General features: G+C 70.6%; 52 protein-coding genes. 8 read left to right on the top strand and 44 right to left on the bottom strand.

Annotated elements, in window-relative coordinates:
• Positions 1-95 precede the first annotated feature (95 nt).
• The 3 genes from NCG93_RS09470 to tyrS all read right to left on the bottom strand — a co-directional run bounded on the left by NCG93_RS09470 (position 96) and on the right by tyrS (position 2,967).
• The gene (locus NCG93_RS09470; RefSeq protein WP_194413836.1) at positions 96-737 is read right to left on the bottom strand and encodes a UdgX family uracil-DNA binding protein; all 642 of its coding nucleotides are present in this window, start codon (positions 735-737) and stop codon (positions 96-98) included.
• Positions 738-813: 76 nt separating this feature from the next.
• The gene (locus NCG93_RS09475; protein ID WP_194413837.1) at positions 814-1,638 is read right to left on the bottom strand and encodes a DUF4184 family protein; all 825 of its coding nucleotides are present in this window, start codon (positions 1,636-1,638) and stop codon (positions 814-816) included.
• Positions 1,639-1,680: 42 nt separating this feature from the next.
• Positions 1,681-2,967, bottom strand: coding sequence for a tyrosine--tRNA ligase (gene tyrS / locus NCG93_RS09480; protein WP_194414892.1), 1,287 nt, complete (start codon positions 2,965-2,967; stop codon positions 1,681-1,683).
• 278 nt (positions 2,968-3,245) lie between these two features.
• Here tyrS and NCG93_RS09485 point away from each other — a divergent pair, with 278 nt between their 5' ends.
• Together NCG93_RS09485 and NCG93_RS09490 are read left to right on the top strand one after the other, a co-directional pair.
• Complete coding sequence (locus NCG93_RS09485) at positions 3,246-3,863, top strand: DNA-binding protein (RefSeq protein WP_194413838.1); 618 nt, start codon at positions 3,246-3,248, stop codon at positions 3,861-3,863.
• Positions 3,864-3,942: 79 nt separating this feature from the next.
• The gene (locus NCG93_RS09490; protein WP_194413839.1) at positions 3,943-4,545 is read left to right on the top strand and encodes a hypothetical protein; all 603 of its coding nucleotides are present in this window, start codon (positions 3,943-3,945) and stop codon (positions 4,543-4,545) included.
• A gap of 21 nt (positions 4,546-4,566) precedes the next feature.
• Here NCG93_RS09490 and argH read toward each other — a convergent pair whose 3' ends face one another.
• The 18 genes from argH to infC form a co-directional block, all read right to left on the bottom strand.
• On the bottom strand, positions 4,567-5,997 hold the full coding sequence (argH, locus tag NCG93_RS09495) for an argininosuccinate lyase (protein ID WP_194413840.1): 1,431 nt from the start codon (positions 5,995-5,997) through the stop codon (positions 4,567-4,569).
• A 72-nt stretch (positions 5,998-6,069) separates the two neighbouring features.
• Positions 6,070-7,236 (bottom strand): heparan-alpha-glucosaminide N-acetyltransferase domain-containing protein, encoded by a 1,167-nt coding sequence (locus NCG93_RS09500; RefSeq protein ID WP_194413841.1) that lies wholly within the window; start codon positions 7,234-7,236, stop codon positions 6,070-6,072.
• 27 nt (positions 7,237-7,263) lie between these two features.
• Positions 7,264-8,187 carry an ornithine carbamoyltransferase gene (gene argF, locus NCG93_RS09505; RefSeq protein ID WP_194413842.1) on the bottom strand — a complete coding sequence of 308 codons (924 nt, stop codon included), beginning with the start codon at positions 8,185-8,187 and terminating at the stop codon, positions 7,264-7,266.
• Positions 8,184-9,416, bottom strand: a complete 1,233-nt coding sequence (locus NCG93_RS09510) for an acetylornithine transaminase (RefSeq protein ID WP_194413843.1) — start codon at positions 9,414-9,416, stop codon at positions 8,184-8,186. The genes argF and NCG93_RS09510 overlap by 4 nt, the downstream gene beginning before the upstream one ends.
• Entirely contained in the window at positions 9,413-10,312 is a 900-nt protein-coding gene (gene argB, locus NCG93_RS09515) for an acetylglutamate kinase (RefSeq protein WP_194413844.1), read from the bottom strand. Before argB ends, NCG93_RS09510 begins: the two co-directional genes overlap by 4 nt.
• Positions 10,309-11,466, bottom strand: coding sequence for a bifunctional glutamate N-acetyltransferase/amino-acid acetyltransferase ArgJ (gene argJ / locus NCG93_RS09520; RefSeq protein WP_194413845.1), 1,158 nt, complete (start codon positions 11,464-11,466; stop codon positions 10,309-10,311). The genes argB and argJ overlap by 4 nt, the downstream gene beginning before the upstream one ends.
• Positions 11,463-12,545 (bottom strand): N-acetyl-gamma-glutamyl-phosphate reductase, encoded by a 1,083-nt coding sequence (gene argC / locus NCG93_RS09525; RefSeq protein ID WP_194413846.1) that lies wholly within the window; start codon positions 12,543-12,545, stop codon positions 11,463-11,465. Before argC ends, argJ begins: the two co-directional genes overlap by 4 nt.
• A 315-nt stretch (positions 12,546-12,860) precedes the next feature.
• Entirely contained in the window at positions 12,861-13,850 is a 990-nt protein-coding gene (locus NCG93_RS09530) for an NAD-dependent epimerase/dehydratase family protein (protein ID WP_194413847.1), read from the bottom strand.
• A 164-nt stretch (positions 13,851-14,014) separates the two neighbouring features.
• A complete protein-coding gene (gene pheT, locus NCG93_RS09535; protein WP_194413848.1) occupies positions 14,015-16,570 on the bottom strand; it encodes a phenylalanine--tRNA ligase subunit beta in 2,556 nt (851 codons plus the stop codon).
• Positions 16,570-17,619: a phenylalanine--tRNA ligase subunit alpha gene (pheS, locus tag NCG93_RS09540; RefSeq protein ID WP_194413849.1), complete on the bottom strand. Its 1,050-nt coding sequence runs from the start codon at positions 17,617-17,619 to the stop codon at positions 16,570-16,572. The genes pheT and pheS overlap by 1 nt, the downstream gene beginning before the upstream one ends.
• Before the next feature lie 64 nt (positions 17,620-17,683).
• Positions 17,684-18,592, bottom strand: coding sequence for an amino acid ABC transporter permease (locus tag NCG93_RS09545; RefSeq protein WP_194413850.1), 909 nt, complete (start codon positions 18,590-18,592; stop codon positions 17,684-17,686).
• Entirely contained in the window at positions 18,589-19,236 is a 648-nt protein-coding gene (locus NCG93_RS09550) for an amino acid ABC transporter permease (RefSeq protein WP_194413851.1), read from the bottom strand. The genes NCG93_RS09545 and NCG93_RS09550 overlap by 4 nt, the downstream gene beginning before the upstream one ends.
• Positions 19,237-19,309: 73 nt before the next feature.
• Positions 19,310-20,227 (bottom strand): glutamate ABC transporter substrate-binding protein, encoded by a 918-nt coding sequence (locus NCG93_RS09555; RefSeq protein WP_194413852.1) that lies wholly within the window; start codon positions 20,225-20,227, stop codon positions 19,310-19,312.
• Between the two features lie 93 nt (positions 20,228-20,320).
• Positions 20,321-21,136, bottom strand: a complete 816-nt coding sequence (locus NCG93_RS09560) for an amino acid ABC transporter ATP-binding protein (protein WP_206687595.1) — start codon at positions 21,134-21,136, stop codon at positions 20,321-20,323.
• 89 nt (positions 21,137-21,225) lie between these two features.
• A complete protein-coding gene (locus NCG93_RS09565; protein ID WP_194413853.1) occupies positions 21,226-22,026 on the bottom strand; it encodes a TrmH family RNA methyltransferase in 801 nt (266 codons plus the stop codon).
• A gap of 127 nt (positions 22,027-22,153) precedes the next feature.
• Positions 22,154-22,537, bottom strand: coding sequence for a 50S ribosomal protein L20 (gene rplT / locus NCG93_RS09570; protein WP_109211834.1), 384 nt, complete (start codon positions 22,535-22,537; stop codon positions 22,154-22,156).
• Positions 22,538-22,567: 30 nt separating this feature from the next.
• Positions 22,568-22,762: a 50S ribosomal protein L35 gene (rpmI, locus tag NCG93_RS09575; RefSeq protein WP_194413854.1), complete on the bottom strand. Its 195-nt coding sequence runs from the start codon at positions 22,760-22,762 to the stop codon at positions 22,568-22,570.
• A gap of 70 nt (positions 22,763-22,832) precedes the next feature.
• Positions 22,833-23,501 carry a translation initiation factor IF-3 gene (infC, locus tag NCG93_RS09580; protein WP_194414894.1) on the bottom strand — a complete coding sequence of 223 codons (669 nt, stop codon included), beginning with the start codon at positions 23,499-23,501 and terminating at the stop codon, positions 22,833-22,835.
• Positions 23,502-23,850: 349 nt separating this feature from the next.
• Between infC and NCG93_RS09585 the strand changes: the two genes are divergently transcribed.
• Positions 23,851-24,219, top strand: coding sequence for a DUF1844 domain-containing protein (locus NCG93_RS09585; RefSeq protein ID WP_163620451.1), 369 nt, complete (start codon positions 23,851-23,853; stop codon positions 24,217-24,219).
• A 47-nt stretch (positions 24,220-24,266) separates the two neighbouring features.
• Here NCG93_RS09585 and NCG93_RS09590 read toward each other — a convergent pair whose 3' ends face one another.
• The 7 genes from NCG93_RS09590 to NCG93_RS09620 all read right to left on the bottom strand — a co-directional run bounded on the left by NCG93_RS09590 (position 24,267) and on the right by NCG93_RS09620 (position 30,254).
• A complete protein-coding gene (locus NCG93_RS09590) occupies positions 24,267-25,658 on the bottom strand; it encodes a pyridoxal phosphate-dependent decarboxylase family protein (RefSeq protein ID WP_194413855.1) in 1,392 nt (463 codons plus the stop codon).
• Between the two features lie 180 nt (positions 25,659-25,838).
• Complete coding sequence (locus NCG93_RS09595) at positions 25,839-26,627, bottom strand: SseB family protein (protein WP_194413856.1); 789 nt, start codon at positions 26,625-26,627, stop codon at positions 25,839-25,841.
• The gene (gene priA / locus NCG93_RS09600) at positions 26,611-27,357 is read right to left on the bottom strand and encodes a bifunctional 1-(5-phosphoribosyl)-5-((5-phosphoribosylamino)methylideneamino)imidazole-4-carboxamide isomerase/phosphoribosylanthranilate isomerase PriA (protein WP_194413857.1); all 747 of its coding nucleotides are present in this window, start codon (positions 27,355-27,357) and stop codon (positions 26,611-26,613) included. The genes NCG93_RS09595 and priA overlap by 17 nt, the downstream gene beginning before the upstream one ends.
• A 73-nt stretch (positions 27,358-27,430) precedes the next feature.
• The gene (gene hisH, locus NCG93_RS09605; protein ID WP_194413858.1) at positions 27,431-28,102 is read right to left on the bottom strand and encodes an imidazole glycerol phosphate synthase subunit HisH; all 672 of its coding nucleotides are present in this window, start codon (positions 28,100-28,102) and stop codon (positions 27,431-27,433) included.
• Positions 28,099-28,707, bottom strand: a complete 609-nt coding sequence (gene hisB / locus NCG93_RS09610; RefSeq protein WP_194413859.1) for an imidazoleglycerol-phosphate dehydratase HisB — start codon at positions 28,705-28,707, stop codon at positions 28,099-28,101. The genes hisH and hisB overlap by 4 nt, the downstream gene beginning before the upstream one ends.
• Positions 28,704-29,798: a histidinol-phosphate transaminase gene (locus NCG93_RS09615; RefSeq protein ID WP_194413860.1), complete on the bottom strand. Its 1,095-nt coding sequence runs from the start codon at positions 29,796-29,798 to the stop codon at positions 28,704-28,706. Before NCG93_RS09615 ends, hisB begins: the two co-directional genes overlap by 4 nt.
• Positions 29,799-29,867: 69 nt before the next feature.
• Entirely contained in the window at positions 29,868-30,254 is a 387-nt protein-coding gene (locus tag NCG93_RS09620; RefSeq protein ID WP_194414895.1) for a LysM peptidoglycan-binding domain-containing protein, read from the bottom strand.
• A 376-nt stretch (positions 30,255-30,630) separates the two neighbouring features.
• Here NCG93_RS09620 and lexA point away from each other — a divergent pair, with 376 nt between their 5' ends.
• Complete coding sequence (lexA, locus tag NCG93_RS09625; protein ID WP_194413861.1) at positions 30,631-31,311, top strand: transcriptional repressor LexA; 681 nt, start codon at positions 30,631-30,633, stop codon at positions 31,309-31,311.
• 104 nt (positions 31,312-31,415) lie between these two features.
• Positions 31,416-32,936, top strand: a complete 1,521-nt coding sequence (locus tag NCG93_RS09630; RefSeq protein ID WP_194413862.1) for a hypothetical protein — start codon at positions 31,416-31,418, stop codon at positions 32,934-32,936.
• Here the strand turns inward: NCG93_RS09630 and metE are convergent.
• Both metE and NCG93_RS09640 read right to left on the bottom strand, forming a co-directional pair.
• A complete protein-coding gene (metE, locus tag NCG93_RS09635) occupies positions 32,933-35,266 on the bottom strand; it encodes a 5-methyltetrahydropteroyltriglutamate--homocysteine S-methyltransferase (protein WP_372495969.1) in 2,334 nt (777 codons plus the stop codon). The genes NCG93_RS09630 and metE overlap by 4 nt on opposite strands.
• Before the next feature lie 89 nt (positions 35,267-35,355).
• Complete coding sequence (locus NCG93_RS09640; protein WP_194413863.1) at positions 35,356-36,318, bottom strand: methylenetetrahydrofolate reductase; 963 nt, start codon at positions 36,316-36,318, stop codon at positions 35,356-35,358.
• Between the two features lie 292 nt (positions 36,319-36,610).
• Here NCG93_RS09640 and NCG93_RS09645 point away from each other — a divergent pair, with 292 nt between their 5' ends.
• A complete protein-coding gene (locus tag NCG93_RS09645; RefSeq protein ID WP_194413864.1) occupies positions 36,611-38,566 on the top strand; it encodes a S9 family peptidase in 1,956 nt (651 codons plus the stop codon).
• Positions 38,567-38,706: 140 nt separating this feature from the next.
• Here NCG93_RS09645 and hflX read toward each other — a convergent pair whose 3' ends face one another.
• Positions 38,707-40,224, bottom strand: coding sequence for a GTPase HflX (hflX, locus tag NCG93_RS09650; protein ID WP_194413865.1), 1,518 nt, complete (start codon positions 40,222-40,224; stop codon positions 38,707-38,709).
• A 104-nt stretch (positions 40,225-40,328) separates the two neighbouring features.
• Here hflX and NCG93_RS09655 point away from each other — a divergent pair, with 104 nt between their 5' ends.
• The gene (locus tag NCG93_RS09655) at positions 40,329-40,988 is read left to right on the top strand and encodes a class I SAM-dependent methyltransferase (protein WP_194413866.1); all 660 of its coding nucleotides are present in this window, start codon (positions 40,329-40,331) and stop codon (positions 40,986-40,988) included.
• Here the strand turns inward: NCG93_RS09655 and dapF are convergent.
• Positions 40,985-41,872 carry a diaminopimelate epimerase gene (gene dapF / locus NCG93_RS09660; protein WP_194413867.1) on the bottom strand — a complete coding sequence of 296 codons (888 nt, stop codon included), beginning with the start codon at positions 41,870-41,872 and terminating at the stop codon, positions 40,985-40,987. The genes NCG93_RS09655 and dapF overlap by 4 nt on opposite strands.
• Positions 41,873-41,982: 110 nt before the next feature.
• Between dapF and qcrB the strand changes: the two genes are divergently transcribed.
• Entirely contained in the window at positions 41,983-43,638 is a 1,656-nt protein-coding gene (gene qcrB / locus NCG93_RS09665; protein WP_194413868.1) for a cytochrome bc1 complex cytochrome b subunit, read from the top strand.
• Here the strand turns inward: qcrB and NCG93_RS09670 are convergent.
• The 12 genes from NCG93_RS09670 to NCG93_RS09725 all read right to left on the bottom strand — a co-directional run bounded on the left by NCG93_RS09670 (position 43,625) and on the right by NCG93_RS09725 (position 55,893).
• A complete protein-coding gene (locus tag NCG93_RS09670; protein ID WP_194413869.1) occupies positions 43,625-44,047 on the bottom strand; it encodes a GNAT family acetyltransferase in 423 nt (140 codons plus the stop codon). The two genes, qcrB and NCG93_RS09670, sit on opposite strands and share 14 nt — an antisense overlap.
• The gene (gene miaA, locus NCG93_RS09675; RefSeq protein WP_194414897.1) at positions 44,044-45,000 is read right to left on the bottom strand and encodes a tRNA (adenosine(37)-N6)-dimethylallyltransferase MiaA; all 957 of its coding nucleotides are present in this window, start codon (positions 44,998-45,000) and stop codon (positions 44,044-44,046) included. Before miaA ends, NCG93_RS09670 begins: the two co-directional genes overlap by 4 nt.
• Before the next feature lies 1 nt (position 45,001).
• On the bottom strand, positions 45,002-46,552 hold the full coding sequence (gene miaB / locus NCG93_RS09680; protein ID WP_194413870.1) for a tRNA (N6-isopentenyl adenosine(37)-C2)-methylthiotransferase MiaB: 1,551 nt from the start codon (positions 46,550-46,552) through the stop codon (positions 45,002-45,004).
• Positions 46,553-46,714: 162 nt separating this feature from the next.
• Entirely contained in the window at positions 46,715-47,512 is a 798-nt protein-coding gene (locus NCG93_RS09685) for a regulatory protein RecX (protein ID WP_252787500.1), read from the bottom strand.
• A 17-nt stretch (positions 47,513-47,529) separates the two neighbouring features.
• The gene (recA, locus tag NCG93_RS09690) at positions 47,530-48,585 is read right to left on the bottom strand and encodes a recombinase RecA (protein WP_194413871.1); all 1,056 of its coding nucleotides are present in this window, start codon (positions 48,583-48,585) and stop codon (positions 47,530-47,532) included.
• 280 nt (positions 48,586-48,865) lie between these two features.
• Positions 48,866-49,090, bottom strand: a complete 225-nt coding sequence (locus NCG93_RS09695) for a DUF3046 domain-containing protein (protein ID WP_194413872.1) — start codon at positions 49,088-49,090, stop codon at positions 48,866-48,868.
• Between the two features lie 41 nt (positions 49,091-49,131).
• Complete coding sequence (locus NCG93_RS09700) at positions 49,132-49,440, bottom strand: helix-turn-helix domain-containing protein (RefSeq protein ID WP_163620678.1); 309 nt, start codon at positions 49,438-49,440, stop codon at positions 49,132-49,134.
• Positions 49,441-49,607: 167 nt separating this feature from the next.
• Positions 49,608-50,090, bottom strand: a complete 483-nt coding sequence (locus NCG93_RS09705) for a CinA family protein (protein ID WP_194413873.1) — start codon at positions 50,088-50,090, stop codon at positions 49,608-49,610.
• Entirely contained in the window at positions 50,087-50,659 is a 573-nt protein-coding gene (gene pgsA / locus NCG93_RS09710; protein ID WP_194413874.1) for a CDP-diacylglycerol--glycerol-3-phosphate 3-phosphatidyltransferase, read from the bottom strand. The genes NCG93_RS09705 and pgsA overlap by 4 nt, the downstream gene beginning before the upstream one ends.
• 42 nt (positions 50,660-50,701) lie before the next feature.
• The gene (locus NCG93_RS09715; RefSeq protein ID WP_194413875.1) at positions 50,702-53,455 is read right to left on the bottom strand and encodes an FtsK/SpoIIIE family DNA translocase; all 2,754 of its coding nucleotides are present in this window, start codon (positions 53,453-53,455) and stop codon (positions 50,702-50,704) included.
• An 88-nt stretch (positions 53,456-53,543) separates the two neighbouring features.
• Complete coding sequence (locus NCG93_RS09720) at positions 53,544-54,038, bottom strand: GNAT family N-acetyltransferase (protein ID WP_194413876.1); 495 nt, start codon at positions 54,036-54,038, stop codon at positions 53,544-53,546.
• Positions 54,039-54,216: 178 nt separating this feature from the next.
• Entirely contained in the window at positions 54,217-55,893 is a 1,677-nt protein-coding gene (locus tag NCG93_RS09725; protein WP_194413877.1) for a ribonuclease J, read from the bottom strand.
• Positions 55,894-55,952 lie beyond the last annotated feature (59 nt).

Raw genomic sequence — 55,952 nt, forward strand, 5'->3', positions numbered from 1 at the left:
CCTTTGGGGCGAACAAGTAATACTTTACGTGCGACCCGCCCACCCGTCGAATCCAACCCGCACCCCGGGCGTGTCGCACCCCCACAACCGCGGAATCACGCGGATTTCGCGAGTCGAGCAGCCTCCGCGGCGAAGCGCAGATCGGCGGTCAGTCCCGCGACCGCCTCGCTCCGCTCCCGCGAATCGCGCAGACGCAGCACAGCCGAGGGGTGGATGGTCACCACCACCGTGCGTCCGCCGCTCTGGAGGGGCGTGCCGCGCTCGGCTCCGATCTTGACCACGCGGCCGAGCACCGCACGGGCGGCCGTGGCGCCGAGGCAGACCACGACGTCCGGATCCACCGCGGCGACCTCGGCCTCGAGCCACGGCCGGCACGCCGTGATGTGTCCCACATCGGGGCGACGGTGGATCCGGCGCTTGCCCCGCTCCTCGAAGCGGAAGTGCTTGACCGCGTTGGTGACGTACACATCCTCGCGATCGATGCCGGCGGCCTCGAGCGCCTCCGCCAGTACGCGACCGGCCGGGCCGACGAACGGCTCGCCCTCCCGGTCCTCCCGGTCTCCCGGCTGCTCCCCCACCAGCATGAGCCGCGCGGCCGGGGCGCCTTCGCCGAACACGGCCTGCGTCGCCGCCCGCCACAGCTCGCAGCCGCGGCATCCCTGCACCGCCTCTCGCATGCGGTCGAGGTCGGGATCCTCCGGCACCCACTGCTGCGCACCCGGTCGTTCCACGTGCATTCCGGAACGCTACGACGCGGGCGAGGCACCAGGCAGCCCCTGGCCCGGCCATGCGGTGGGGGGTATCGTCCGCCCGTCAGGTCGGTCGGGCCTGCGCGGCGGACTGCGCGCGCAGGACCTGGATCACGATGCAGACCACCACCGTCGCCGCACCCCACACCGCGCACGCCGGGGGCAGCACCCGGTAGGCGAGGTGCGCGGACGTGAACTCGGCGTCGAGCGGACCGTGCACCGCGAGGCCCCACACCCAGGCCACCGCAAGCACGACCGGGAGCGAGGCCCACCACACCCAGCGCAGCGCGTCGGTCAGGACGCGCGGAACGGATGCCGCAGCCTGCCGTCGCCGCAGCCACACGAGCATCCACACTCCGATGATCGCGAGACCGATCGCACTCGACCCATGCTGCAGCCACTTGTAGCCGGGCAGCGGTCCCCACTCCGCCCCCAGCGCGGGGATGACGACCGAGCCCCAGCGGCCTTCGTGCGTGAACAGATCCCACACGATGTGGGTCACGACGCCGATGAGCAGCGAGAGGACGAGCAGCAGCATCCCGGTCCACGGTGCGCGCCGTGCGTGCGCCGGGGGGATCGAGAACGTCTCGCGCCAGGCGGCGCCGGCGCCGGCATCCCACTCCCCTGGCAGACGGACGGCCAGCCACCGCGGTGACAGCTCACGCGCGGCGGGGCGCAGCACGCACCGCCAGGCGAGCAACAGGACGAGAGCCAGCAGCACCGTTGCCGGCAGCCACCCGAAAGCGTGCGTGCGTCCGTAGTGGAGCGGGAGTCCTCGGACGAAGAGGGGCAGATCCGGCGTCATCGCGCCGATCGCGATCGCGGCGGGCACCAGCGGCGTACGGACGAACGGCAGCGCGACGACGGCATGGCTGGGGGTGAACGGCATCCGTCACCCCACCGCCGGCGTCGCGCTGCTCACCGCGCCGCGTCAGCCGACGAAGACGCCCGCGAGCGTCTTCTTGCCCCGCCGCAGCACGGAGACACCGCCGGGAAGCGCACCCGACACCGTCGCAGCATCGTCCTCGATCTTTGCGCCGTCGAGCGAGACGCCGCCCTGAGCGATCGCGCGGCGGCCCTCCGACAGGCTCGCGACCAGTCCGGTGTCGACAAGCGCCTGCAGCACCGGAGTGCCGGCCGCGACCGTGGCGTTCGGCAGTTCCTCGAGCGCCTGACGCAGCGTGGTCGCGTCGAGCGCGGCGAGGTCGCCCTGGCCGAAGAGGGCCTCGGATGCCGCGATCACGGCGGCCGTGGCATCCGTCCCGTGCACGATTCCGGTCGCCTCCAGCGCCAGGCGCTTCTGCGCGGCGCGACGGAACGGCTCCTCGGCGACGAGCCGCTCGTAGTCCTCGATCTCGGCCCTGGTCAGGAACGTGAAGATCTTGAGGCGCTGGATCACGTCGGCGTCGTCGGTGTTGAGCCAGAACTGGTACATGCGGTACGGGCTGCACATCGCCGCGTCGAGCCAGATCGCGTTGCCCTCGCTCTTGCCGAACTTGGTGCCGTCGCTGTTCGTGATCAGCGGCGTGCCGATCGCGTGCACCGAGACGCCCTCGACGCGGTGGATGAGGTCGGTGCCACTGGTGAGGTTGCCCCACTGGTCGCTGCCGCCGGTCTGCAGAACACAGTCGAACTGACGGTACAACTCCAGGTAGTCCATGCCCTGCAGGATCTGGTAGCTGAACTCGGTGTAGCTGATCCCCGCGTCGGAGTTCAGGCGCGCCGCAACCGCGTCCTTCTTGAGCATCGTGCCGACGCGGTAGTGCTTGCCGATATCGCGCAGGAAGTCGATGGCGCTCATCGGCGCCGTCCAGTCGAGGTTGTTGACGATGCGTGCCGCGTTGTCACCCTCGAAGCTCAGGAAGCGCTCGACCTGCGACTGCAGGTACCCGACCCACTCGGTCACCGTCTCCTTGGTGTTGAGGGTGCGCTCGGCCGAGGGACGCGGATCGCCGATGAGGCCGGTCGATCCGCCCACGAGTCCCAGCGGCTTGTGGCCCGCGAGCTGGAGGCGGCGCATCGTCATAAGCTGCACGAGGTTACCGAGATGCAGACTCGGCGCGGTCGGGTCGAACCCGCAGTAGTACGTGATCGGGTCCCCGGCGAGAAGGGCGCGCAGCGCCTCCTGATCGGTGGACACTTGCACGAGTCCACGCCACACGATCTCGTCCCAGACGTTCTCGAACGTCGGGTCGATCGCAGGCGCCGTCACGCTCACGAGGGTTTCAGACACGCGAGCCAGGCTATCAGCGCGATCGCAGGCCCCTGCGCGCGCGGCGGGTGACGGCGGGTGGACGGATGCCTCGCCTCGACGACGACGCCGAGTCGAGGCATCCGCATCGCACCGCCGCATCCCGTCGCCGATGTGCGGGCCGGTATAGCCCTCCCAGCTATAGCCGTGAGGCTGAAGTGGCTATCGCTTTAGCCTGTCGACTGTCGCAATGAAGCTTCACTGCTAAACTGACGCCTACTTCAACTCCTGGACTAAAGGAAGCGATGTACGTCCTCACCGCCGACCAGCGCGCCAGTCGCGTCAACGCCGACGCCGTGCCCTCCGCCCTCGCCGTCGTGGCCCGGCACGGCAACGACAGGCTCGCACTGCCGCCGGAGCGCACGGCCGGCGACGAACTGCAGGTCGCGGTCGCCGACGCCTCGGCAGTGCTGTCGATCGTGCTCGAGCTGACGAGGTCCGGCGAATGGAGCGTCGGGCTGGGAGTGGGCGACGTCGAGTCGCCGCTCCCGCAGAGCGTCCGCGCGGCACGCGGCGAAGCCTTCATCAACGCCAGGGACGCCGTCGACCGCGCCAAGAAGACACCGACTCGAATCGCCGTCACCGCACCGGCGGGCGGAGAGGATGCCGAAGCCCTGGTCCGCCTGCTGGTCGAACTGCGCGACCGCCGGACGCCGGAGGGCTGGGAGGTCTACGACCTGCTCGCCGACGGGCTCACCCAACGTGACGCCGCTGCGCGCCTGGGTGTGTCGGAAGGTGCGATCAGCCTGCGTGCCAAGGCCGCCGCGCTGCGCGTGGAGGAGTCGGCCGTCCCCGCGCTGGAACGCGTGCTTGCACGCCTGGACGACGCGACAGCCGCCATCCCGCCGCACGAACAAGGCTGAGCCGCCGGTGCGAATACCGGCTTTGCGCACACGGGCTGCGCACCGGGGCGCCGTCGGGAGCTCATGCCAGACTGACGCCATGGTCCTCCCCGACGTCGTGCTTACCGCCGCGCTCGCGATCTTCCTGTTCCTCGCCCTCTGCGCCGCGCTCGTGCTGGTCATCGTGAGTCTTCGCAAGCCGGCCGACATCCCGCTCATCGTGGCGGGCGTCCTCGTGGTGCTGTGCCTGCTCGCCGTGACGGTGTCGCCCGTCAACGTTCCGCTCCTTCTCGGTCTGGGCATCGCACTGCTCGGAACCGCACTGGCGGTCCTGGGCGGCAACCCCATCACGCGGCGCATCCTCGACGTCGCGAGCCATGGGCGCGTGGAAGAAGGCGACAACGGCGGCATCCTCCTGCGAGCGCCCTCCGTGCCCGGCGCGGTCGCCGGCGAAGGCTCCGGCGCCGTCCGCGAGGTGATGCGCGGGGGCACGACCATCGGCTACCTCGAACGCGTCGCCGTGGTGCTCGGGATCATCGCCGGGTTCCCCGAGGCGATCGCGGTGGTCGTGGCCCTCAAGGGCATCGGCCGGTTCTCCGAGCTCGCCAGCGCCGAGGCACGGGAGCGGTTCATCATCGGAACCCTGGCGAGCCTCGTGTGGGCATGCGTCGTCGGCGCGCTCGTGCGTCTCGCGATCTGGTGATCGCCGCCGTGGACCAGAAGGCTAGAGCCCGAGGGCGTGGGCGGTCGCCTGAACGCGCTCGATCAGTTCCGCCCGCTGCTCTGCCACTCTGACCGGAGCCGTGCCGCCGACTCCGGTGCGGCTCGCCACGGATCCCTCGACGCTCAGCACCTCGCGCACGTCGGGCGACAGGTGAGACGACACCGACGCGAGCTGCTCATCGGTGACCTCATGCAGCTCGAGCCCGTTCTCCTCGCAGATGCGAACGAGGTGGCCCGAGATCTCGTGCGCGTCACGGAACGGCACACCGCGCTTCACCAGCCACTCGGCGACGTCGGTCGCGAGTGAGAAGCCCTGGGGAGCGAGCGCCGCCATGCGGTCGGTGTGGAACCGCATCGTCGCCACCATGCCGGCGAACGCGGGCAGGACGGTCTCGAGCGTGCGCACCGAGTCGAAGACCGGCTCCTTGTCTTCCTGCAGGTCGCGGTTGTACGCGAGTGGAAGCGCCTTGAGAGTCGCGAGCAGCCCGGCGAGGTTGCCGATGAGACGTCCCGCTTTGCCTCGCGCGAGCTCGGCGATATCGGGGTTCTTCTTCTGCGGCATGATGCTCGAACCCGTCGAGTATCCGTCGTCGAGCGTCACGAACCCGAACTCGCGCGTATTCCAGAGGATGATCTCCTCCGCGAAACGCGAGACGTCGATGCCGATCATCGCCGCGATGAACGCGAACTCGGCGACGACGTCGCGCGACGATGTGCCGTCGATGGAGTTCTCGGCGGGCCGGGCGAGGCCGAGCTCGCGCGCGACGAGCTGCGGATCGAGACCGAGCGTCGAGCCGGCGAGCGCGCCGCCGCCGTACGGAGACACCGCGGCGCGGGCGGACCAGTCGCGCAGGCGCTCGAGATCGCGCAGCAGCGGCCATGCGTGGGCCTGCAGGTGATGCGCCAGCAGCACCGGCTGCGCATGCTGCAGGTGCGTGCGGCCCGGCAGGATCGCGTCGGGATGCGCTTCGGCCTGCGACACAAGCGCGTCGACGAGACGGAGCACTTCGCGGGCGACCGTGCGCGAGTGGTCGAGCAGATACATCCGCACGAGCGTCGCGATCTGATCGTTGCGGCTGCGGCCGGCGCGCAGCTTGCCCCCCAGCTCTGTGCCGACGACGCCGATCAGCGCCTGTTCGAGCGCGCCGTGCACGTCTTCATCGGATGCCGCGGGCAGCAGTGTGCCGTCGGTCACGCCTCGGGCGAGCACGTCGAGACCGTCGTGCATGGCGCGCTCCTCGTCCGGGGTGAGGTACCCCGCGGCGGCGAGCGCCTTGGCGTGCGCGTGGGAGCCGGCGATGTCGTAGAGCGCGAGGTCCCAGTCGAAGTGAGTGGATCGGCTGAGCTCGGCCAGTTCCGGGGAGGGTCCCGTGGCGAAGCGAGCTCCCCACAGTGCGCCTTCGTTGGTGCCGTCAGCCTTCGATTCACTCACCCGCCCAGCCTATCCGCAGGCCCCGGGCACGCTCGCTCCGCGTCGGGGCGACCACGGGCTGTTCCGCCGCACTCAGGGAGTGAATGACGGCGCCGATCGCGCCCGCCGTCGGTCGCCCGGGACGGCGAAGCGAGACGCGCCATCCAGCACCGTCTCCAGTGGGCCGCGTCCGATGAGAAGCGCCCACGCCGTGCAGAGCACGACGGTTCCGATCGTCAGCGGCCAGAACGGCTCGAGCGCGCGGAAGCCGGCGAGGTCGCCGACACGGTCGAGCATCGCGGCGGCGATCGCGGCCCACACGACGAGCTGCAGCGTGTACGCGGTCAGCGGCATCGCACCGACGGCGCGCAGCGGCAGCACGACCCACCTCAGCAGGGTGCGGCACACGAGCAGGCAGATGCCCAGCACGGCGAGCGCGAAGCCGCCGGAGCTGATGACCTCGAGCAGCCCCGTGGAGTGCGGCCTCGCCGTCCACAGGGCCCCCAGGTACGAAGCAGCCTCAGCTTCCGGACCGGCGCCGGTGGCGGCATCCGTTCCGTAGCCGATCAGCGCGAGCACCGCGCCGGCGACGACCAGCCACACCTGCACGCGCAGTCGCGAAACACCGGCACGGGCGACGCCGAGCCCGGCCACGACGAACGCGATCCAGGTGGTGAACGGGTAGTGCCAGCCGAGTCCCAGCGACACGAAGTACCCGGCGGGGGTGCTCCACAAGGGCAGCGCGTCGAGGAAGATCTGCACGAACGGCATGATCACGGCCAGGGCGCCCGCGAGCAGCAGGAGCGCGCGCGCGGGCAGCGACGTCAGCGGCAACGCCAGCAGGAACATCAGCGCGTACGCGGGGAGGATCACGTAGACCGGCACGCCCGTGGCGATGAGGAGGATGCCGAGCACCCACAACAGGCCCGCCCGCACCGCGAGCCGCCCCCGCGCCGTCGTCATGCGGTCCGCCGGCAGCGGCACGCGCCCGCCCGTCATCAGGCCGATCGAGACGCCGGCGAGCGTCGCGAACAGGATCGACGAACGTCCCTGGACGACCGTGATCCACGTGGTGGGCTGCGCCGCGTCGAACGATCCGCTGATCCACAGCAGGTGCGCCGCGAACATGCCCAGCACGGCGAGGCCGCGCGCGAGATCGACCCCCGCGATGCGGCCGGGGCCGTTGAGCCGCGCCCAGCGCGACGCGAGCCAGCCGTCGTTGCGCGGCTCAGCGCGCTTCGTCTCGCCTCGCTCGCTCAACGACAGGCTTCTTCCGCGCCGCCGCGTTCAGTCCTGGCGGAGCAGCCAGACCAGCAGCGCCTTCTGGGCGTGCAGCCGGTTCTCGGCCTCGTCCCAGACCACGCTCTGCGGCCCGTCGATGACTTCGGCGTCGACCTCGTAGCCGCGGTCGGCCGGCAGGCAGTGGATGAAGATCGCGTCGTCCTGCGCGAGCGCCATGAGCTCCTGCGTCACCTTGTACCCGCCGAGGTCGCGCAGCCGTTCAAGCTTCTCCTCCTCCTTGCCCATCGACACCCAGGTGTCGGTGACGACCACGTCGGCGCCGGCCGCCGCCTCGTTCGCATCGGTGTAGAGGGTGACGGAACCGCCGGTCTCGGCCGCACGTCGATCCGCATCGGCGATCACATCGTCGCGCGGCGCGTACGTCTCCGGTGAGGCGACGCGCACGTGCATTCCGGCCGTGACGCCGGCGAGCACGTAGGAGTGCGCCATGTTCGACTTGCCGTCGCCGAAGAACGCCAGCGTGAGACCCTTCAGCTCGCCCTTGTGCTCCTTGATGGTGAGCAGATCAGCGAGCAGCTGGCACGGGTGGAAGTCGTCGCTGAGCGCGTTGATGACCGGCACCCGCGTGCCTTCCGCCATCTGCTCGAGGCCGGCCTGCGCGTAGGTGCGCCAGACGATCGCGGCCACCTGACGCTCGAGCACCCGCGCCGTGTCGGCGGGCGTCTCCTTGCCGCCGAGCTGGCTGTTGGCGGTCGAGATGATGAGGGGCGAGCCGCCCAGGTCGGCGATGCCGACGGCGAACGACACGCGCGTGCGGGTCGACGACTTGTCGAAGATGACCGCGACGGTCTGCGGGCCCTCGAGCGTCTTGAGCTTCCAGCGGTCCTTCTTCAGCGCGATGGCGAGATCGAGGATCTCGTCCTGCTCGGCATGCGTCAGGTCGTCGTCGCGCAGCAGGTGGCGGGTCATGCGGGAACCTCCGTCGGGGTCTCGAGCACCAGGGCGTCCTCCACGGTGCGGATCGCAGCCGTGAAGAGCTCGACGAACTCGTCGATCTCGACGTCGCCGATCGTGAGGGCCGGTACCAGCCGGATGGTCTCGTCGTTGGGGGCGTTGATGACGAGGCCGTGCTCCTGCGCGGCCGCCACGAGCGCCTTGGCGACGGGATGCCGCAGCCCCACGCCGATCAGCAGCCCCGAGCCGCGGCATCCGTCGATCAGCTCGGAGTCGATGCCCTCGATCGCCGCCCGCAGTTGGACGCCGCGTTCGGCGGCGTTGCGGACCAGGTCGGCGCGCTCGATCTCGCCCAGCACGGCGCCCGCGACGGCGGTGCCGAGCGCGTTGCCGCCGAAGGTCGAGCCGTGCGTGCCCGGGTAGAACAGCTCGCTCGCGCTGCCGAAGGTGATCAGCGCGCCGATCGGGAACCCGCCGCCGATGCCCTTGGCGACCGTGATGGCGTCGGGGGTGATGCCCTCGTGCTGGAAGGCGAACCACTCCCCCGTGCGGCCGGCGCCGGTCTGGATCTCGTCGATGATCAGCAGCGCGCCGTGGCGCTCGGTGATCTCGCGGGCGGCGGCGAGGTAGCCGTCCGGCAGCGGCAGCACGCCCGCCTCGCCCTTGACGGGCTCGACGAACAGCGCGGCGACGCGGTCGTCGATCGCCGCCTCGAGCGCCTCGACCGTGGAATCGATGAACTCGACGCCCGGGGTCATCGGCAGGAAGGGCTCCTGCATGTACGGCTTGCCGGTGAGCGCCAGCGTGCCCATCGTGCGGCCGTGGAACGCGTCGTTCAGCGCCAGGATCCGCGGACGGTCGGCGCCCGCCTCCCGACTCTTGGCACCGTGCAGCCGGGCGAGCTTGAACGCCGCCTCGTTCGCCTCGGCGCCGGAGTTGCCGAAGTACACGCGGCCCTCGTCGCCCGTGCCTGCCAGACGCTTCAGCGTCGACGCGAGCGCCAACTGCGGCGGGGTGGCGAAGTAGTTCGACACGTGCGCGAGCGTCGCCGCCTGGGTCGCGATCGCGTCGACGAACACCGGGTGGGCGTGGCCGAGCGAGTCCACCGCGATCCCTGCGAGGAAGTCGAGGTAGCGCTTGCCGTCGGCATCCCACAGGTAGGAGCCCTCACCGCGCACGAACATCTGCATACGAGCACCGAAGCTCTTCACGAGGTCGCGCCCCGCATCGTCCTGCCACGTCATCCGAGCACCACCTCTGTTCCGATTCCCTTGCTGGTGAAGATCTCCACGAGCACCGAGTGCGGCACCCGCCCGTCGATGATGGCCGCGGTCTCCACGCCGCCCTCGACGGCCTCCAGGCACGCCGCCATCTTCGGGATCATGCCCGACTCGAGCGAGGGCAGCATCGCCCGCAGCTCGGCCGCCGTCAGGTGCGACACGAGAGAGTCGCGGTTGGGCCAGTCGGCGTAGAGCCCGGCCACGTCGGTGAGCACCACGAGCTTCGCGGCCCCCAGCGCGACGGCCAGAGCGGATGCCGCGGCATCCGCGTTCACGTTCAGCGAGTGGCCGGGGGTGTCGAGGTCGGGCGCGATGCTCGAGACCACGGGGATGCGGCCGGCGGCGAGCTGGTCGAGCACGGGCTGCGGATCGACCTCGACGACGTCGCCGACCCGGCCGAGGTCGTGCTCGACGCCCTCGATGACCACGCCGCGGCGGCGGCCGCCGAACAGGCCCGCGTCCTCGCCGCTGAGCCCCGTGGCGACGGGGCCGTGCGCGTTGATCTTCGAGACGAGCTGCGGATTGATCTGCCCGGTGAGCACCATCCGCACCACCGAGATCGCCTCGGTGGAGGTGACGCGATAGCCGCCCTTGAACTCGCTCGGGATGGCCAGGCGATCGAGCATCGAGGAGATCTGCGGACCCCCGCCGTGCACCACGACCGGCTTCACCCCGACGTAGCGGAGGTAGGCGATGTCGGCGGCGAAGGCATCCTGCAGCTCCTCGCTCACCATCGCGTTGCCCCCGTACTTCACGACGACGATCTGGTCGCGGAAGCGCCGGAGCCAGGGCAGCGACTCGATGAGGGTCACGGCGCGCGCGCTGGCTTCGCCGGGATCGGTCTCTTGCAGGTCAGTCATGAGGAGTAGGCGCTGTTCTCGTGAACGTAGTCGTGCGTGAGGTCGTTGGTGAGGATCGTCGCCTCGGCCGCCCCGACCTTCAGGTCGATGATGAGATCGGTGGCGCGCGGGGTCAGATCGACGTCCTCTCGCGGTGCGTCGGGCCCGCCCTGCGAGCACACCCGGACGCCGTTCATCCACACGTCGACGTCGTAAGGGTCGAACTGCGCCTGCGTGGTGCCGATGGCAGCGAGCACGCGACCCCAGTTCGGGTCGTTTCCGAAGATCGCGGCCTTGAACAGGTTGTTGCGGGCCACCGAGCGGCCCACCTCGACGGCCTCCTGCTCGGAGGCGGCGTTGATGACCTGGATCGTGATGTCGTGGCTCGCCCCCTCGGCGTCGCCCTGCAGCTGCTGCGCGAGGTCCTGGCAGATCTCGGCGAGCGCCGCGGCGAAGGCGTCCGGGTCGGGCGTGACGCCCGACGCCCCGCTCACCATGAGCGTGACCTGGTCGTTGGTGGACATGCAGCCGTCCGAGTCGAGCCGGTCGAACGTGCGTCCGGTCGCCCGACGGAGCGCCGCATCGGCCTGGGCGGCGTCGAGGACGGCGTCGGTCGTGATCACCACGAGCATGGTCGCGAGGCCCGGCGCCAGCATCCCGGCGCCCTTCGCCATGCCGCCGATCGACCAGCCGTCGCCGTTCACCTGCGCGCGCTTGGGTCGGGAGTCGGTGGTCATGATGGCGAGGGATGCCGCCTCCCCGCCGTCGTCCGACAGTTCGGCGATGCCCTGCTCGGTGCCGGCGAGCACCTTGCTGCGGAAGACCTCGTCGCCGGTGCCGATCAGACCGGTCGAACAGACCAGGACGTCGCCCGCGCTCACGCCCAGCAGCTCGGCGGCCTTCTCGGCGGTCTGGTGCGTCGTCTGGAAGCCGAACGCCCCGGTGAAGCAGTTCGCGCCACCGGAGTTGAGCACAACGGCCTCGACCACGCCGTCGCGGACGGCCTCCTGCGACCACAGGATCGGGTTCGCCTTGGCGCGGTTGCTGGTGAAGACGGCGGCGCCGACCTTGAGCGGGCCGCGGTTGACCACCACGGCCACGTCGGGCTTGCCCGTCGACTTGAGCCCGACGGCGACGCCCGCCGCTGCGAATCCCTGGGGCGCGGTGACGCTCACGGGGCGACTCCGTTCACGGTGAGCGCGGTGCCCTCTGCGAGGCCCAGCGCGATGTTCATGGACTGCACGGCTGCTCCGGCCGTGCCCTTGACGAGGTTGTCGACGGCGGTCACGACGACCACCCGGTTCGCTGCACGGTCGATCGCCAGACCCATCAGCGCCGTGTTGGCGCCCAGCACGTCGGCCGTGCGAGGGAACTCCCCCACCGGCAGCAACTGGACGAAGGTCTCGTCGCCGTAGGCGGCCTCCCACGCGGCGCGGATCTCGTCGTCGGTGGCGCCCGGCGTGATGGGCGCCGTGGAGGTCGCCAGGATCCCCCGCGACATCGGCACCAGGACGGGGGTGAACGAGATGCGGATGCCCTGGTCGGCGGCATCCGTCGACGCGGTCCCTGAGCCTGTCGAAGGGCGGGCGGCGGCGAGCGCCTGACGGATCTCGGGGATGTGCCGGTGGGTGCCGCCGACCGCGTACGGATTCGCGGTGCCGAGGACCTCACTGGCCAGCAGGTTCGTCTTGAGGCTCTTGCCGGCGCCGGACGGTCCGACGGCGAGCACCGTGACGATGTCGGAGGGGTCGATGACTCCGGCTGCGACGCCCGGAGCGAGGCTCAGGCTCACGGTCGACGCGTTGCAGCCGGGAGCGGCGATCCGGGTCGCGCCCACGAGGCGGTCGCGCTGCTTCGATCCGGCGACCGGGAGCTCGGGAACGCCGTACACCCACGGGTCGTGGAAGTCGCCGCCGTAGAAGCGATCCCAGTCGGCGACGGACTCGAGGCGATGGTCGGCGCCCGCATCGATGACGACGGGCGTGTCGCCGAGCACGTCGGTGTACTGCCCCGACTGCCCGTGCGGCAGCGCCAGGAAGACGATGTCGTGTCCCGCGAGCACCTCGGGCGTGGTCTGCTCGAGGATGAGGTGGGCCAGCGACCGCAGGTGCGACTGATGCTGGACGAGCGGCTGTCCCGCGTTGGAGTGCGCGGTCACGGTGCGGATCTCGACGTCGGGATGCGCGGCGAGGATCCGCAGGATCTCGCCGCCCGCATAACCGGATGCGCCGGAGACGGCGACCGAATATGTCATGGATTCCACCTTAGAGTCTGGGTGCGGGAGCTACAGGCGGCGACGCCCGCTCGCAGACGTCCATGGTGAGGACGGCGGTGCAGGGTCGCCTAGAGTCGGCGCTGGCCCAGACGGCGTCGGCGCGCAGGAACGACGCTCGGAACGAGCGTCGAGGGTCCCTGGGTCGCCGAAGGCATGCGCCGACGATAGCCGCCCGGTCGCGGCATCCGCAAATCGAACGTGACCGGCGGCGTCATGTGCTCTCGCCGGGATCACACGTCCGGCGCGCGGCGTTCATGGGTCTTCGGCGAGAACACACGATCTCGCCGGGCGAGGTCAGGCGCGGCGGTCACCGAGAAGATCAAGCAGGGCGAGCTCATCCGACCGCGCGAGCCCCGCGCGTCGCTCGCGGTCCAGCCCGCGCTCGCGCTCATCCGCCAGCGTGCGCGCGAGAGTCTCGCGCACCGGCCGGAGCCGGCCGCCCAGCAGCCGGTATGCGGTATTCGACCGCGTCCAGAAGCCCGGCATGTCGGCGGGAAGCCACAGCGGCAGCGAGCGCGGCCCCGCCCAGTAGGCGACATCGTGCGCCTCCAGCCAGGCATCTGCCGCCGGCACGACGGCTCCCGTGTGACCTGCCACCTCGCGCGCATCCGCGAGCAGCCGGTCGAGGCCGACGGGATCGCCCACCGCGTTCACGACGCCGGTCCACCGCTCGCGCCCGATCGCCTGCACGAACTCCGCGAGGTCGTCGACGTCGATCACCTGCGCTCCGCGCTCCGTCGCCTCCGGCGTGAGCACGTCCCCGTCGCCGGCAAGGGCGAACCGGCCCACCCAGTAGCCGAACCTGTCAGTGGGGTCTCCCGGGCCGACGATCAGGCCCGGACGGACGATGGCCGCGCGGAATCCGAGTGAGTCACGGACGGATGCCTCGGCCCGCACCTTCGCGCGACCGTAGTCCTCGTCCGCATCGGGGTCGCCGAGCGGGAGCAGCTCGGCCGATTCATCGGCGCCCGGCTCGTCGTTGGTGGCGTAGACGGACACCGTCGAGATGTACGTCCAGTGCCGCGTGCGGTCCGCCAGCGCCTCGAGGGCGGATGCGACGTGCGCCGGGTTCGACGAGATGTCGACGATCTCGTCCCAGTCGCGACCGGCGACCGCGTCGTACGCGCCCGGATCGTCCCGGTCGCCGACGACGAGGGTGGCACCGTACGGCGCCTCGCGCCGACCCCGGGCCAGGCACGTCACGGCGGCTCCGGTATCCGTCCACTTCTCGGCGATGCGCCCGCTCAGCCAACCCGTCCCGCCCAGCACCAGTACGTCGGTCATGCCACCACCCAACCAGACCAGCCAGGTCGCGGCATCCGTCTCCGCCCCCAGCAGATCCCGCCCGACGCGGTGACAGCCCGTGCCGTCACCGAGAGCCCGTGTCGTGCACCGGTCGCGACGTGGGCGATCGGTGACAGCACGGGCTCTCGACAGCGGGCGGCGGGTTACTCGCGCAGCGTGGCGCCGAAGCGCTCGGTCGCCGTGGCGACGCCGGCCAGCTTCGCCTCGGTCGCCTCGGCGGCCGTGAGCGTGCGGTCGGGAGCGCGGAAGCGCAGCGCGAACGTGAGGCTCTTGGCCCCCTCGGGCACGCCCTGCCCGCGATAGTCGTCCACGAGACGCAGTGACTCGAGCAGCTCGCCCGCGCCCTCGACGAGCGCGGCCTGCACCTCGGCGGCCGGCACGTCGGCGGAGAGCACGAGCGAGACGTCCTGCGTCGCCACGGGGAAGCCCGACAGCGACGCGGCGACGACCTTCTCCCCCGCCAGCGACAGCACGAGATCGAGGTCGAGCTCTGCGACGACCACACGACCGGGAAGATCGGATGCCTCGGCCACGGCCGGCAGCAGTTCGCCGACGTACCCGACCTCCACGCGATCCCCCGCGTTCGCCGACGCGACCGACAGCATGCCGGTACGGCCGGGGTGCAGCGCGGCGCGCTCACCCTGTGCCACGTCGATCGTGACGCCGGCCGCGGCGGCGATCGTGCGGACGGCATCCAAGGCGTCGGCGAGCTCTGCGGCCACCGGCGCGAGCCCGGGCTGCTTGGCAACCAGGTTGCCGGTGAGCAGCACGGCGATGTGCCGGTGCTGCGGCGGGATGGAGGCGTCCAGCTCGGCCAGCGTCGCGGCATCCGGGCGCACGGCCAGCGGGGGCACGTGCGACGTGCCGTACTGCACACCGGGCTCGGGGAGGAACACGACACCCGTCTCGAACAGTGACAGGTCGGTCAGCCCGCGCGCCACGTTGCGGTGCGCGACCTGCAGCAGGCCCGGAACGAGCGACCGGCGCAGGAACGGCGACTGGCCGTCGAGCGGGTTCGCCAGCTTGATGCTCGGCAGGTGCTCGCCGGACGGCGAGCCGTGCAGGTCGTTCTGCTCCTCGGTGGTGAATCCGAACGACGGCGTCTCGACGTATCCGGCCGCCGCGAGCGCGTTGGCGACGCGACTGCGGCCCTGCTGGGCCGGGGTGAGCCCGCGGCCCGAGGGCGGCAGAGGCAGCAACGCCGGGATGCGGTCGTAGCCCTCGATGCGGGCGACCTCCTCGGCGAGCGTCCACTTGTCGGTGAGGTCGGGGCGCCACGACGGCGGGATCACCTGCCAGCCGGCGGCGTCGTCCTCGGCCGGCACCACCTCGCAGCCGATGAGGCGCAGCGCGGTCTCGATCTCCCCCGGCGTGTAGTCGACCCCGATCAGGTGCTGCACGAACAGCGGCGGAAGCTCGATGCCGGGCATGAACACCTCGGCGAACAGCGCCGCGCCGTAGGCGTCGTCGCTCGTGCCTCCGGCGTACTCCTCCATCAGGTCGGCGACGCGGCGGGCGGCCACGAACGGCACGAGCGGATCGACGCCGCGTTCGAAGCGGCGCGAGGCCTCGCTGGGCAGCTTGTGCCGGCGCGCCGTGCGCGCGATCGAGACGGTGTCGAACGTCGCAGCCTCGATGAGCACGTTGCGCGTCGCGTCGCTCATCTCGGTGGCGCCGCCGCCCATGACGCCCGCGAGACCGATCGGGCCGGAGTCGTCGGTGATGAGCAGGTCTTCGGGGTCCAGCGTGCGGACCTTGCCGTCGAGCGTCTCGAGCCTCTCGCCCGCCGTAGCGCGGCGCACCGTGATTCCGCCCTGCAGCTTGTCGAGGTCGTAGCCGTGGATGGGCTGCCCGAGCTCGAGCATCACGTAGTTGGTGATGTCGATCAGGATGCCGAGCGAGCGGATGCCGGCGAGCGACAGCCGCGCGATCATCCACGCCGGCGTGGGCTTGGTGGGGTCCACGCCGCGCACGACGCGCGCCACGAACTCGGTGACGCCGGCCCGGCCGCGGATCGGCGCGGTGTCGTCGGCGGTGACGGGGAACCCCTGACCGGGGGCGATCTCGTCCCACGCGCGCTCGGCGGGGTCGCGGAACGCGGCACCCGTCGAGTGCGAGTACTCGCGGGCCACACCGCGGATCGAGAGCGCGTACCCGCGGTCGGGAGTCACGTTGATCTCGACGGCGACGTCGTCGAGGCCGAGCAGTGAGATCGCGTCGGTGCCGACGGGCGCGTCGATGCCGAGTTCCACGAGACGGAGGATTCCGCTGTGCTCCTCGCCGAGGCCGAGCTCGCGGGCGGAGGCGATCATGCCGTCCGACACGTGCCCGTACGTCTTGCGCGCGGCGATCGGGAACGGCCCCGGAAGCACGGCGCCCGGGAGCGTCACCACGACCTTGTCGCCCGCGAAGAAGTTGCGGGCGCCGCAGACGATGCCGTGCACGGCGTCGCCGCCGTCCGCCGCGGTCTCGCCGTCCGGCGCGACGCGCACCTGGCACCAGCGGATCGTCTTGCCGTTGGACTGCGGCTCCTCGACGAACTCGAGCACCTCGCCGACGACGATGGGGCCCAGCAGCTCGAAGCGGTGCACGTCCTCCTCTTCGAACCCGACGCGCACGAGCGCCGCGAGGACGTCCTCGGGCGAGGCATCCGCCGGAACATCGACGTACTCACGCAACCATGAGAGTGGGACGCGCATCAGACCACCATTCCGAACTGCTCGCTGAAGCGGACATCGCCCTCGGCCATGTCGCGCATGTCCTGGACGTCGCTGCGGAACATCAGCGTGCGCTCCACGCCCATGCCGAACGCGAAGCCGGAGTACTCCTCGGGGTCGATCCCGGCGGCGCGCAGCACGTTGGGATTGATCATGCCGCAGCCGCCCCACTCGATCCACCGGGCTCCGCCCTTGAAGGTCGGGTGCCAGAGGTCGAGCTCGGCCGACGGCTCGGTGAAGGGGAAGAAGTTCGCGCGGAACCGGGTCCTCGCCTCAGGGCCGAACAGCACCTTGGCGGCGTGGTCGAGGGTGCCCCGGAGGTGCGCCATGGTGATGCCCTTGTCGACGACGATGCCTTCGAACTGCGTGAACACGGGCAGGTGGGTCGCGTCGTACTCGTCGGTGCGGTAGACCCGCCCTGGGCACAGCACGTAGAGCGGCAGATCGCGCTCGAGCATCGAGCGCACCTGCACCGGGCTCGTGTGCGTGCGCATCACGAGGTGCCGGTCGACGGGGTCGACGAAGAACGTGTCCTGCATCTGACGCGCCGGGTGGTCGACGTCGAAGTTCAGCGCGTCGAAGTTGAACCACTCGTGCTCGAGCTCGGGACCCTCTGCGATCTCCCAGCCCATCCCGACGAAGATGTCGGCGATCTGCTCCTGGAGGAGGGAGATCGGATGCCGCGCCCCGACGCGTGCGCGGGCCGGGAGCGCCGTGATGTCCAGACGCTCCGCCTCGAGCTTCGCGGCGGTCTCCGCCGCGACGAGCTCCTCCTCGCGGGCGGCCAGCGCCTGGTTCACGCGGCCGCGTGCCTGACCGACGAGCTTGCCGAACTCGGCCTTCTTGTCGTTCGGGACCTCGCGCAGTCGCGCGTTGAGCTTCGCCAGCGGCGAGCCCTCTGCGGCGTGCGCGGACCGTGCGGCCTTCAACGCCGCGGTGTCCGCCGAGGCGTCGATCGCTGCGAGGGCGGCGTCGACGGCGGCGTTCACCGCCTCGGGCGTGATCTCGGTGTTCTCAGCAGCGTCTGACACGAGAGACGAGTCTAGCGACGGCTGCTCGTCGCCCGCGCTCGGCCGTGACCCGGTCGGACCGGTGTCAGGCGCCGCCGCCCGTGCGGATATCCGACTGCGCGACGATCAGCTCGGTGTCGGTGCCGCCCTGACCGGGCTGAGCCGCCGCGGCCACCGTCGTCACCTTCGGCGACCGGCGCGTGCGCTTCTCGACGATGTAGGCGACGTACGACAGCGCAAGGCAGAGGGCCACATAGATCGAGCCGCCGATGATCGCCGAGGGGATGAGCGGCGAGTTGTACAGTGCCTGCGACCCCAGCAGCTTCACGAGGTAGAGCAGCTCGTGGTACGTGATGATGAAGCCGAGTGCGGTGTCCTTCAGCGTGACAACGAGCTGCGAGATGATGACGGGCAGCATCGCCCGGATCGCCTGCGGCAGCAGGACGAGCCGCATGACGCCGGCCTTGCGCAGGCCGATGGCGTAGCCCGCCTCGCTCTGGCCACGCGGCAGCGATTCGACGCCCGCACGGATCACCTCGGCGAGCACCGAGCCGTTGTACGCGATCAGAGCGATGACGACGGCCCAGTAGGGCGACATCTTGACCCCGATCACGGGCAGCCCGTAGTACAGCAGCATCATGAAGATGAGCACCGGGATCGCGCGCAGGATCTCGACGATCCAGCTGACCGGCACACGCACCCACGCGTGGTCGGACATGCGGCCGAGCGCCAGGACGAAACCGAGGATGATCGCACCGACTGCCGCGACGCCGAAGGCGGCGAGCGTGTTCCACGTCGCCTCGAGGAACAGCATCCAGATGGAGGCGTAGGTGAACAGCTCCCACTTCTCGGGGCTGAATTGCCCGGTCTCGTAGAAACGCCAGACCACCCAGCCCGCGAACAGCAGCACCACAAGGATGGTGACGGCGCCGATGATGCGGTTGCGGACGACCGCCCGCGGTCCGGGGACGTCGTACAGGACGGAGCCGCTCATCGCGCGATCCTCCACTTGCGCTCGACGAATCGCTGAAGCCATGCGAGGAGCAGCACCAGCACCACGAAGATGACCATGACCCACAGGAGGACGACGAGCTGGTTCTCGCCGACCTCGCTGAGGTTGGAACGAACGGAGCCGAGGTTGACCGCCGAGAATCCGGCGGCCACTGTCGTGTTCTTGAGAAGGGCGATGAAGACGCTCATCATCGGAGGAATCACCGAACGGGTCGCCTGCGGCAGCACGATGAGGGACATGACCTGTCCGAAGGTGAGGCCGAGGGCCCTCGCGGCCTCCGCCTGCCCGACGGGAACTGTGTTCACGCCGGAACGGATGGTCTCCGCCACGTAGGTGGCGGTGTAGATGCCGAGCGCCGCGGTCGCCAGCACGATCGGCGACACCCGCTGCTCCAGCAGGATCGGGAGGCAGAACGCGAAGAAGAACATGACCAGCGTCAGCGGCGTGTTGCGGATCCAGTTGACGTAGATGCCGCCCGCGGCCCGCGCGATCGGCACCGGTGAGACTCGCATCGCGCCGACGATGAAGCCGAGCACGAGCGCGATCAGACCGCCGCCGAAGAACAGCACCAACGTGCCGACGAGGGCCTCGTTCCACAGGTCGAGGTTGTCTGTGATGACTCCCACCGTGCCGCCTTCCTCATCCGAACCTGATCAGGGACATCCCGTGGCGCCGCCGAGGCGGCGCCACGGGATCCGGTCACATGGCTGAATCGACCTCGGGCTGCTCGCCCTCGACACCCGCGTCACCGAGGTTGTTGTCGAAGATCTGCTGCCAGACGTCGCCGCCGTCGGTGAACATCGTGTTGATGTACTCCTGCAGCGCGGTGTCGCCCTTCGCCAGACCGACGCCGTAGCGCTCCTCGCTGAAGACGTCACCGACGACCTTGAGGTTGTCGGGGTCCTGCGCGGCGTAGCCGATGAGGATCGCTTCGTCGGTGGTCACCGCATCCACCTGGCCGTTCTTGAGGTCCTCGACGCACGCGGAGTACGTGTCGTACTCCTTGGTCTGGGCCGTACCCAGATCCTTGATGCGCTGGATCGACGTGGAGCCGGTGGCCGAGCACACCACCATGTCGGACGTGAGCGAGTCGGGGCCGTCGATCGTGTCGTTGTCGGCCGCGACGAGCAGACCCTGGCCGGTGATGAAGTACGGACCCGCGAAGGAGATCTGCTCCTTGCGCTTGTCGGTGATCGAGTACGTGCCGACGTAGTAGTCGATGTCGCCGTTCACGATCGCCTGCTCGCGGTTCGCGGACGGGATCGCGGTGAACTCGATCTGATCCTCGTCGAAGCCGAGGGATGCCGCGATCCAGCGTGCGATGTCGATGTCGAAGCCGGTCCGCTCGCCGGTGGTGGGGTCGAGGTAGCCCAGACCAGGCTGGTCCTCCTTGACGCCGACCTTGACCGAGCCGCGCTCCGTCATGGCGTCGAATGTGGGGCTGCCTTCGATGGTGACGTCGGTGGCGACCTCCCAGGGCGTGCTCGAGGTCTCCTCGTCGCCGCCGCCGGTCGACTCGGACGGTGAGGCCCCCGGCGTGCCGCTGTTGCACGCGGTGAGGGTCAGCAGGGCGGCTGCGGCCAGGCCCAGGCCGGCGATCATCTTTGTCTTGCGCATGTGTGTTCCTCCTGTTGCATGTGTTTCCACGGGTTCCGTATGTCGGTGCGGGGTGAAGTCGGGATCGTCCTGCGCGGGTCGGCGCTGCGCCGGTCAGTGGGTCAGGAGCTTCGAGAGGAAGTCCTTGGCGCGAGCGCTCTGCGCATTCGTGAAGAACTCCTCGGGAGTCGCCTCTTCCACGATCTGCCCGTCGGCCATGAACACGACCCGGTCGGCTGCCTTGCGGGCGAATCCCATCTCGTGCGTCACGACGATCATCGTCATGCCGTCCTGGGCGAGGCCGACCATCACGTCGAGCACCTCGTTGATCATCTCGGGGTCGAGCGCGCTCGTCGGCTCATCGAAGAGCATCACCTTCGGCTGCATCGCGAGCGCGCGCGCGATCGCCACACGCTGCTGCTGGCCGCCCGACAGCTGTGCGGGGAGCTTGGATGCCTGCTGGGCGACGCCGACCCGTTCCAGCAGCTGCCGGGCGACGGTCTCGGCATCCGCCTTCTTCATCTTCCTGACCTTGATCGGGCCCAGCGTGACGTTCTCGAGGATCGTCAGGTGCGAGAACAGGTTGAAGGACTGGAAGACCATCCCGACATCCGCTCGCAGACCCGCGAGGCCCTTGCCCTCTTTCGGCAGCTCCTTGCCGTCGATCGCGATCGTGCCGCTCGTGATCGTCTCGAGGCGATTGATCGTGCGGCACAGTGTCGACTTGCCCGAGCCGGACGGGCCGATCACCACGACGACCTCGCCGCGGTTGACGGTCAGATCGATGTCTTTGAGTGCTTGGAATTCTCCGTAGTGCTTCTGCACGTTCGAGATCTGGACGAGGGGGTCACCACGGCGGACCGAGATGTTGCTCGTCGGCGTCGCCTGTCCGGCTGCATCTGGTGCCGGCGCACTGTCGTCGGGCGTCATAGCGTTCACCCTAGGGGCGAGCGAGGACACTCGGCCAGTAGGACTCTCGAGCCTTTACCGTTCCGTAACAGGGTCGGAATGCAAGCGGCTCAACCGGCGGCGCGCTGCGCGAAGGCGGTCTCGTACAGGCAGACGCTGGCGGCGGTCGCGAGGTTCAGCGACTCGGCGGCGCCGTAGATCGGCAGCCGCAACGAGAGATCGACCAGCGACAGGGCGTCGTCCTCGAGACCACGCGCCTCGTTGCCGAAGAGCCAGGCGGTCGGCTCGGCGAGCAGGTCACGGGAGGCGAGGAAGTCCCCTCCCCCGACATCGGCGGCGATGACGCGCACGCCGGCCGCGCGGGCCTTCTCGACAGCCGTCGCGAGGTCGGCGCCCACCGCGACCGGCACATGGAAGAGCGAGCCCGTCGTCGCGCGGACGACCTTCGGGTTGTACGGGTCGACGGTGCGCCCGGTGAGGATGACGGCGTCCGCTCCCGCGGCATCGGCCGCGCGGATGATGGTGCCGAGGTTGCCGGGGTCTCGCACCTCCTCGCAGATGGCGACGAGGCGCGGGCCGGACGCGAAGATGTCCCGCAGCGATGTCGGCGACTGCCGAGCCACCGCAACGATGCCCTGCGGTGTCACGGTGTCGGCCATCGCGTCGAGGACGGCCTCGGTGGTGTAGACGACCTCCAGGCCGGCATCCTTCGCGGCATCGCGCACATCCGCGTGCCGCTCGAGCGCCGACGGCGTCGCGAACAGCTCGACGAGCGTGTCAGGCCGATAGGCCAAGGCCTCGCGCGCGGCCTGGGGACCTTCGAGCAGGAAGAGCCCGGTCTCCTGCCGCGCGCTCCGCTTCGTCAGCTTCGCGACGGCGCGGACACGCGGAGAGCGAGGGTTCTCGAGCACGGCATCAGTCTAGGGTCGCGGCATCCGTCCCCTGACATGCGTTTTCTGCCGCGTCCGCCGGCCGCCGACGCAGAAGGGGCGCCCTCCGTGAGGAGGACGCCCCTTCCGAGACAGCGGATGCCGCGTGTCAGGCGCTCTTGGGAGCGTTGACGTTCTCGGGCAGCGCCTGCTTGGCGGTCTGGACGAGCGACGCGAAGGTCTTGGGCTCGTTCACCGCGAGCTCGGCGAGCATGCGACGGTCGACCTGCACACCCGCGAGGCCGAGGCCCTGGATGAAGCGGTTGTACGTGATGCCGTTCTGGCGGGCAGCGGCGTTGATGCGCTGGATCCACAGACGGCGGAAGTCGCCCTTGCGCTTGCGACGGTCGCGGTACGCGTAGACGAGCGAGTGGGTGACCTGCTCCTTCGCCTTGCGGTACAGACGCGAGCGCTGGCCCCGGTAACCGGAGGCGCGCTCGAGGATGACGCGACGCTTCTTGTGGGCGTTGACGGCCCGCTTGACTCTAGCCATTTCGATTGATTCCTATTCCTGCGTCGGCGCTCAGAGGCCGAGGAGCTTCTTGGCGACCTTGGCGTCGCCCTTCGCGAGGACCTGGTCCTGCGACAGGCGGCGGGTACGGCGACTGGGCTTGCCCTCGAAGTTGTGGCGAAGGTTCGCCTGCTGCTTCATGAGCTTCCCGCTGCCCGTGACCTTGAAGCGCTTCTTGGCGCCCGAGTGGGTCTTCTGCTTCGGCATCTCTTCTTCCTTCGTTTCACTTCCCGCCCAGGCGGGAGTCGGTATCCCGCGGTGCGGGAGTCTGTGGGGCCTATTCGGCCGTGGCGGCCTCGGACTCGGCGGCCGGAGCCTCGGTCTCGGCTGCGGCGTCCGAGTCGGCGTCGCCCTGCGGGCCACTGCCGTTACGGGCGGAACGCGCTGCCTCCTTGTTGGCGGCACGCTGCGCGTTCTGCTCGGTCTTCACCTCGGACTTGTTCTTGTGCGGGGCGACCACCATCACCATGTTGCGGCCGTCGATCGTCGGGTTCGACTCGACCGTGCCGAACTCGGCGACGTCCTCCGCGAACTTGCGGAGGAGACGCACACCCTGCTCGGGGCGCGACTGCTCGCGGCCACGGAACAGGATCATCGCCTTGACCTTGTCGCCGGCCTGCAGGAAGCCCTCGGCGCGCTTGAGCTTGGTTATGTAGTCGTGGGCCTCGATCTTCAGACGGAACCGGACCTCCTTGAGGACGGTGTTCGCCTGATTGCGACGCGCTTCCTTGGCCTTCTGCGCAGCCTCGTACTTGAACTTGCCGTAGTCCATGATCTTGACCACGGGCGGCTTCGAGTTCGGGGCCACCTCGACGAGATCGAGGTCGGCCTCCTGGGCCAGGCGCAGCGCCACCTCGATGCGGACGACGCCGACCTGCTCACCCGCGGGTCCGACGAGGCGGACCTCGGGGACGCGGATGCGGTCGTTGGTGCGGGGATCGCTGATGCGGAACTCCTTGGGTTATGGGATGGACCACCACGACACATGTTCATGTCGCGGGCGGAGAGAGGATCCATTCCACCCGTCAGACGCTTCGAGCGCCGACTTCCTGCACCCTCTCCGGTGACGGAGCTCCCGCGCGGTTGCCCTGGCGGCTACCCCTCCCGTTTCTGCGTGGCCGCAGGACGGTCGGGGCGGAGTGCATGACCCGGTAGCCTGGAACGGCAAGCGCGGGTGGGATGTGATCCACTTTCCGATCCGGCACAGAACGTACCGGAGACCGCAGCAGTCTATCAGAGAGAACGGCGTGGACACGATTCGAGACCAGGACGGCGAAACGACGAGCACGACGGCGGTGGATGCCGAGCGTCAGGCCCGCTGGGAGGAGCAGGAGCGCGCCGCGGCGTCCGCCTCGCGCGACATCGCCGAGGTGCCCGCCGTCGAGGTCATCACGACCGCCGCCGTGCACCTGCTGAGCGCCGCCGCGGTCAAGGTCGGCCTGGCCGACGACCCTGCGACGCAAACGGACCTCGACGAGGCCCGCAAGCTCATCAACGCCCTGGCCGGCCTGATCACCGCGGGTGCCCCCGAGATCAGCGACATGCACGCCCGCTCGCTCCGCGACGGGCTGCGTTCGGTGCAGCTCGCGTTCCGCGAGGCGTCCGTGATCCCCGATCCGATCGGCAAGGGTCCCGGCGAGAAGTGGACCGGCCCGGTCACCTGACCTCCGGCACGTGACCGTGCCAAGGTAACGGGACGCCGCGCCAGCGCTCAGCCCTCGATGCCGAGCGCGGACGCTCCGCGGGCCACGGCATCGATCGTGCGGCGAACGGCCTCGGCGTCGGTGCCGTGGTTGCTCACGGCGAAGCGCACCACGGTGCGGCCGCGCCACGTGGACGATGACGCCCACACCGTGCCTTCGTCGCGCAGCCAGTCCCCCAGCGCCGCGGTCGCCGCATCGTCGCCCGTCGCGAGGCACACCTGCGTGAACGGCACGTCGTTGACCACCTCGAGCCCGGGCACGGCGCGGAACCCTGCGGCGAGGGCGGTCGCGGCATCCGCCAGTCCGTCGATCAGACGCACGACGCCCTGCCGGCCGAGCGACCGCAGCGCAGCCCACACCGGCACTCCGCGCGCCCGACGCGAGAGCTCCGGGACCCGGTCGTACGGGTCCGGGACGCTCGCCACCGCCGGGAGATAGGCGGCGTGGGCGCCCAGCGACGCCGTCATCGCCGCCTCGTCGCGCACGATCGCGACCCCGCAGTCGTAGGGCACGTTGAGCGTCTTGTGCGCGTCCGTCGCCCACGAATCGGCGTCGGCGAGACCCGCGACGAGGTGACGCAGCCGCGGGCTGGCCGCCGCCCAGAGACCGAAGGCGCCATCGACGTGCACCCAGGCACCGGCACGATGGGCGACCGCGACGGCCGCCGTGAAGTCGTCGAACGCCCCGGAGTGGACGTCGCCGGCCTGCAGGGCGACGATCGTGGGTCCGGTGCCGTCGGCGAGTGCGCGTTCGAGGCCTGCGACGTCGATGCGGCCCTGATCGTCGGCGCCCACCGTCTGCGGCAGGCCGAGGCCCGCGATACGGCCCGCGAGCTGCATCGAGGTGTGGACCGCATCGCCGGCGAGGAACCGGATCGCCGGCGCCTGCGCGAGTCCGGCGGCGGGATCCGCTCCCGCCCGGCGCACCACGGCGTCACGCGCCGCGACGAGGCACGCGAGGTTGGCGGTGGTCCCGCCGGTCACGAAACCGACTCCGCTCTCGGCGGGAAGACCGAGCAGGTCGAGGAGCCAGCCGCCGGCGACCTCCTCGACGGCGGCCGTCGCCGGCGTGGGCTGTCGGGATCCGGTGTTCTGGTCCCAGGCGGCCACCAGCCAGTCCGCCGCCAACGCGGCCGGGTAGGCGCCGCCGATCACGAAGCCGTAGAAGCGCGGGGAGCCCATCGCCATGAGACCCGGCTCGGATGCCGCGGCGAGCTCCTCGACGACGTCCCGCGGGTCCGTGCCGTCCTCGGGCAGTCGACGTTCCAGTCGTGCCAGCACGCCGTCGACATCGAGCGCGGGGCGGATGGGACGGTCAGGGAGCGAGTCCAGCCAGCTCAGCGCGTGTCGATGCGCCGCCTCCAGCGCCTCCCGGTACTGCTCCTTCGTGGCACCGTCCATGGTCGCCCCCTTCGCCGAGCCGATCCTCCGCCGCCGGACGGGGGTGCGCAAGAGCACGGGGCGGGTCGGCCCGCGTTGATGCGTCCGCGGCGGACTCGACGACGAGCGGATGCGCGGGCTCAGGCGCCGCGCCGCGCGGGCTGAGGCGCCGCGGCGTGCGGGCTCAGGCGGCGCCTGCGCTCAGGCGCGGACGAGCTTGACGGTGAGGGAGTCCACGAGGACGGCGATGCGATCGTCCGCGGCCCAGCGAGCCGCGAGCCGCGCGAGCACGGCGTCGAGCTCGGTCTTCTCGAGGCCGTCCATCAGGTGCAGGCGCACCACGAGCTCCGGTCCGCGCAGGCGGGCGTCGGGGTCGCCCGGCTCCACCGACAGATCGATGACCGAGAGCTCGGCGCCGGTGCTGTCGTGCAATCCGGCGAACACCTCCGGCGACAGGAAGCTCGGCTCCCACGCGTGGCCCTGGCCGATCGCCCACACGGCCGGGCGGCGGATGACGAACTCGGTGTCCGAGCCGGGATCGAGCACGATGAGATCGGTGTCGTCGGCCGCAGCGGACAGCGCGGTGCGGACGCCGTCGGCGGGGACCGGCCGGGCCGCGGCATCCCACCGCTTCATGGCGTCGACCGACGAGAACACCGGCAGCACCCGACGACCGTCGGGCGCGGCCACGGTGACGATCGACAGCTCCTGCGTCTTGTCGACCTCGAGGCCGTGCGCGCCGACGCCGCTCGCACCCTTCTCGGCGACGAGCGGGATGAGCAGACGCGCCGCCCGATAGGCGTCGATCACCTCGCGCTGACCGCCCTCGCCCGCGCGGAACGCCGTCAGCGCGGCGAGCAGCGCCGGATCGGCGGAGCCGTCGTCGGACGCGTGCGGGTTCGTCTCGAAGCTGCGTCCCTCCCAGGGAACGCCGGCGGAGTCGCCGCCGTGCCCGTGGGGGGCGGCGTGCGGGTCAGTATCCGGCGACATCCAGCGCCTCGGCCAGCGTGAACGCGCCGGCGTAGAGCGCTTTGCCGACGATGACACCCTCGACGCCGAGCGGCACGAGATCGCGGAGCGCCACGATGTCGTCGAGGCTCGACACGCCCCCGGAGGCCACGATCGGCTTGGGCGTGCGCGCGGTGAGCTCGCGCAGCAGGTCGAGGTTCGGCCCCTGCAGCGTGCCGTCCTTCGTGACGTCCGTCACCACGTAGCGGCTGCAGCCCGCCGATTCGAGCCGATCGAGGACCGTCCACAGGTCGCCGCCCTCGCGCGTCCAGCCTCGGGCGGCGAGCGTGGTGCCGCGCACGTCGAGCCCCACGGCGATCGCGTCGCCGTATCTCCCGATGACGTCGGCCGCCCACTCCGGGTTCTCGAGCGCGGCCGTGCCCAGATTGATGCGCGACGCCCCGCTCTCGAGAGCAGCCTCGAGCGTGCGGTCGTCGCGGATGCCGCCGGAGAGCTCCACCTGCACGCCCTTGACCTGCCTGATCACCTTGCGCAGCACACCGACGTTGCTGCCGCGGCCGAACGCCGCGTCGAGGTCGACGAGGTGGATCCACTCGGCTCCCTGTCGCGCGAAGTCGAGCGCCGCGTCGACGGGATCGCCGTAGCTCGTCTCGGTCCCCGCCTCACCCTGCGTCAGGCGGACGGCCTTGCCGTCGGCGACATCGACGGCGGGCAGGAGGACGAGCTTGGGTGTGGACGCGAAATCGTTCATGGCTCCTGGCTCAGGCATCGAAAGCTGTGTATGGCGGGTCCGGGAAGCACGCGCTCCGGCAGACGGCACGGTCTCAGAGGGTAGCCCCGCGCAGCCCGTCGATCCAATTCGACAGCAGACGGATGCCGGCATCCCCCGACTTCTCGGGGTGGAACTGCGTGGCCGACAGCGGTCCGTTCTCGACCGCCGCGAGGAACGGCGCCCCGTAGTCGCACCACGTGAGGATCGGCTCGGGGAACGGCGGCTGCACGTCGAGCAGCCACTTCTGCGCCCCGAAGGAGTGCACGAAATAGAACCGTTCGTGCTCGATCCCGCTGAAGAGGCGCGTGCCCTCACCGGGCTCGACCGTGTTCCACCCCATGTGGGGAAGGACGGGGGCGTCGAGCTCCGTCACGACACCCGGCCATTCGCCGAGCCCTTCGGTGTCGACGCCGCGCTCCACGCCGCGCTCGAAGAAGATCTGCATTCCCACGCACACACCGAGCACGGGGCGTCCCCCCGCGAGACGGCGCTCGATGAGCTGGTCGCCCCGGCTGGCGCGCAGCGCCTCTGCGACGGCGCGGAAGGCGCCGACCCCTGGCACGAACAGCCCGTCGGCGTCGCGGACGAGGCCGGGGTCTGCGGTCAGCCGCGCGTCGGCGCCGGCGGCGACGAGCGCCTTCACGGCGGAGTGCACGTTGCCCGACCCGTAGTCGAGGACGGCGACGACCGGCCGGTCCTCGGTGCGGGCCGTGCTCTCGCTCACAGGGCGCCCTTGGTGCTGGGGATGCCGTCGACCAGCGGGTCGAGGGCCTTGGCCTGACGGAAGGCGCGCGCGAAGGACTTGTACTCGGCCTCGGCGATGTGATGCGGGTCGCGCCCAGACAGCACGCGTACGTGGACCGTGAGGGCGGCGTTGTACGCGACCGCCTCGAACGTGTGGCGCACCAGCGAACCCGTGAAATGCCCGCCGATGAGGTGGTGCTCGAAACCCGCAGGCTCACCCGTGTGCACGAGGTACGGGCGGCCGCTGATGTCGACGACGGCCTGGGCCAGTGCCTCATCGAGCGGGACCAGTGCGTCGCCGTAGCGCGCGATGCCCGACTTGTCGCCGAGCGCCTCGCGGATCGCCTGGCCGAGCACGATCGAGATGTCCTCGACCGTGTGGTGCGCATCGATGTCGGTGTCGCCCGACGCACGCACGGTGAGATCGGTGAGCGAGTGCTTCGCGAACGCGGTCAGCAGGTGGTCGAAGAACGGGACCGTGGTATCGATCCGGCTGCGGCCGCTGCCGTCCAGATCCAGCTCGAGCTCGACGGTCGACTCGCTCGTCGCCCGGCGCAGCGAGGCGGTGCGTGGTGCGGCGCTCATGCCGCCGATCCTACCGAGGCCAGCGCGTCGAGGAAGGCTGTCGTCTCGTCCGCCGTCCCCGCCGTGACCCGCAGATGCGCCGGGATGCCGACGTCGCGGATGAGCACGCCCTGGTCGTAGAGCCCACGCCACGTCGCGGCGGGATCGGCCACTCCCCCGAACAGCACGAAGTTCGTCCACGATTCGTGCGGCGTGTAGCCGAGCGCCTCGACGGTGGCCGAGATCCGGTCACGCTGGGCCACGATCTCGTCGACCATGCCCAGCATCGTGGGCGCGTGCCGGAGGGCAGCCGTAGCCGCCGCCTGCGTGAGCGCGCTGAGGTGATACGGCAGGCGCACCAGCCGCAGCGCGTCGATGAGCGCGGGATCGGCCGCCATGTAGCCGACCCGGGCGCCCGCGAAGGCGAACGCCTTGCTCATCGTGCGCGAGACCACGAGACGCTCGCGGCCCGGCAGCAGCGTCAGGGCGGAGCGCTCGTCGTGCGGGGCGAACTCGAAGTAGGCCTCGTCGACGATCACGATGCCGTCCGTCGCTTCATACGCGGCCTCGACCACATCGAGCCCGAGCGGGGTCCCGGTCGGATTGTTCGGCGAGCACAGGAACACCACATCGGGCGATGCGTGCGCGATCTGGGCGGCCGCATCGTCCGCCGTCACGGAATAATCCTCGGATCGGGTGCCGGAGATCCACTCGGCACCGGTGCCGCGGGTCAGGAGCGGGTACATCGAGTACGTGGGCGCGAAGCCGAACGCCGTGCGTCCGGGTCCTGCGAAAGCCTGCAGGATGTGCTGGAGCACCTCGTTCGAGCCGTTCGCCGCCCAGACCTCGTCGCGCGTGAGGCCGTGACCCAGGTAGTCGGCGAAGCCCTCGCGCAGGGCGGTGAATTCGCGGTCGGGGTAGCGATTGACGTCGCTGAGTGCCCGCGCGATCGAGTCAAGGATGTCGTCCGCGACCTCGGCCGGAACGGGATGGGTGTTCTCGTTGACGTTCAGCGCCACCGGAAGGGGCGCCTGCGGGGCGCCGTATGGCTTCTGCCCGCGGAGATCGGCGCGCAAGGGGAGGTCTTCGAGACGTGCACTCACCTCTCCCATGCTAGGCCCGTCGGAGCTGAGGGCTCCGCCGCGTGACGACGCGAGACCCCGCCCACCGAAAGGCGGGACTCAGCGACCCTCGCCGGTTGACGCAACCCCGTCGGAACCCATCGGGATCGCGAGGCTCTGTCCGGCGCGCACGGCGACGCTGTCGAGGGCGTTCAGGCGCACGAGCTCGTCGACGACGTCCCGGGGATCACGGTCGGGCGCGATCTCTTCGGCGATGCTCCAGAGCGAGTCTCCCGCGGCCACCGTCACGGTCTGGAAGGAACCTGCCGGCGCACCGGCATCACGGGACGCCAACGCGGCCCCGCCTCCGACCACCGCCGCGCTCAGAGCGATCACCGCCGGGAGCGCGGCCAGCGCCGCGAGCACCCGACGGCCGCGCACGGTGAGGCGCAGGCGGGTGGGTCGTGCCATGCCTTCCGCGGAGCCGGGCTCGACGGTGCCATTCATCTCAACCGTGGCGTTCGCGGGAACCCGCCGTGCGGCGCCCTGCACGCGCTGTGCCGCCAGGCGCGCGGCACGTGCCGGCGAGGGGACGGACGTCGTGAAGTGGATCGCGGTCATGCTGGGCTCCTCCCGATGGGGAGAGATTCGCATTCACCGCTCGGCCGGGAGCGATGAATGCGAACCTCTCTTCCGAAGCTATCTTCGAGACTGTACGATGTCAATACCGGATCTGGGCGACGATCTCTCGAACGCGACACGCGGCCGGGTTGTTCCCCAGAAGCGCGTGATCCGGATACGGTTTCGATACGAGAACCCCACCACGGGCCTCCGACATTCGAAGAAACAGCGCTCCACGCCGAGCGCAGGACGGAGCCGGAAGATGAGCGACGCGGCCGGGCGCGAGAAGCCCCAGACTCGTCGGCGCAAGAGCCTGAGTGACAAACAGCTGGCGATCCTCGAGGTGATCCAGCGGTCGATCGCGCGCCACGGGTATCCGCCGAGCATGCGTGAGATCGGCGACGCCGTCGGCCTGAAGTCGCTGTCCAGCGTCACCCATCAGCTCAACCAGCTGGAGCTGAGCGGTTATCTGCGGCGCGATGCCGGCAAGACGCGGGCGATGGAAGTTCTCATCGACCTGCCGGGCACGGCGACCGAGAGTCCGGCCGACGCCGCGCCCTCCGTCGGCGACGCCGCGCTGGTCCCGCTGGTCGGCCGCATCGCCGCAGGCGTCCCCATCACAGCCGAGCAGCAGGTCGAGGAGATCTTCCCCCTCCCCCGCCAACTCGTGGGCAAGGGGGATCTGTTCATGCTGAAGGTCTCGGGCGAGTCGATGATCGACGCCGCCATCTGCGACGGCGACTGGGTCGTCGTGCGGTCGCAGGCCACGGCCGACAACGGCGAGATCGTCGCGGCGATGCTGGACGGCGAGGCGACGGTCAAGACGTTCCGCCAGCGCGACGGCCACACGTGGCTGCTGCCCCGCAACTCCGCGTTCGAGCCGATCCTCGGCGACCAGGCCACCGTGCTCGGCAAGGTCGTGGCCGTGCTGCGCGCGGTGTGAGCCGGCCCGGGGCGGTCTTCGGGCGAGCCGTGGCCGATCCCGAGTTCGCCGCGGAACCGTGAGGTCACTGGCGGCGCGTCACCCGCAGGCGCTATAAGGGGGGAATGACCGACCTCACCGCAGCAGACGAGAGCGCAGCGCTCCGCGCGCGTCTCGACGCCCTCGAAGCCGAGAACGCCCGCCTGCGCGCCGAGACGCTGCCTCCAGCGCCCGCCCCCGCGGACAAGCCCCAAGGCAACCGCTGGCGCGCGTTCCTGTCGGCGCTGTGCATCGTCATCGCGACCATCCTGGTGCCGGTCTCCATCGTCGCCTCATGGGCGCGTGTCGAGCTCGTCGACGAGACGCGGTTCGTCGAGACTTTCGCGCCGCTGGCGGAGGACCCGCAGGTGCAGGCGATGGTCGCCGACCAGGTGACCACGGCCATCGAGGACTCCCTCAACCTCGAGACCCTCACCAATGACCTGTTCGACGGCATCCAGCAGCTCGACCTGCCGCCGCGCGCTCTTGCCGCACTCGACCTGCTGCGCGCGCCCGCTGCGCAGGGACTGCAGAACCTCGTCGACACCACGGTCACGCGGCTGGTGCAATCGGATGCCTTCGCCGATGTCTGGGAGACGGCGCTGCGCGCGAGCCACCGATCGCTCGAGGCCGTCGCGGCCGGCGGCACCTCGTCGGGTGCGGTGGTGATCGATGCGAACGGTGAGGTCGGCATCCAGCTCGCCCCGATCATCGAAGAGGTCAAGAAGCGTCTCGTCGACCGCGGGATCGGCTTCGCGGAGTCGATCCCCGTCATCGACAAGACGATCGTGGTCGCGCAGAGCGACGCACTCACCGTGGTCGGGACCGTGTACAACCTCGCCGTCGCCGCGGGCTGGTGGACGCCGATCATCGCGCTGGTGCTGTTCCTGGCCGGCATCCTCATCGCACGGCGGCGATCCACAGCCGTCCTCGGCACCGGTGCCGGCATCGCTCTCGGCGCCGGCGTGCTGGCGATCGGCCTGGGTATCGGCGGGTCGATCCTCGCTCTCAGCGCGCCGAGCCTCGGTGTTCCGGCCGGCGCGCTCGCAGCGATGTACGAGCAGGTCACCACCGCCATGCGCGACACGGCGGTGGTGCTCACGCTGCTCGGCATCGTGATCGCCGTCATCGCATGGATGTCGGGCCGCTGGCGCGGTGCGCGTGCCACGCGCAGCGGCGTCGCTTCCGTGAACGCGGGCGTACGGGGCGCACTGCTCAAGCGTGGCGTCGACACGGGGCGTTTCGGCACGTGGCTGCACAACCAGCGCATCCTGGTGCGGATCGTGCTCGGCGCCCTGGCCATCGTGTGGCTGATGCTGCTGCGCCCGCTCTCGGTCGGCGAGGTGTTCCTCGTGCTCGTCGTGTGGCTCCTCGTGTGGTGGGTGTTCGAGCTGCTCCAGCGCCGCCCTGAAGAGGCCGCCGCGGCGGCCGAGGCGGCAGCCGCGGCCGAGGCAGCGGCTGCGGACGAACCCGACGTGGACGCCGATGCGGACACCGTCGTGATCGTCGACGCGGATACGGTCGACGCCGACGCCGACACGCTCGTGATCGAGACGGATGCCGCGACCGAAGCCGCCGCGGCATCCGCCACGAAGAAGCGGTCCTAGGCCGGCACGCTCGCACGCACCGCCTGCGTCGCCGCGACGAGGTTCTTGAGCGACGCCACGGTCTCGTCGTATCCCCGCGTCTTCAGCCCGCAGTCCGGGTTGACCCAGACGCGGCGCAGCGGCAGCTCGGCGACCGTGCGGTCGAGAAGCTCGGTGATCTCGTCGACCGACGGCACACGCGGCGAGTGGATGTCGTAGACGCCCGGCCCGATCCCGGCGGCGAAACCCGACGTCGCGATGTCGCCGATCACCTCGCCACGGCTGCGCGCAGCCTCGATCGAGGTGACGTCGGCATCCAGCGCCGCGATGGCGTCGATCACCACGTCGAACTCCGAGTAGCAGAGGTGCGTGTGCACCTGCGTCGCCGGCGCGGCACCGGCGGTCGCGAGGCGGAACGAGCCGACCGACCACTCCAGGTAGGCGGGCTGAGCGGCTCGCTTGAGCGGCAGGAGTTCGCGGAGCGCCGGCTCGTCGACCTGGATGACGCGGATGCCCGCACCTTCGAGGTCGGCGATCTCGTCGCGGAGGGCGAGCGCCACCTGGTTCGCCGTCTCCCCCAGCGGCTGGTCGTCGCGGACGAACGACCACGCGAGGATCGTCACCGGACCGGTCAGCATCCCCTTCATCGGCTTGTCGGTCAGCGACTGCGCGAAGGCGGACCATGCCACGGTGATCGCCTCGGGACGTGCGACGTCGCCCCACAGGATCGACGGCCGGGTCGCCCGCGAGCCGTAGGACTGCACCCAGCCGTTCTCGGTGACCGCGAACCCTTCGAGGTTCTCGGCGAAGTACTGCACCATGTCGTTGCGCTCGGCCTCGCCGTGCACGAGGACATCGAGGCCGATGTCCTCCTGCAGCGTCACCACCTGTGCGATCTCGGCGCGCAGGAAGCTCTCGTACTCGTCGGCGCTGAGCTCGCCGCGGCCGTGACGCGCACGCGCTCGCCGGATATCACCGGTCTGCGGGAACGATCCGATGGTGGTGGTCGGCAACACCGGGAGGGCCAGCTCGATCTCCTGCGCGGCGACGCGATCGTCGTAGTCTCCGCGGGCGAAGTCCTCCGCACCGAGTACCGACGCCCGCTCGCGCACAGCACCGTCGCGCACGCCGGGTGCGCTGCGCCGGTCGGCGAGGGCGGCGGATGCCTCGGCCAGCGCGTCTGCGATGGCCGGGCGCCCCTCCACCAGGCCCCGAGCGAGGGTCGCCACCTGCGCGACCTTCTGATCGGCGAACGCCAGCCACGCCGCCAGGCGCGGGTCCAGGGTCGTCTCGTCCTCGACGTCGTGCGGCACATGTTGCAGCGACGTCGAGGTGCCCGCGGTGACGGCGCCTGCTCCCAGCGCCCGCAGCGCCTCGAGCTTCGCCCATGCCGCCTCCAGGTCACCCCGCCACACGTTGCGCCCGTCGACGGCGCCTCCGACGAGGGTCTTGGCTGCCAGCCCCTCGACCGGGGCCGGAACGGCGCCCCGTGTGAGGTCGACGGCGATGGCCTCGACCGGCGCCGCGGCGAGCGCCGCCCACGCCTCGTCCGACAGCTGCGCGTAACCGGCGGCGACGAGGATCGCGGGCCGGTCGACCCGACCGCCGAGTACCGCGTACGCGCGGGCAGCCGCATCCGCCAACGCACCCGGACCCTCGGGCAGGCTCTCGCTCACGAGGGCGGGCTCGTCCAGCTGCACCCACTCCGCGCCCGCGGTCCGCAGACTCGCGAGCAGCTCGGCGTAGACCGGCAGCAGGTCGTCGAGGCGGTCGAGCGGATCGAAACCCGCGGGCGCGGCATCCGTCCCCTTCGCGAGGGCGAGGAGTGTCACCGGGCCCACGATCACCGGACGAACGGTGAATCCGTCGGCCATCGCCTCTGCCACCTGGCGCGCGAAGCGGTCGCTCGAGAGGGCGAAGACCGTCTCGGGGCCGATCTCGGGCACGAGGTAGTGGTAGTTCGTGTCGAACCACTTCGTCATCTCGAGGGGAGCCGCCTCGCCCGCACCGCGCGCAGCGGTGAAGTACGCGTCGAGGCCGATCGCGCCGTCCGCGCCGCGGAGGGCCGCGAACCGCTCAGGCAGCACGCCGACGGCGGCCGCCGCGTCGTGCACCTGGTCGTAGAACGAGAAGGACTCGGGGATCGACGAGTCGTCGCGGCCGAGCCCGAGCTCCGCGAGGCGCTCGCGCGTCGCGCGACGCAGTCCAGCCGCCGTCTCCTCGAGGGTCTCTGCATCGGTCGTGCCGGTCCAGTACGCCTCGACAGCGCGCTTGAGCTCGCGGCGGCGCCCGATCCGGGGATAGCCCAGGATCGTGCCGTGGGGGAAGGTGACGCGGGGTTCGGTCATCATGCTCTCTCTTTCGCTTCGTGCATCTCGGAGTGGGGTTTTCGGGGTCGCCGAAGAGACCGTCGGGCATCCGACGGATCGCGGCGTCCGGGTCAGTGGACGGCCTGGGGCATTCGCGTGGCCGGGACCAGCACGCCGGCCTCGCGGAGCACCGCGAGGACCGTGTCGTGGTTGTTGAAGGCGTAGAGATGGATGCCGGGCGCGCCGCCGTCGACGACCTCGCGGGCGAGGCGCGCGGCGTGCGCGATGCCGATGTCCCGCTGACCTTCGGCGGTCGGCTCCACGTCGAGCGCGATCGCGAGGTCGGCCGGGAGCGCTTCCCCGCTGAGCTCGAGCACGCGCCGCAGCCGTGCACCGGAGGTGATCGGCATGATGCCGGGCAGGATCGGGATCGTCACCCCGGCCTGGCGCGAACGCGCCACGAAGGCGAGGTAGTCGTCGGCGTGGAAGAACAGCTGGGTGATCGCGAGCGTGGCTCCGGCCGCCTGCTTGGCGAGGAGCGCGTCGATGTCCTCGAACGCGTGGCGCGACCGGGGGTGACCGTTGGGGAACGCCGCGACGGCGATGTCGACGCGGGCCCGTCTGTCGACGCGCACTGCTCCCGGCACCCCCGGGATCGGCGCCTCGGTGTAGGGCTCGCGCTCGGCCTGCACCCGGTCGATGAGCTGCACGAGCTCGGCCGCGCTGCCGAGGTCGCCCAGGAAGGCGTCGTCCTCCGATGCCCCGGCCGGCGGGTCGCCGCGCAGGGCGAGGAAGCTCGTGATGCCGGCATCCAGGAACTCCCGGATCAGCGTGTTGGCACCGGCGTAGGTGTTGCCCACGCACGTCAGGTGCGCGAGGGGCTCGACGTGGGTCTCGCGCAGGATGTGCGTCAGCAGCTCGAGGGACCGGCCGCCGGTGGAGCCGCCTGCGCCGTAGGTGACCGAGATGAATCGGGGGTCGACGGCGGCCAGGTGGCGGATGGTCTCGTGGAGGGCTGCGACGCCGGCATCGGATCGAGGCGGGTACACCTCGAACGAGATCGGCACGGGAGGAGTGCTCAGGTCGATGGACATGGGCCTGCTTCTCAGGGATCGGACTCGGGCTCAGCCGAACGGGAGACCCGGGCGGCCGCGGCACCTCACTTCCGCCACGCTGGTTCCTGATGCGTGAGGCGGGAGGGGTGTCTTCGCGGGCGGGTGCCGGGCTCGGCTGTCGCTCCTGCCCGGAACCCCCAGGTTTCGGGGGCGTCCTCGCGGACGACCGGGCGTCGATGGGTCCACGGTAGCGGAGCCCTCGCGTGCGGGGTCTCCTGTGACCTTCTGTTTCGATCCCGCGACGCGCGCGGTTGGTCGTAGCGTGGTCTCCGTGACGACACCCGACGTTCTCCCGTACGGCAGCTGGCCCTCTCCGATCGCGGCGACGGAGGTGTCGGCCGCTTCTCCCCGGCTCGAGGGCGCCCGTTTCGTGGGCGGCAGCGCGCAGCTCGAGGTCTGGTGGGGCGAGTCCGTCGCCGAGCAGGGCGGCCGTTCCGCCGTGCGCCGGCGCGCGGCATCCGGGGCCGTCGTCGATGTTCTCCCGGCGCCGTGGAACGCGCGCTCGCACGTGCACGAATACGGCGGCGGCTCATGGACCGCCGATGACGACCGCGTGCTGTACTTCGTGGAGAAGGCCGACCAGCGCATCTGGCGACTCCACCCCGGCGACGAGCCGCGCGCGCTGACTCCCGATGCCGGCGACGTCCGCTACGGCGGGCTGACGCTGCAGCGCGGCCGGCTGCTGGCGGTGCGCGAGGACCACACAGCCGGTGCCGCGCCCGTGCGCGACATCGTGGACGTGCCGCTCGACGGATCTGCGGCACGGGATCCCGCACGCCTGGCGTCGCTCGCCGGCGGCAGCGACTTCGTCGCGCACCCCGCGCTCTCGCCCGACGGCACGCACCTCGCCTGGATCGCCTGGGACCACCCGAACATGGCCTGGGACCGTGCCGAGCTGCGCGTGGGTCGACTCGACGACACCCAGGTCATGGAGTGGACGACCGTGGCGGGCGACCCGTCGTCCGACGAACGCCATTCACCGCTGCAGCCGGTGTGGGTCGGCGACGACGACCTCCTCTACGCCGATGATCCGACGGGCAGGTGGAATCTGTGGCGCCTGCGTCTCACGGCCGATCTGCACCACGAGCCGATCGCGCCCGCCGATGCCGATACCGGCGGACCGCTGTGGGTGCTGGGCACGCGCTGGTTCGCAGCCCTGGGCGACGGCCGGATCGTGGCGGTGCGGACGGACGGGGCCGACACCCTGGTGCTGATCGCCCCCGACGGAACGGAGCGGGTGCTGCCGATCGACGCCGTCACGCGACTCTCGATCGAGGACGCCCGCGGCGGACGCATCCTGGTGTCCGGCGCGGGCTCCCGCGGCGCGGGACTGTGGGAACTGGCCGTCGACGACCCGGAGTCAGCACGGTCCGTCGTCGGCGGCGAGGCGCTCTGGGGCGCGGAGTGGATGCCGCAGTCCCGCGCCGCCACGGTGCCCGGGCCTCTTGGACCCGTGCACGCGTTCGACTACCCGCCGACGAACCCGCGCGTCACGGGGCCGGATGACGAGAGACCCCCGTACGTGGTGTTCGTCCACGGCGGACCGACCGACCACGTCGGCGGCGCGGCATCCGGGAAGATCGCCTACCTGACGAGCCGGGGCATCGGGGTGCTCGACGTGAACTACGGCGGCTCCAGCGGGTACGGCCGCGCCTACCGCGAGCGCCTGCTCGGGCAGTGGGGGGTCGTCGACGTCGACGACGTGATCGCCGCGGCACGCGGTCTCGCCGCGGCTGGTGCTGCGGACGGGGCGAGGCTCGCGATCGCCGGCGGCTCCGCGGGGGGCTGGACGGTGCTGTGCGCACTGGCGAAGTCGGATGCCTTCGCCGCGGGCATCAGTCGGTACGGCGTCGCGGACCTGCGCCGCCTCGCCGAAGACACCCACGACTTCGAAGCGCGCTATCTCGACGGCATGGTCGGCCCGCTCCCGCAGGCCGAGGAGCTGTATGTCCAGCGGTCGCCCCTGACGCACCTCGAACGGATGCGGACGCCGCTGCTGATCGAGCAGGGGCTCGACGACCGAGTGGTGCCGCCCTCGCAGTCGGAGGCGGTGCGCGATGCCCTCGCGGCGAACGGCGTTCCCCACGCCTACCTCGCCTTCGAGGGCGAGGGGCACGGGTTCCGCAGCGCGGGCACGCTCGTGCGCACGATGGAGGCCGAGCTGTCGTTCCTCGGTCAGGTGCTGGGGTTCGACACGCCGGGAGTGCCACCGCTCGAGCTCGACTGACGCGTGCGGCCCGCTCGGGCGTTCCGTCTGCGGACGCCAGAGCGCCCTCCGCTCAACGACCGGGAGTCGAAGTCCCGGTCGTTGAGCGAGCGAGGAGCGAGCGAGACGAGACGTCTCGACAGCCGGGCGACGCCGGTCGGTCAGACCTCGAACGGTGCGAGGCGGGAGGCGAGATGCTCGCCGACGCGGGCGTGCACGGCCGTGCCGCCCTCCTCGTGCTCCTGCGACAGGATCATGCCCTGCTCGTGGATCGCCGACACGAGATCGCCACGATCGTAGGGCACCAGTGCTCGCACCTCCACGGCCGGCAGCGGCAGAGCCGCCTCGATCGCGGCCCGCAGCTCGTCGAGGCCCTCTCCGGTGCGGGAGGAGGCGAAGATCGACTTCGGCTCGAGACCGCGCAGGAGCAGCCGGGTGTCGTCGTCGACGAGATCGGCCTTGTTGAACACGACCAGCTCGGGGATGTCGCGCGCCCCGACATCGCCGATCACGTCGCGCACCGTGGCGAGCTGGGCGGCGGGGTCCGGGTGCGAACCGTCCACGACGTGCACGATGACATCGGCGTCGCCGACCTCTTCGAGCGTCGAGCGGAACGCCTCGACCAGCTGGTGCGGCAGGTTGCGCACGAACCCGACGGTGTCGGTGAGCGTGTAGACGCGGCCGTCGCCCGTCTCGCTGCGCCGGACGGTGGCGTCCAGCGTCGCGAACAGCGCGTTCTCCACCAGCACGCCGGCGCTCGTCAGCCGGTTCAGCAGCGACGACTTGCCGGCGTTCGTGTAGCCGGCGATCGCGACCGACGGGATGGTGTTGCGCTTGCGCTCGGCCCGCTTGGCGTCACGCGCCGGGGCGAACTCGCGGATCTGCCGGCGCAGCATCGCCATGCGCGTGCGGATGCGACGACGATCGAGCTCGATCTTCGTCTCACCGGGTCCACGCGAACCCATGCCCGCGCCGCCCGCACCCACCTGGCCACCGGCCTGGCGGCTCATCGAGTCGCCCCAGCCGCGCAGGCGCGGCAGCAGGTACTCGAGCTGCGCGAGCTCGACCTGGGCCTTGCCCTCGCGGCTCTTGGCGTGCTGACTGAAGATGTCGAGGATCACCGTCGTGCGGTCGATCACCTTGACCTTCACGACGTCCTCGAGCGCACGCCGCTGGCTCGGGGCCAGCTCGGTGTCGGCGATCACGGTGTCGGCGCCGACGGCGGCGACGATGTCGCGCAGCTCCTCCGCCTTGCCGCGTCCCACATAGGTCGCGGGATCCGGGTGCGGCCGGCGCTGCAGCACGCCGTCGAGCACGACGGCGCCGGCGGTCTCGGCGAGCGCCGAGAGCTCGCGGAGCGAGTTCTCCGCATCCTCGGTCTCACCCTGTGCGTGCACGCCCACCAGCACCACGTTCTCGAGCCGCAGCTGGCGGTACTCGACCTCGGTGACGTCTTCGAGCTCGGTCGACAGGCCGGGAACGCGACGCAGCGCGGCGCGCTCCTCGCGGTCCCACTGCTCGCCGTCGGTGTCTGCGCGCCCGATCGTGGTCTCGTCCTGGAGCGCCTGAGCGCCTCCGAAGACTCGCACCCCCGAGCGCGCTTCGGCGCGCGCCAGCACGCGATCCACCGGGTCGACCGGCGTCTCGTCGGTGCTCTGGGGTGTCGTCGTATCCGTCATGTGTTCCTTTCGGGATGCCTTTTCCGGCGCTCATCGGCCGGTTCGCGGCATCCGTGAATTCTACGCTCCCCTCCCGGGGAGCACCTCCGCTAGGCTCGTCAGCCATGGGGAGCGACCACTACTTCAGTGCGACGCCCGCCAGCCCCGAGAATCTGCGCCGCATCCGCGTCACGCTTGCCGGACGCGGCCTCGAAGTCACCACTGCCGGCGGCGTCTTCAGCCCCGACCACGTCGACGCGGGAACCGCGGTGCTGCTGTCGAACACTCCCCCGCCACCGGCCGGCGGGAACTTCCTCGACCTCGGCTGCGGCTGGGGGCCGATCGCACTCAGCCTGGCGCTCGACGCCCCGCACGCGACCGTGTGGGCCGTCGACGTGAACGAACGGGCACTGGACCTCGTGCGGCGCAACGCCGCCGATCTCGGGCTCGATAACGTCAACGCCGCACTGCCCGACGATGTTCCCGAGGACGTCGTGTTCCGCACCATCCGCTCGAACCCGCCTATCCGGGTCGGCAAGAACGAGCTGCACGGCCTGCTCGAACGGTGGATCCCGCGTCTGGACGAGCGGGCGGACGCGTGGCTGGTGGTGCAGCGCAACCTCGGCTCGGACTCCCTCCAGCGATGGCTCGCATCCACGCTGGATCGGCGCTTCAGCGTGTACCGCGCCGCGACGGCGCGGGGATTCCGCGTGCTCAAGGTGCGACGCCACGGCTCGCCCCAGAGCGAGCCGATCGTGCTGCCCGAGCTCTCTGACGGACTCTAGGCGAGCGTGACCTCGCCAGTGTAGACCAACGTCGCCGGCCCGGACAGCAGCACGTGCCGCTCGCCGTCGAGCTGCGGCATCCGCACGCCCAGCGTCCCCCCGGGAACGTCGACCACCCAGTGGTCGGGCGCCGCCGGACCGGCCCAGTGCCGCACCGCCAGCGCCGCGGCCGCCACGCCCGTGCCGCAGCTGAGCGTCTCGCCCACACCGCGCTCGAACACGCGCATGCGGATGGACCCGACGCCGTCGCGCACGAGAGGGTCGCTGGGGACCACGAACTCGACGTTGGCGCCGTGCGGAGGTTCCGGATGCAGCTGGGGCTGGGCGGCGAGGTCGAGGCCTTCGAGCTCGGCATCGTCGGGCAGCGCCACCACGACGTGGGGGTTGCCGACGTCGATGCCGATCCCGGGGCGCGGGGCACCCCCGCCGCGGGTGCGCACCAGGACGCCCGAATCGTCGACCGCGAACCGGCCGAGGTCGACCTCGAAGCCCTTCTCGCCGACCGTGCCGTCGCTGCGACTGACGGTCTTGACGCCGGCTCTGGTGCCGATCGGGAGAGGCTCCGCATCGACATCGGCCCAGCCGGCATCCACGAGGTACCGCACGAACACCCGGATGCCGTTGCCGCACATCTCGGCCTTCGAGCCGTCGGCGTTGCGGTAGTCCATGAACCACTCCGCGCCCGACGCGGCTGCCTCGGCGCCCTCCGCGATGGCACTCGTACGGACCACTCGCAGGATGCCGTCGCCGCCGATGCCGAAGCGCCGGTCGCACAGCACGGCGACCTGGTCGTCGGTGAGATCCAGTGTGCCGTCGGGGTCGGGGACGATCACGAAGTCATTGCCGGTGCCGTGGCCCTTGGTGAACGCGATCGTCTGCGGCATCGTCACAGTCTACGGTCGCCCGGCGCTCCCCTCCGCGGGTGCGGTCGCTCGTCCTGTCACATCTGGTCGACCCACGGTGTCTTGTGGGTAGGACCATCAGGAGGGACAGCATGGGCGGCACCGCGATCGAGACCGACCGGGCTCGCGGCGAGGACCGGCGCCGCCGATCGGTGACCGACCGGGTGGCCGAACGACTCGGCGGCATCACCGTGTTCGGCCACCGCATCGACGACACGTGGGCGGAGCTTCGGCGCCGCCGCGTTCCGATGCACTGGACCAGCCTGTTCGGCGTCATCAGCCTGGCATCGCTCGTCGTCGTGGTGGTGACCGGCCTCCTGCTCATGGTCTTCTACACGCCGTCGAGCGCGGGCACGATCTACACGGGGTCCTACGCGCCGTTGCACGGCGCCGTGGTGTCGAAAGCGTTCGCGTCGACGATGAACATCACGTTCGACGTCGCCGGCGGCGTGATCCTGCGACAGGCGCATCACTGGGCAGCACTCCTCCTCCCCGCGGCGATCATCGTGCAGCTCGTGGCGACCTTCTTCACCGGCGCCTTCCGTCGGCCGCGGCGCGCCGTGTGGCTGCTGCTGGTCCTGGCCCTCATCGCCGCCCTCGCGAGCGGATGGAGCGGCTACGCGCTGCCCGACGACATGCTCTCGGGCACCGGACTGCGGATCGTCGAAGGCATCATCCTCGGCATCCCCGTCGTCGGCACCTGGCTCGCGTCAGTCCTCTTCGGCGGGCCGTTCCCAGGCCGGATCATCGAGAACCTGTACCCGCTCCACATCGTCGTGTTCCCCGGCGCGCTCCTCGTGCTCATCGCGCTGCGCGCAGTCGCGGCGTGGCGACACCGCCCACCGCAGTTCCCGGGTCGGGGCCGCACGCCCGGGAACGTGGTCGGCGTCGCCCTCATTCCGACCGCGGCCGGCCGAGCGGGAGGGCTGTTCCTCGTGGTCACGGGCCTTCTGCTGCTCATCGCGGCCACCGTCACGGTGGGCCCCATCTGGCTCTACGGCCCCGCAGACCCCGGCAACGCCGGCGCCGGCAGCCAGCCGGACTGGTACACCGGTTTCCTCGACGGCGCCCTCCGTCTCGTCCCGCCGGGCTGGGAGATCGTGTGGCTGGGCCGTACCTGGACGATGGCGATCCTGGCCCCGCTCGCCGTCGTGGGCGCCTTCTTCGCGGTGGTCGCCGCGTATCCCTTCCTCGAGGAGTGGGTCACGGGCGACCGTCGGGAACAGCACCTTCTCGACCGGCCGCGCCTCGCGCCGACGCGCACTGGTCTGGGTGTCGCAGGGCTCACGTTCGTGGCAGTGCTCTGGGCCGCGGGCGGTGCCGACATCATTGCCACCTCCTTCTCCGTGAGCATCGAGCACGTGATCGGCACGCTGCAGGTGGCGCTCATCGTCGGCCCGTGCGTGGCGTTCACGATCGCCCGCCGGATCTGCTTCGGCCTACAGCGAAAGGATGCCGACCTGCTGAGGCACGGCTACGAGACCGGGCGGATCGTCCGGCTTCCGGGCGGCGAGTACGTCGAGGTCCACCAGCCGCTCGACGAGACCGAGCGAGCTCGACTCGGGATGCCGGACGACGCGCCGGGAGGAGCTCCGCGACCGATCGACCCTGAGACCGGTCCGCTCACGCGCCGACTCCGCCGGCGCCTGCGCCGCTACTACGAAGGGGGCCCCATCGACGCCGGGCCGGACGAGCACGAGCCGCGCGACGACACCCGCGCGCCCGCCCCGCCGCTCAGTCGGCGATGAGGCGCTTTCCGGTCGCCCACGTCTCGAACGCCTCGTAGCCGAGCGCCCCGTAGAAGCCGTGCGCCGAGTTGTTCTCGGGTCGGACCATGAGCTGCACCTTGGGGCAGCCCAGCTCGAGCAGTCGCTCCTCAGCGACCTCGACGAGACGGCGGCCGATGCCCTCGCCGCGACGAGCCGGGTCGCTGGCCAGGTAGTAGAGCCATCCGCGGTGACCGTCGTATCCGGCCATGACCGAGCCGACGATCGCGCCCGCGGCGACGGCCACCAGGAACAGCTCCGGCTGCACCGACAGCTTGCGGTTGATGTCCTGGTAGGGGTTGTTCCACGGCCGGGTGAGGCCCGTGGCCTGCCACAGCGACACCACAGCCTCGGTGTCGGCCAGCTCGAAGGGCCGGATCGCGATGCTCATGCCGACGAGTCTGCCAGCACCGCGGCATCCGTTCCGGATTCCACCCAGCGCAGCGCGTCATAACGCCGGAACCATGAGACCTGCCGGCGGGCGTACCGGCGCGTCAGCGCCTGGGTCTCGGCGATCGCGTCGGCCTCGGTCATCTCTCCCGTCAGCTGCGCGAGAGCCTGGGCGTAGCCGATCGCTCGACGCGCGGTCACGCCGTGCCCGAGTCCCCGCTCCCGCAGCGCGCGGACCTCGTCGAGGATCCCCTCACGCCACATCGCCTCGACGCGAGCGTCGAGGCGATGTACCAGCTCGTCGCGGGGCACCGCCACGCCCACCATGCGGGTCGCCGGGTGCCACAGCACGGGTTCTTCCGGAAGCGCCGCCCCGTGCGTCCGCTCCCCGAGCTCCAGCACTTCGAGTGCGCGCACGATACGACGCCCGTTGCGGGGATCGACCCTGGCCGCGGTGGCCGGGTCGAGCTCTCGCAGGCGGGCGTAGAGAGCGCCGGGCCCCTGGGCGTCCAGTTCGCTCTCGAGGCGCGCGCGGCGCGCCTCGTCGCGCGGCGGGAAGCGGAAATCGAAGAGCACGCTCGACACGTACAGCCCCGAGCCGCCCACGAGGATCGCGTCGGCGCCGCGACCGTGGATCTCGCGGATCGCGGTGCGGGCGGCATCCTGATACCAGGCGACGGCCGCCTCGTCCGTGACGTCGAGCACATCGAAGAGATGGTGCGGGATGCCGCGGCGCTGGGCCTCGGGAAGCTTGGCGGTGCCGATGTCCATGCCGCGGTAGAGCTGCATGGCATCGGCATTGACGACCTCTGCGGGTCGACCTCGCGTGGCGAGGGTCTCGGCGAGATCGAGCGACAGCGCGGTCTTGCCCGTCCCCGTGGCGCCGACCACGGCCCACAGCCGCGGGTGCGCGGCCGCACCCTCGTCGGTGGAGGCGCCGTCGCTCACGGACAGGTCAGACGCCGATGCGCAGCGTCGGCAGTCCGAGAGACACCGCACGCGGCGCGCCGGACTCCCCTGCCGGCGCCGGCACTGCGCACGATTCGGCCTGCGCACGGTCCCACGCGTCGCCGGAGCGGGTGCGGCGGATGCGCAGCGCGGCACCGCCGGGTGCGTCGGCGAGCAGATGGAACGGCGCGGCGTGCGTCACGACGACCGAGACGACATCGCCGGGACGCGGGACATCGGAGCCGGCGGGCACCTCGAAGTGCACGAGGCGGTTGTCCTCGGCGCGGCCGGTGAGGCGATGGGTCTCGGCGTCCTTCTTGCCTTCGGCGGAGGAGACCAGCACCTGCACCTCGCGACCGAGCTGCGTCTGGTTCTCTTCGAGCGAGATGCGCTCCTGCAGGGCGATCAGCCGGTCGTAGCGCTCCTGCACGATGTGCTTCGGCACCTGGTCGGCCATGGTCGCGGCCGGCGTGCCCTCACGGATGGAGTACTGGAAGGTGAACGCGCTGGCGAAGCGCGCCTGCTCCACGACGCGCATCGTGTCTGCGAAGTCCTCTTCGGTCTCGCCTGGGAAGCCGACGATGATGTCGGTCGTGATCGCCGCGTCGGGCATCTTGGCGCGCACGCGGTCGAGGATGCCGAGGAACCGCTCGCTGCGGTACGACCGTCGCATCGCCTTGAGGATCCGGTCGCTCCCGGACTGCAGCGGCATGTGCAGCTGCGGCATGACGGCGGGCGTCTCGGCCATCGCGTCGATGACATCGTCGGTGAAGGCGGCGGGGTGCGGACTCGTGAACCGGATGCGCTCGAGACCGTCGATCTCACCCGCGGCGCGCAGCAGCTTGCCGAAAGCCTGGCGGTCGCCGAACTCGACGCCGTAGGAATTGACGTTCTGGCCGAGGAGCGTCACCTCCATCGCGCCGTCGTCGACGAGGAGGCGGATCTCGTTGAGGATGTCGCCCGGACGACGGTCCTTCTCTTTGCCGCGCAAGCTCGGCACGATGCAGAACGTGCAGGTGTTGTTGCAGCCCACCGAGATCGAGACCCACCCGCTGTAGATGCTGTCGCGTTTGGTGGGCAGGGTCGAGGGGAAGATCTCGAGCGACTCGAGGATCTCGAGCTCGGCCTCGCCGTTGTGACGGGCCCGCTCGAGCAGGCTCGGGAGCGAGCCCATGTTGTGCGTGCCGAAGACGACGTCGACCCAGGGCGCCTTCTGCTGGACGACGTCCTTGTCCATCTGGGCCAGGCACCCGCCGACGGCGATCTGCATGCCGTCATGCTTGTCCTTGCGCGACTTCAGGTGACCGAGCGTGCCGTAGAGCTTGCCCGCGGCGTTGTCCCGCACCGCGCACGTGTTGATGACGATCACGTCAGCCTCTTCGCCGGACTCCGCCCGGATGTAGCCGGCGCTCTCGAGCGAGCCGGAGAGGCGCTCGGAGTCGTGCACGTTCATCTGGCAGCCGAAGGTGCGCACCTCGTAGGTGCGGGCACGGCCGTCGACGTCGTTCGCGGCCGGGGAGGGCGCGATGAGAGTCGGGGAAGCGGAAGGCGAAGACATGATCCCGCCATTCTACGAGCCGCGCGCAGGCCGGGAGTCTGTGAACGGTCGCCATGCTTCGCCGCTCATCGCTGCGCGCTGAGCGGAGCCTCGGGCGAGTGGGCCCAGCCGCGGCCGCCTCGGTGGGCGGCCGGCTGCTCGGCCCACCGGCCGCCGGCATGGTCAGCTGTCTTCGAACCTCACGCGGCCGGACGGGCGCGTCGTCTCCTCCAGCGCGGTGCGTGCCGCGGTGAACGCCATCGAGCCGCCGTATCCGCGCCGCGCGAGCTGGCCGGCCAGCCGCCGGAGCGCGACGTCTCGCTCGAGCCCGCGCAGCGAACCCGCCTTCGATCGTGCGAACTCGAGCGCCCGCTCGGCATCGTCGTCAGGGAGCTCGGTGAGTGCCGCGTCGGCGACGTCACGGGGCACACCCCGTTTCGCCAGGCTCTGCGCGATGACCTGTCGGCCCTGTCCCTTGCGATCGATGCCTGCGTGCACGACCTGCTCCGCCAGGCGGGCGTCGTCGAGATAGCCGCGCTCGAGGAAGGCGTCGAGGATCGCGTCGACGGCCTCGCGATCGAGGTCGTATTGACCGAGGTACGTCTTCGCCTCCGAGACCGACAGCTGTCGCCCGCGCAGCTTCTTCACGAGCCCGCGCTCAGCGGTCGCCGCCGCGTCGTCATCGTCCAGCGGGCGACGCGAGGTGCTGCGTCCCCCCGACCGCGACCTGTCAGCGCGCTCCGCGGCCAGGTCGATCGGCGTGGCGGCGTCGGTGGCCGATGAGGCGTCCCCGCGTGGGGCATCCCCGAGTTCGGGTGGCTCCGGGTCAACGCCCGAGCCGGGATCCCCTTCCGCAGCGGTCACCGGGATTGCAGCCGGCGAATCGAACGCGCCGCTCGGAAGGCGATCCTCAAGGACCTGCTGCACCTCGGCCGCCGTCTTCGGGAACGCACGCGCTCCCCCGCCGAAGAGCGGGGTCACGGGGGCGAATCGGACCATCACGCCGGGCGGCGCGCAGCCAGCTCGTCCTCGACCGAGCCCTCGACAGCAGCCTTGGGGACGCCGATGCCGAGTTTCGTCTTGATCTTCGACTCGATCTCCGCGGCGACGTCCTCGTTCTTGAGGAGGAAGTTGCGCGCGTTCTCTTTGCCCTGACCGAGCTGCTCGCCCTCGTAGGTGTACCAGGCGCCCGACTTCTTCACGATGCCATGCTCCACACCGAAGTCGATGAGGCTGCCCTCGCGCGAGATGCCGACGCCGTACAGGATGTCGAACTCGGCCTGCTTGAACGGCGGCGCCATCTTGTTCTTGACCACCTTGACGCGTGTGCGGTTTCCGACCGCCTCGGTGCCGTCCTTCAGGGTCTCGATGCGACGGATGTCGAGACGCACCGACGCGTAGAACTTCAGCGCCTTGCCGCCCGCGGTCGTCTCGGGTGAGCCGAAGAACACGCCGATCTTCTCGCGCAGCTGGTTGATGAAGATCATCGTGGTGTTGGTCTGGTTGAGGCCACCCGTGAGCTTGCGGAGCGCCTGAGACATGAGGCGCGCCTGCAGACCGACGTGCGAATCGCCCATCTCGCCTTCGATCTCGGCCTTGGGCACGAGGGCCGCGACCGAGTCGATCACGATGAGGTCGATGGCACCGGAACGCACCAGCATGTCGGCGATCTCGAGCGCCTGCTCACCGGTGTCGGGCTGCGACACGAGCAGCGCATCGATGTCGACGCCGAGCTTCTGCGCATAGTCGGGATCGAGGGCATGCTCCGCGTCGATGAACGCGGCGATGCCGCCGGCGCGCTGCGCATTGGCGATGGCGTGCAGCGTGAGCGTCGTCTTACCCGACGACTCCGGACCATAGATCTCGATGATGCGACCGCGCGGGAGCCCGCCGATGCCGAGCGCGACATCGAGGGCGATCGAGCCGGTGGGCACGACCTCGACGGGAGCGCGATCGTCGCTGCCGAGGCGCATCACCGAGCCCTTCCCGAACTGCCGGTCGATCTGGGCGAGAGCCGATTCCAGGGCTTTCTCGCGGTCAACGGGTGATGGCATGACGTGCTCCTCTGTACTCGCGTTCCGTCGCCTGTAGGCTGTCGCGATCCGGCCCGGTGGGACGGATGCTGCGACAAGGCGTGAGGTGTCGTTCGACGCTGTTCACGTTAGGGAGGGGCTCCGACATCCGTCGTCGCTCCTTCCCGGTCCGTGGAAAACACGCTCTCGACACCTGCTGTGCAGGAGCCTACGCCGTTCTCGAACACTTCTTCGATGACACGCCGTGCGAAAACACGCCGAGCGACGACCCCGCGGCAGGAAGGAAGTGGCGCGGAAGCGCTCAGCGACGGCGCGGTTCCAGCCGGCCGACGCCGTACCGCCGCTCGGCCGGGACGTCGAGCTCTTCACACAGAGCGAGCCAGACCTCGCGGGGATCGACGCCCGCCGCGATCGCCTCTGCCGCGGTCCTCCCGCCGATCTTCGACAGGAACAGGTCGGTCACCACCGCATTCGCGCGCGCGCCGAACTCGTCCGCGACAGCGCGGTCGAACTCACTGCGGCGCATGGCGATGGGCGGGTCCTGGAGCTCCGTGGAGAGAAGGACGCTCAGCGCAGTGAGAGCTCGGCGTCGACCGAGGCCACGAGATCGTCGGGAACCACATCGGGGAAGGTCTGGATGCCTTCGAGCACCGAGATACGGTCGCCCACCTCGCGCATGATCGTCGAGATGGGAACGTCCAGCGCCTCGGCCACCGAGGCGAGGATCTCGCTGGAGGCCTCCTTCTGACCGCGCTCGACCTCGCTCAGGTAGCCCAGCGCGACGCTCGCGCGTCCCGCGACCTGACGGAGGGTGCGCCCCTTCTGCTGGCGGAAATCACGAAGCACTTCACCGATTTCTTGACGTACCAGGATCATCAGGGCCCCTCCTCACTTCTGATTCCACCGTCTTCCGGGTGCCCAACAGTACAGCACCGACTGATGCCAATCTAATCCCGACAACTGGGCAATGGGTGGGAATCACCGAATGTAACCGAGACGAAACACGGTCTGTTCCCAGAGCAGGCAGCACCGATACGGATGCCTCACAGCAGCGTGAGGGCGAGCTCCAGCACGCTCTGCACGCTCTGCGTGCGGATCTCGTCCCGCGACCCCGACAGCGCGAGCGACGAGACGCGGACAGTCTCGGGCGTGGCGACGGCGATGTGAACGGTGCCGACCGGCGTGTCACCCTGCGGGTCCGGGCCGGCGACGCCGGTCGTCGAGAGGCCCACGTCCGCGCGCAGGGCGCGTCGCACCCCCTGCGCCATCTGGGCCGCCACCTCGGGATCCACCGGGCCGCGTGCGGCCAGCAGGCCGGCGTCGACACCGAGCTGACTCGCCTTGAGGTCCGTGGCGTAGGCCACGATCCCTCCACGCACGTGGGCCGAGGCGCCCGGCACGTCGACGAGCGACGCCGTGACGCGCCCGCCGGTGAGCGACTCGGCAGCGGCGATCGACCAGCCCCGGCCGTCGAGCGCCCGCAGGACCGCGCCCGCCGCGGAACCCTGCGCCGAGCGGTCCGTCACGCGTTTCTCCGCTGGGCACGCGCGGCGCGCACCTCCGTGACGATGTAGTCGATGCCGCTGGCGATCGTGAGGATCACCGCGATCGTCATGAGCACCCCGTTGACCCAGAAGATCCAATCGCCCACGAGGGTCCACAGCGGCAGGAGTGCGAGCGACAGCGCGACGCTCTGCGCGAGCGTCTTGAGCTTGCCCATCCACGCAGCCGCGAGCACGTGGTCGCTCACGACCATCAGGCGATACACGGTGATGCCGACCTCGCGGATGAGGACGACGATCGTGATCCACCACGGAAGCTCGCCCAGGATCGACAGGCCGATGAAAGCGAAGCCCGTGAGCACCTTGTCGGCGATGGGATCGAGGAGCTTGCCCAGATCGGTGACGATGTCGTGCCGGCGTGCGAGATAGCCGTCGATCCCGTCGGTCGCGATCGCCACGATGAACAGCGCAGCGGCCCACCAGCGAAGCGGTCCGTCCGCGCCCCCGTCGGCGAGCAGCAGCCACAGGAAGACCGGCGCGCAGAGGATGCGGACGATCGTGATCGCGTTGGGGAGCTGCCGGGGGATCGCCATGGCTCGAGCTTATCGGCGGCCCGTCTGCGCGGTCGGGCGAGATCAGTCGCGCCCGGTGAGGCCCCAGGCGTCTTCGGAGCCGTCCTCCCCCTCGACCACGGGGTAACCGTCGTACTGGGAGGCCACCGCATCCGCACCGTAGCGGTCGTCGGCTGCGGGCGCGGGCGGGGCGGCAGCGGGGGCAGGGGCAGGGGCAGGGGCAGGCGCCGGTACGTCCTCGCCGCGCATGCGCGCCAGCACCGCCGGCAGCTGCTCGACCGTCACCAGCACGTCGCGGGCCTTGGAGCCCTCCGACGGGCCGACGATCTCGCGCGACTCGAGGAGGTCCATGAGCCGGCCCGCCTTGGCGAACCCGACGCGCAGCTTGCGCTGCAGCATCGACGTCGACCCGAACTGGCTCGAGACCACGAGCTCGGCCGCAGCCAGCAGAAGCTCGAGGTCGTCGCCGATGTCGGCATCGATCTCCTTCTTCTCGGCCACCGCGGCCACGTCGGCGCGGTACTCGGGACGCGCCTGGTTCGTCACGTGCTTGACGACCGACTCGATCTCCTTCTCGCTCACCCACGCGCCCTGCACGCGGATCGCCTTCGACGCGCCCATCGGCAGGAACAGGCCGTCGCCCTGACCGATGAGGCGGTCCGCGCCGGGCTGGTCGAGGATCACGCGGGAGTCGGTGACGCTCGTCACGGCGAACGCGAGCCGCGAGGGCACGTTCGCCTTGATCAGGCCGGTGACGACGTCGACCGACGGGCGCTGTGTCGCGAGGACGAGGTGGATGCCACTGGCGCGGGCGAGCTGCGTGATGCGGACGATCGAGTCCTCGACGTCACGGGGCGCGACCATCATCAGATCGGCGAGCTCGTCGACGACCACGAGGAGGTACGGGTACGGCTTGAGCACGCGCTCGCTGCCCGGGGGCAGGGTGATCTCCCCCGCGACGACGGCCTTGTTGAAGTCGTCGATATGACGGAAGCCGAAGGATGCGAGGTCGTCGTACCTCATGTCCATCTCCTTCACGACCCACTGCAGCGCCTCGGCGGCTTTCTTGGGGTTCGTGATGATGGGGGTGATGAGATGTGGCACGCCCGCGTAAGAGGTCAGCTCGACGCGCTTGGGGTCGATGAGCACCATGCGCACGTCGGCCGGCTTGGCGCGCATGAGGAGGCTCGTGATCATCGAGTTGACGAAGCTCGACTTGCCGGAACCGGTCGAGCCGGCGACCAGGAGGTGCGGCATCTTGGCGAGGTTCGCGACGACATAGCCGCCGCCCACGTCCTTGCCGACGCCGATCGTCATCGGGTGCGTCTGGTTGGCGGCCGCCGTCGAGCGGAGCACGTCGCCGAGCGTCACGATCTCGCGGTCCGTGTTGGGGATCTCGACGCCGATGGCGCTCTTGCCGGGGATGGGTGCCAGGATGCGCACCTCGTTCGAGGCCACCGCGTACGCGATGTTGTTCGTGAGCGCGGTGATGCGCTCGACCTTCACGCCGGGGCCGAGGGAGATCTCGTACTGCGTCACGGTCGGGCCGCGCGAGAAGCCGGTCACGCGGGCGTCGACGGAGAACTGGTCGAGCACGCTCGTGATGGCCCGTACGGTGTCGTCGTTCGCCTGCGAGCGCGCCACGTGCGGCGAGCCGGCGGCGAGGGCGTGAACCGACGGCAGCCGATAGGGCGCCGAGGGCGAGTCGACCGCCGTGACCGAGCCGATGCCGTCGAGGCCGGGAAGGGTGCCGTCGTCCTCGATCACCTGCGCGTCGTCGCGCAGCGAGGTACGCGAGGTGGTGGCAGCCTTCGCCGCCGACAGCACCGCCGGATCGATGACTTCGGTGAGCGCATCCCCGACCGGTGCCGGCGGCGGGGTCACCGGCGCCACGATGGCCTGCTCGAAACCACCCTGTGTCGACCCTGCCGTCAGCAGCTCGGTGAGGTCCTGGGATCCGAGCCCGTTCTCGGGGTCCTTCTCGCGACCGGACTTGTTGCGACGCCAGAACGGGACCGACGGGTCGCCCTGCTCTTCCGCGCTCGCGTCGGCCGCGGCATCCGTCGCCTTCTCCTCCCGCGGCTCGGCGCCGAACATCCAGGCGTACAGCTCGCCGAGACGGCGCCCGATGCGGTTCGGCGGCGTCTTGGTGATGATCAGGATGCTGAGCACGGCCAGCAGCGACAGCACGATGTACGCGCCGACATCGGTGAGCACGAGAGCGAGCGGCTCGCCCAGCATCCAGCCGAACAGCCCGCCCCCCTCGCTCAGGGCCGGGAGGAGCTCGTTCGGCTGCGGACGGCCGCCGGCGACGTGGCAGAACCCGGCGATCGTGACCAGCAGCAGTCCGAAGCCGATGCCGACCCGCCCGTTGTCGTGCACCGACGACGGATGGCGGAACATCCAGCCCGCGAGCATGAGGAGGAGCACCGGCAGCACGAACGCCTCGCGGCCGATCAGCGCGCCGACCGAATAGGCGCTGATCGTCTTGGCGACCTCGCTGCCGATGAAGAACCACTCGTTGACGGCGCCGGCGACCGCGAGCAGCACGAGCAGGAACGGAAACCCGTCGCGGCGCTGGTCCTTCTCGAGCGTCTCGGGGCCGAAGGCGCGGAACAGGCCGCCGGTCGCATGGGCGAGACCCAGCCAGGCCCGCACGATGACGGGAGGCCGCTCGGGCTGATCGACGTAGCGCTTGGGAGCAGGGGCCGGCTTCGCGGCCGCGGGCTTGCGCGCCGTCGACGCGTTCGAGCGCGCACTGGAGGAAGCGCTCGAAGACGCGCGCGAACCCTTGGTCGGGCTTGAGCTCCTGGCCATCCCCCCACGGTAAGCCGGTTCCCCGACATTCCGCGCCCACCACGCCGCCTGCCGGCGACCTGCGGCGCGGGCCCGCGGGCGCGGATCGTCAGCGCAGGCGCTTCACCATCGTGTCGCGGCCCATGCCGCTGCGGACGACGGCGAAGCCCTCGCTGCGGTACAGCGACGACGCGAAGTTGCCACGCTCGACGCTCAGGCTGATCCGCGCGTAGCCCGCCGCGCCCGCGTGCTCGCACAGCCGCTGCAGCAACGCGCGTCCCACGCCGTGCGCGCGCCAGATGGGGCGGACCCCGATGATCAGCTCGGGCACACCCGTGCCGACATAGCCGAACCCGGGCTCGCTGCGAGGCAGCATCCGGTACCAGGCGGCGCCCACCGGCTCGCCGTTCGCATCCTCCGCCACGAAGCCCGCGTCGCCGGGCCTCAGCCAGCCGGCGACGTAGCGCCGGTGATCGGCGCCGTCCATGACCTCGTGCCGCGGCCGCGCGCCGCCCGGTCGCCAGTTCGCCGCCTCGACGACCATGTCGCCCAGGAACACGCCGTCGGCCGCCACAGCGGGGCGGATGCGGAACGAAGAGGCCACGAGGGCGATGCTACGGCCCGCGTGTTACGGATCCGTCACGTCCGCGACAACTCCTCACCGTCGAAACCGGGGAATCCGCACGAGACCGAGGGCGACACCCTCGGTTTCGGCGAGAATCCCCGGTCTCGGCGACGCGGGGTTCTCCTACGCCTCGATACTCCGCCTGATGGTGATCTCGCTACGCCTCGATCACGAGCGGGACGATCATCGGCCGGCGACGCAGCGACTGGTTGACCCAGCGTCCGATCGTGCGGCGCACGATCTGCGACAGGGCGTGCGAATCGCGGACGCCCGACTGGGCCGCCTCGGCGAGCGCCGCAGCGATCTTGGGCTTGACGTCCTCGAAGACGGCGTCGTCCTCCGCGAAGCCGCGGGCGTGCACCTCCGGACCCGAGATCACCTTGCCGGTCGACGCGTCGACCACGACGATGACCGAGATGAAGCCCTCCTCGCCGAGGATGCGACGATCCTTGAGGTCGGCATCCGTGATCTCTCCCACGGTCGACCCGTCGACGTAGACGAAGCCCAGGTCGAGCTGGCCCACCATGCGCGCCTCGCCGTCTCTGAGGTCGATGACGGTGCCGTTCTCCGCGAGGAGGGTGCGCTCGGGCGCGATGCCGGTGTCCTGCGCGAGGCGCGCGTTCGCCATCAGGTGGCGGTACTCGCCGTGCACCGGCAGGACGTTCTTCGGCTTCAGGATGTTGTAGCAGTAGAGCAGCTCGCCGGCGGCGGCGTGGCCGGAGACGTGCACCTTGGCGTTGCCCTTGTGCACGACGTTCGCGCCGAGCTTCGTCAGCCCGTCGATCACGCGGTACACGGCGTTCTCGTTGCCCGGGATGAGGCTCGACGCCAGGATCACGGTGTCGCCCGGCCCCGGCTCGATCGCGTGGTCGAGGTTAGCCATGCGGCTGAGCACGGCCATCGGCTCGCCCTGCGAGCCGGTCGACATGTAGACGATCCGGTCGTCGGGCAGGTCGCGCGCCTTCTTGTAGTCGATCAGCACGCCCTCGGGCACGTGCAGGTAGCCGAGGTCCTCGGCGATCGTCATGTTGCGCAGCATGCTGCGGCCCAGCAGCGCCACCCGACGACCGTGGGCGGCCGCGGCGTCGAGCACCTGCTGCACGCGGTGGACGTGGCTCGAGAAGCTCGCCACGATCACCCGGCGCGGCGCCTTGCCGATCACCTGATCGAGCACCGGCCCGATCGAGCGCTCCAGCGGCGTGAACCCGGGCACGTCGGCGTTCGTGGAGTCGACGAGGAACAGGTCGACCCCCTCCTCCCCCAACCGCGCGAAGGCCCGCAGGTCGGTCAGGCGACCGTCGAGGGGCAGCTGGTCCATCTTGAAGTCACCGGTCGCGAGCACCGTGCCTGCGGGCGTGCGGATGGCGACGGCCAGGGCGTCGGGGATCGAGTGGTTCACCGCGATGAACTCGAGCTCGAAGGGCCCGAGGTTCTCGCGCTGACCCTCGGCGACCGTGAGGCTGTACGGCCGGATGCGGTGCTCCTTGAGCTTCGCCTCGGTCAGCGCGAGGGTCAGCCCGGAGCCCACGATCGGGATGTCGCTCTTGAGCTTGAGCAGATACGGCACCGCGCCGATGTGGTCCTCGTGGCCGTGCGTGAGCACGACGCCGACGATGTCGTCGAGGCGGCCCTTGAGGGGCTCGAAATCCGGCAGGATGAGGTCGACGCCGGGCTGGTGCTCCTCCGGGAAGAGCACGCCGCAGTCCACGACCAGCAGCTTGCCGCCGTATTCGAAGACCGTCATGTTGCGGCCGACCTCGCCGAGGCCGCCGAGGGGGACGACCCGGAGAGTTCCCGCCTCGAGCTCAGGCGGGTCGTACGGGGTGGTGGGCATTGTGAAGCCTCCTCCGGATGCCGCGGCATCCGTTCATCAGCGTGCCGTCGCCGCATCGG

The sequence above is a fragment of the Microbacterium yannicii genome (genome assembly GCF_024055635.1).
Taxonomy (GTDB): Bacteria; Actinomycetota; Actinomycetes; order Actinomycetales; family Microbacteriaceae; genus Microbacterium; species Microbacterium yannicii.

Bases quoted from the DNA above. Each gene is read 5' to 3' on its own strand.
- NCG93_RS09470 (WP_194413836.1), bottom strand. From the start codon at position 737: ATGCACGTGGAACGACCGGGTGCGCAGCAGTGGGTGCCGGAGGATCCC.
- NCG93_RS09475 (WP_194413837.1), bottom strand. From the start codon at position 1,638: ATGCCGTTCACCCCCAGCCATGCCGTCGTCGCGCTGCCGTTCGTCCGT.
- NCG93_RS09485 (WP_194413838.1), top strand. From the start codon at position 3,246: ATGTACGTCCTCACCGCCGACCAGCGCGCCAGTCGCGTCAACGCCGAC.
- NCG93_RS09490 (WP_194413839.1), top strand. From the start codon at position 3,943: ATGGTCCTCCCCGACGTCGTGCTTACCGCCGCGCTCGCGATCTTCCTG.
- argF (WP_194413842.1), bottom strand. From the start codon at position 8,187: ATGACCCGCCACCTGCTGCGCGACGACGACCTGACGCATGCCGAGCAG.
- NCG93_RS09510 (WP_194413843.1), bottom strand. From the start codon at position 9,416: ATGACGTGGCAGGACGATGCGGGGCGCGACCTCGTGAAGAGCTTCGGT.
- argB (WP_194413844.1), bottom strand. From the start codon at position 10,312: ATGACTGACCTGCAAGAGACCGATCCCGGCGAAGCCAGCGCGCGCGCC.
- argC (WP_194413846.1), bottom strand. From the start codon at position 12,545: ATGACATATTCGGTCGCCGTCTCCGGCGCATCCGGTTATGCGGGCGGC.
- NCG93_RS09530 (WP_194413847.1), bottom strand. From the start codon at position 13,850: ATGACCGACGTACTGGTGCTGGGCGGGACGGGTTGGCTGAGCGGGCGC.
- pheT (WP_194413848.1), bottom strand. From the start codon at position 16,570: ATGCGCGTCCCACTCTCATGGTTGCGTGAGTACGTCGATGTTCCGGCG.
- NCG93_RS09545 (WP_194413850.1), bottom strand. From the start codon at position 18,592: ATGAGCGGCTCCGTCCTGTACGACGTCCCCGGACCGCGGGCGGTCGTC.
- NCG93_RS09555 (WP_194413852.1), bottom strand. From the start codon at position 20,227: ATGCGCAAGACAAAGATGATCGCCGGCCTGGGCCTGGCCGCAGCCGCC.
- NCG93_RS09560 (WP_206687595.1), bottom strand. From the start codon at position 21,136: ATGACGCCCGACGACAGTGCGCCGGCACCAGATGCAGCCGGACAGGCG.
- rplT (WP_109211834.1), bottom strand. From the start codon at position 22,537: ATGGCTAGAGTCAAGCGGGCCGTCAACGCCCACAAGAAGCGTCGCGTC.
- rpmI (WP_194413854.1), bottom strand. From the start codon at position 22,762: ATGCCGAAGCAGAAGACCCACTCGGGCGCCAAGAAGCGCTTCAAGGTC.
- NCG93_RS09590 (WP_194413855.1), bottom strand. From the start codon at position 25,658: ATGGACGGTGCCACGAAGGAGCAGTACCGGGAGGCGCTGGAGGCGGCG.
- NCG93_RS09595 (WP_194413856.1), bottom strand. From the start codon at position 26,627: ATGTCGCCGGATACTGACCCGCACGCCGCCCCCCACGGGCACGGCGGC.
- priA (WP_194413857.1), bottom strand. From the start codon at position 27,357: ATGAACGATTTCGCGTCCACACCCAAGCTCGTCCTCCTGCCCGCCGTC.
- hisB (WP_194413859.1), bottom strand. From the start codon at position 28,707: ATGAGCGCCGCACCACGCACCGCCTCGCTGCGCCGGGCGACGAGCGAG.
- NCG93_RS09615 (WP_194413860.1), bottom strand. From the start codon at position 29,798: ATGGGAGAGGTGAGTGCACGTCTCGAAGACCTCCCCTTGCGCGCCGAT.
- NCG93_RS09620 (WP_194414895.1), bottom strand. From the start codon at position 30,254: ATGAATGGCACCGTCGAGCCCGGCTCCGCGGAAGGCATGGCACGACCC.
- lexA (WP_194413861.1), top strand. From the start codon at position 30,631: ATGAGCGACGCGGCCGGGCGCGAGAAGCCCCAGACTCGTCGGCGCAAG.
- NCG93_RS09630 (WP_194413862.1), top strand. From the start codon at position 31,416: ATGACCGACCTCACCGCAGCAGACGAGAGCGCAGCGCTCCGCGCGCGT.
- metE (WP_372495969.1), bottom strand. From the start codon at position 35,266: ATGATGACCGAACCCCGCGTCACCTTCCCCCACGGCACGATCCTGGGC.
- NCG93_RS09640 (WP_194413863.1), bottom strand. From the start codon at position 36,318: ATGTCCATCGACCTGAGCACTCCTCCCGTGCCGATCTCGTTCGAGGTG.
- hflX (WP_194413865.1), bottom strand. From the start codon at position 40,224: ATGACGGATACGACGACACCCCAGAGCACCGACGAGACGCCGGTCGAC.
- NCG93_RS09655 (WP_194413866.1), top strand. From the start codon at position 40,329: ATGGGGAGCGACCACTACTTCAGTGCGACGCCCGCCAGCCCCGAGAAT.
- dapF (WP_194413867.1), bottom strand. From the start codon at position 41,872: ATGCCGCAGACGATCGCGTTCACCAAGGGCCACGGCACCGGCAATGAC.
- qcrB (WP_194413868.1), top strand. From the start codon at position 41,983: ATGGGCGGCACCGCGATCGAGACCGACCGGGCTCGCGGCGAGGACCGG.
- NCG93_RS09670 (WP_194413869.1), bottom strand. From the start codon at position 44,047: ATGAGCATCGCGATCCGGCCCTTCGAGCTGGCCGACACCGAGGCTGTG.
- miaB (WP_194413870.1), bottom strand. From the start codon at position 46,552: ATGTCTTCGCCTTCCGCTTCCCCGACTCTCATCGCGCCCTCCCCGGCC.
- recA (WP_194413871.1), bottom strand. From the start codon at position 48,585: ATGCCATCACCCGTTGACCGCGAGAAAGCCCTGGAATCGGCTCTCGCC.
- NCG93_RS09695 (WP_194413872.1), bottom strand. From the start codon at position 49,090: ATGCGCCGCAGTGAGTTCGACCGCGCTGTCGCGGACGAGTTCGGCGCG.
- NCG93_RS09700 (WP_163620678.1), bottom strand. From the start codon at position 49,440: ATGATCCTGGTACGTCAAGAAATCGGTGAAGTGCTTCGTGATTTCCGC.
- pgsA (WP_194413874.1), bottom strand. From the start codon at position 50,659: ATGGCGATCCCCCGGCAGCTCCCCAACGCGATCACGATCGTCCGCATC.
- NCG93_RS09715 (WP_194413875.1), bottom strand. From the start codon at position 53,455: ATGGCCAGGAGCTCAAGCCCGACCAAGGGTTCGCGCGCGTCTTCGAGC.
- NCG93_RS09725 (WP_194413877.1), bottom strand. From the start codon at position 55,893: ATGCCCACCACCCCGTACGACCCGCCTGAGCTCGAGGCGGGAACTCTC.